General features: G+C 34.9%; 46 protein-coding genes and 1 tRNA gene (1 of these 47 only partly in view). 28 read left to right on the forward strand and 19 right to left on the reverse strand.

The window, feature by feature from the left end:
* Positions 1-525, reverse strand: the 5' portion of a protein-coding gene (locus J2T59_RS02975; protein WP_259133787.1) for an HD domain-containing protein. The gene continues 672 nt to the left of window position 1, outside the view; only the first 525 of its 1,197 coding nucleotides appear in the window; its start codon is at positions 523-525; its stop codon lies beyond the left edge, outside the window.
* 196 nt (positions 526-721) lie between these two features.
* Between J2T59_RS02975 and cofD the strand changes: the two genes are divergently transcribed.
* The 7 genes from cofD to pscS all read left to right on the forward strand — a co-directional run bounded on the left by cofD (position 722) and on the right by pscS (position 6,326).
* Positions 722-1,642 (forward strand): 2-phospho-L-lactate transferase, encoded by a 921-nt coding sequence (gene cofD / locus J2T59_RS02980; protein WP_259133789.1) that lies wholly within the window; start codon positions 722-724, stop codon positions 1,640-1,642.
* A 30-nt stretch (positions 1,643-1,672) separates the two neighbouring features.
* On the forward strand, positions 1,673-2,248 hold the full coding sequence (gene hpt, locus J2T59_RS02985; RefSeq protein WP_259133790.1) for a hypoxanthine/guanine phosphoribosyltransferase: 576 nt from the start codon (positions 1,673-1,675) through the stop codon (positions 2,246-2,248).
* The gene (dph2, locus tag J2T59_RS02990) at positions 2,229-3,224 is read left to right on the forward strand and encodes a diphthamide biosynthesis enzyme Dph2 (RefSeq protein WP_259133791.1); all 996 of its coding nucleotides are present in this window, start codon (positions 2,229-2,231) and stop codon (positions 3,222-3,224) included. Before hpt ends, dph2 begins: the two co-directional genes overlap by 20 nt.
* 7 nt (positions 3,225-3,231) lie before the next feature.
* A complete protein-coding gene (locus tag J2T59_RS02995) occupies positions 3,232-3,825 on the forward strand; it encodes an METTL5 family protein (RefSeq protein WP_259133792.1) in 594 nt (197 codons plus the stop codon).
* Between the two features lie 230 nt (positions 3,826-4,055).
* Positions 4,056-4,715, forward strand: coding sequence for an exosome complex RNA-binding protein Csl4 (locus J2T59_RS03000; RefSeq protein WP_259133794.1), 660 nt, complete (start codon positions 4,056-4,058; stop codon positions 4,713-4,715).
* A 116-nt stretch (positions 4,716-4,831) separates the two neighbouring features.
* Positions 4,832-5,107 carry a DNA-directed RNA polymerase subunit L gene (locus J2T59_RS03005; RefSeq protein WP_259133796.1) on the forward strand — a complete coding sequence of 92 codons (276 nt, stop codon included), beginning with the start codon at positions 4,832-4,834 and terminating at the stop codon, positions 5,105-5,107.
* 64 nt (positions 5,108-5,171) lie between these two features.
* On the forward strand, positions 5,172-6,326 hold the full coding sequence (gene pscS / locus J2T59_RS03010; protein ID WP_259133798.1) for an O-phospho-L-seryl-tRNA:Cys-tRNA synthase: 1,155 nt from the start codon (positions 5,172-5,174) through the stop codon (positions 6,324-6,326).
* A gap of 122 nt (positions 6,327-6,448) precedes the next feature.
* On the opposite strand, the gene J2T59_RS03015 is transcribed toward pscS, so the two are convergent.
* Positions 6,449-7,588 carry a hypothetical protein gene (locus J2T59_RS03015; protein WP_259133799.1) on the reverse strand — a complete coding sequence of 380 codons (1,140 nt, stop codon included), beginning with the start codon at positions 7,586-7,588 and terminating at the stop codon, positions 6,449-6,451.
* Between the two features lie 96 nt (positions 7,589-7,684).
* Positions 7,685-8,638 carry a tyrosine--tRNA ligase gene (locus J2T59_RS03020; RefSeq protein ID WP_259133800.1) on the reverse strand — a complete coding sequence of 318 codons (954 nt, stop codon included), beginning with the start codon at positions 8,636-8,638 and terminating at the stop codon, positions 7,685-7,687.
* Between the two features lie 308 nt (positions 8,639-8,946).
* Between J2T59_RS03020 and J2T59_RS03025 the strand changes: the two genes are divergently transcribed.
* Entirely contained in the window at positions 8,947-10,575 is a 1,629-nt protein-coding gene (locus tag J2T59_RS03025) for a cation:proton antiporter (RefSeq protein ID WP_259133801.1), read from the forward strand.
* A 46-nt stretch (positions 10,576-10,621) separates the two neighbouring features.
* On the opposite strand, the gene J2T59_RS03030 is transcribed toward J2T59_RS03025, so the two are convergent.
* From J2T59_RS03030 to mdh, 3 genes are all read right to left on the reverse strand, one after another.
* Positions 10,622-11,365, reverse strand: a complete 744-nt coding sequence (locus tag J2T59_RS03030; protein WP_259133802.1) for a tRNA(His) guanylyltransferase Thg1 family protein — start codon at positions 11,363-11,365, stop codon at positions 10,622-10,624.
* Between the two features lie 18 nt (positions 11,366-11,383).
* Positions 11,384-11,656, reverse strand: a complete 273-nt coding sequence (locus tag J2T59_RS03035; RefSeq protein ID WP_259133803.1) for a PRC-barrel domain-containing protein — start codon at positions 11,654-11,656, stop codon at positions 11,384-11,386.
* A 159-nt stretch (positions 11,657-11,815) separates the two neighbouring features.
* The gene (gene mdh / locus J2T59_RS03040; protein ID WP_259133804.1) at positions 11,816-12,742 is read right to left on the reverse strand and encodes a malate dehydrogenase; all 927 of its coding nucleotides are present in this window, start codon (positions 12,740-12,742) and stop codon (positions 11,816-11,818) included.
* A gap of 439 nt (positions 12,743-13,181) precedes the next feature.
* Here mdh and J2T59_RS03045 point away from each other — a divergent pair, with 439 nt between their 5' ends.
* The 4 genes from J2T59_RS03045 to tpiA all read left to right on the forward strand — a co-directional run bounded on the left by J2T59_RS03045 (position 13,182) and on the right by tpiA (position 16,970).
* Positions 13,182-14,339, forward strand: a complete 1,158-nt coding sequence (locus tag J2T59_RS03045; RefSeq protein ID WP_259133806.1) for an NAD(P)/FAD-dependent oxidoreductase — start codon at positions 13,182-13,184, stop codon at positions 14,337-14,339.
* Positions 14,340-14,350: 11 nt separating this feature from the next.
* Positions 14,351-14,962: an endonuclease III domain-containing protein gene (locus tag J2T59_RS03050; RefSeq protein ID WP_259133808.1), complete on the forward strand. Its 612-nt coding sequence runs from the start codon at positions 14,351-14,353 to the stop codon at positions 14,960-14,962.
* Between the two features lie 110 nt (positions 14,963-15,072).
* Positions 15,073-16,251 (forward strand): bifunctional 5,6,7,8-tetrahydromethanopterin hydro-lyase/3-hexulose-6-phosphate synthase, encoded by a 1,179-nt coding sequence (locus tag J2T59_RS03055; RefSeq protein ID WP_259133810.1) that lies wholly within the window; start codon positions 15,073-15,075, stop codon positions 16,249-16,251.
* Positions 16,252-16,298: 47 nt separating this feature from the next.
* Positions 16,299-16,970 (forward strand): triose-phosphate isomerase, encoded by a 672-nt coding sequence (gene tpiA / locus J2T59_RS03060; protein WP_259133811.1) that lies wholly within the window; start codon positions 16,299-16,301, stop codon positions 16,968-16,970.
* 19 nt (positions 16,971-16,989) lie between these two features.
* On the opposite strand, the gene J2T59_RS03065 is transcribed toward tpiA, so the two are convergent.
* The 5 genes from J2T59_RS03065 to J2T59_RS03085 are packed head-to-tail and all read right to left on the reverse strand — an operon-like array spanning position 16,990 to position 21,848.
* The gene (locus tag J2T59_RS03065) at positions 16,990-18,321 is read right to left on the reverse strand and encodes a prephenate dehydrogenase (protein WP_259133813.1); all 1,332 of its coding nucleotides are present in this window, start codon (positions 18,319-18,321) and stop codon (positions 16,990-16,992) included.
* Positions 18,312-19,142 carry a shikimate dehydrogenase gene (gene aroE / locus J2T59_RS03070; RefSeq protein WP_259133816.1) on the reverse strand — a complete coding sequence of 277 codons (831 nt, stop codon included), beginning with the start codon at positions 19,140-19,142 and terminating at the stop codon, positions 18,312-18,314. The genes J2T59_RS03065 and aroE overlap by 10 nt, the downstream gene beginning before the upstream one ends.
* A complete protein-coding gene (gene aroD, locus J2T59_RS03075; protein WP_259133818.1) occupies positions 19,139-19,831 on the reverse strand; it encodes a type I 3-dehydroquinate dehydratase in 693 nt (230 codons plus the stop codon). Before aroD ends, aroE begins: the two co-directional genes overlap by 4 nt.
* Positions 19,832-19,861: 30 nt before the next feature.
* Complete coding sequence (locus J2T59_RS03080) at positions 19,862-21,004, reverse strand: 3-dehydroquinate synthase II (protein ID WP_259133820.1); 1,143 nt, start codon at positions 21,002-21,004, stop codon at positions 19,862-19,864.
* A 46-nt stretch (positions 21,005-21,050) separates the two neighbouring features.
* The gene (locus tag J2T59_RS03085) at positions 21,051-21,848 is read right to left on the reverse strand and encodes a 2-amino-3,7-dideoxy-D-threo-hept-6-ulosonate synthase (RefSeq protein WP_259133822.1); all 798 of its coding nucleotides are present in this window, start codon (positions 21,846-21,848) and stop codon (positions 21,051-21,053) included.
* A 289-nt stretch (positions 21,849-22,137) separates the two neighbouring features.
* Here J2T59_RS03085 and J2T59_RS03090 point away from each other — a divergent pair, with 289 nt between their 5' ends.
* Positions 22,138-22,707, forward strand: coding sequence for a GMP synthase subunit A (locus J2T59_RS03090; RefSeq protein WP_259133825.1), 570 nt, complete (start codon positions 22,138-22,140; stop codon positions 22,705-22,707).
* 45 nt (positions 22,708-22,752) lie between these two features.
* Here the strand turns inward: J2T59_RS03090 and J2T59_RS03095 are convergent, their stop codons facing one another.
* Both J2T59_RS03095 and J2T59_RS03100 read right to left on the reverse strand, forming a co-directional pair.
* Complete coding sequence (locus tag J2T59_RS03095; protein WP_259133827.1) at positions 22,753-24,069, reverse strand: signal recognition particle protein Srp54; 1,317 nt, start codon at positions 24,067-24,069, stop codon at positions 22,753-22,755.
* 100 nt (positions 24,070-24,169) lie between these two features.
* Positions 24,170-24,244: transfer RNA gene (locus J2T59_RS03100), tRNA-Met, on the reverse strand.
* 232 nt (positions 24,245-24,476) lie between these two features.
* Between J2T59_RS03100 and J2T59_RS03105 the strand changes: the two genes are divergently transcribed.
* A complete protein-coding gene (locus tag J2T59_RS03105; protein WP_259133831.1) occupies positions 24,477-27,392 on the forward strand; it encodes a HEAT repeat domain-containing protein in 2,916 nt (971 codons plus the stop codon).
* Here the strand turns inward: J2T59_RS03105 and J2T59_RS03110 are convergent.
* Positions 27,389-27,922, reverse strand: coding sequence for a transcriptional regulator (locus J2T59_RS03110; protein WP_259133884.1), 534 nt, complete (start codon positions 27,920-27,922; stop codon positions 27,389-27,391). The two genes, J2T59_RS03105 and J2T59_RS03110, sit on opposite strands and share 4 nt — an antisense overlap.
* A gap of 191 nt (positions 27,923-28,113) precedes the next feature.
* On the opposite strand from J2T59_RS03110, the gene J2T59_RS03115 reads away from it, so the two are divergent.
* The 3 genes from J2T59_RS03115 to J2T59_RS03125 all read left to right on the forward strand — a co-directional run bounded on the left by J2T59_RS03115 (position 28,114) and on the right by J2T59_RS03125 (position 30,773).
* Complete coding sequence (locus J2T59_RS03115; RefSeq protein WP_259133833.1) at positions 28,114-29,118, forward strand: ABC transporter substrate-binding protein; 1,005 nt, start codon at positions 28,114-28,116, stop codon at positions 29,116-29,118.
* 108 nt (positions 29,119-29,226) lie between these two features.
* A complete protein-coding gene (locus J2T59_RS03120) occupies positions 29,227-30,015 on the forward strand; it encodes an ABC transporter permease (RefSeq protein ID WP_259133836.1) in 789 nt (262 codons plus the stop codon).
* Positions 30,015-30,773, forward strand: coding sequence for an ABC transporter ATP-binding protein (locus J2T59_RS03125; protein ID WP_259133838.1), 759 nt, complete (start codon positions 30,015-30,017; stop codon positions 30,771-30,773). Before J2T59_RS03120 ends, J2T59_RS03125 begins: the two co-directional genes overlap by 1 nt.
* A 12-nt stretch (positions 30,774-30,785) precedes the next feature.
* Here the strand turns inward: J2T59_RS03125 and J2T59_RS03130 are convergent, their stop codons facing one another.
* The 4 genes from J2T59_RS03130 to J2T59_RS03145 all read right to left on the reverse strand — a co-directional run bounded on the left by J2T59_RS03130 (position 30,786) and on the right by J2T59_RS03145 (position 34,265).
* Positions 30,786-31,217, reverse strand: a complete 432-nt coding sequence (locus J2T59_RS03130; RefSeq protein WP_259133839.1) for a polymer-forming cytoskeletal protein — start codon at positions 31,215-31,217, stop codon at positions 30,786-30,788.
* Between the two features lie 60 nt (positions 31,218-31,277).
* Complete coding sequence (locus J2T59_RS03135; protein WP_259133841.1) at positions 31,278-32,015, reverse strand: hypothetical protein; 738 nt, start codon at positions 32,013-32,015, stop codon at positions 31,278-31,280.
* A gap of 71 nt (positions 32,016-32,086) precedes the next feature.
* Positions 32,087-33,106: a DUF21 domain-containing protein gene (locus tag J2T59_RS03140; protein ID WP_259133842.1), complete on the reverse strand. Its 1,020-nt coding sequence runs from the start codon at positions 33,104-33,106 to the stop codon at positions 32,087-32,089.
* Between the two features lie 142 nt (positions 33,107-33,248).
* Positions 33,249-34,265 carry a DUF21 domain-containing protein gene (locus J2T59_RS03145; protein WP_259133843.1) on the reverse strand — a complete coding sequence of 339 codons (1,017 nt, stop codon included), beginning with the start codon at positions 34,263-34,265 and terminating at the stop codon, positions 33,249-33,251.
* A 242-nt stretch (positions 34,266-34,507) separates the two neighbouring features.
* Between J2T59_RS03145 and thiL the strand changes: the two genes are divergently transcribed.
* The 3 genes from thiL (at position 34,508) to J2T59_RS03160 (ending at position 40,745) form a co-directional block, all read left to right on the forward strand.
* The gene (thiL, locus tag J2T59_RS03150; RefSeq protein WP_259133844.1) at positions 34,508-35,527 is read left to right on the forward strand and encodes a thiamine-phosphate kinase; all 1,020 of its coding nucleotides are present in this window, start codon (positions 34,508-34,510) and stop codon (positions 35,525-35,527) included.
* A 22-nt stretch (positions 35,528-35,549) separates the two neighbouring features.
* Positions 35,550-39,347, forward strand: a complete 3,798-nt coding sequence (locus J2T59_RS03155) for an MA0829/MM1976 family S-layer protein (RefSeq protein WP_259133845.1) — start codon at positions 35,550-35,552, stop codon at positions 39,345-39,347.
* 201 nt (positions 39,348-39,548) lie between these two features.
* Positions 39,549-40,745, forward strand: a complete 1,197-nt coding sequence (locus tag J2T59_RS03160) for a gluzincin family metallopeptidase (RefSeq protein WP_259133846.1) — start codon at positions 39,549-39,551, stop codon at positions 40,743-40,745.
* A 20-nt stretch (positions 40,746-40,765) separates the two neighbouring features.
* On the opposite strand, the gene sso10a (J2T59_RS03165) is transcribed toward J2T59_RS03160, so the two are convergent.
* The gene (gene sso10a / locus J2T59_RS03165; RefSeq protein WP_259133847.1) at positions 40,766-41,014 is read right to left on the reverse strand and encodes an Sso10a family chromatin protein; all 249 of its coding nucleotides are present in this window, start codon (positions 41,012-41,014) and stop codon (positions 40,766-40,768) included.
* A gap of 815 nt (positions 41,015-41,829) precedes the next feature.
* Here sso10a (J2T59_RS03165) and J2T59_RS03170 point away from each other — a divergent pair.
* The 8 genes from J2T59_RS03170 to J2T59_RS03205 all read left to right on the forward strand — a co-directional run bounded on the left by J2T59_RS03170 (position 41,830) and on the right by J2T59_RS03205 (position 49,639).
* Entirely contained in the window at positions 41,830-44,052 is a 2,223-nt protein-coding gene (locus J2T59_RS03170) for a hypothetical protein (RefSeq protein ID WP_259133849.1), read from the forward strand.
* A gap of 50 nt (positions 44,053-44,102) precedes the next feature.
* Positions 44,103-45,770, forward strand: coding sequence for a COG1361 family protein (locus tag J2T59_RS03175; RefSeq protein ID WP_259133851.1), 1,668 nt, complete (start codon positions 44,103-44,105; stop codon positions 45,768-45,770).
* 69 nt (positions 45,771-45,839) lie between these two features.
* Positions 45,840-46,481 carry a hypothetical protein gene (locus J2T59_RS03180; RefSeq protein ID WP_259133853.1) on the forward strand — a complete coding sequence of 214 codons (642 nt, stop codon included), beginning with the start codon at positions 45,840-45,842 and terminating at the stop codon, positions 46,479-46,481.
* Between the two features lie 37 nt (positions 46,482-46,518).
* Positions 46,519-47,010, forward strand: a complete 492-nt coding sequence (locus J2T59_RS03185; protein ID WP_259133858.1) for a hypothetical protein — start codon at positions 46,519-46,521, stop codon at positions 47,008-47,010.
* Positions 47,011-47,117: 107 nt separating this feature from the next.
* Positions 47,118-47,381, forward strand: coding sequence for an Sso10a family chromatin protein (gene sso10a, locus J2T59_RS03190; RefSeq protein ID WP_259133860.1), 264 nt, complete (start codon positions 47,118-47,120; stop codon positions 47,379-47,381).
* A gap of 352 nt (positions 47,382-47,733) precedes the next feature.
* Entirely contained in the window at positions 47,734-48,501 is a 768-nt protein-coding gene (locus tag J2T59_RS03195; protein ID WP_259133863.1) for a hypothetical protein, read from the forward strand.
* 215 nt (positions 48,502-48,716) lie between these two features.
* A complete protein-coding gene (artB, locus tag J2T59_RS03200; RefSeq protein WP_259133865.1) occupies positions 48,717-49,259 on the forward strand; it encodes an archaeosortase B in 543 nt (180 codons plus the stop codon).
* 56 nt (positions 49,260-49,315) lie between these two features.
* The gene (locus J2T59_RS03205) at positions 49,316-49,639 is read left to right on the forward strand and encodes a hypothetical protein (RefSeq protein ID WP_259133868.1); all 324 of its coding nucleotides are present in this window, start codon (positions 49,316-49,318) and stop codon (positions 49,637-49,639) included.
* The last annotated feature ends 319 nt before the right edge of the window (positions 49,640-49,958 follow it).

A 49,958-nucleotide genomic window follows, 5' to 3' on the forward strand; every position in this document is an offset into this window, starting at 1 on the left:
TACTAGTCCAAAGGTTACACCTGTATAATGTGCATCTCTGATAAGGTAGTCCATCCGGTCTACATCAATTTCGCTACATAAAATCTGTCCAATAGAAGTTTCACCTTTAATATGTTTAGCTAATGTAGAAGGATTCAATCCAAACTCATGCAATACTTCTCTTATTTGTCCTTTATTAATTATCTCTTTAACATCATCATGTTTTTTACGAGTATAATATTTAATGATGCCCTCGCTTACATGTGAAAGGGGACCATGTCCAATATCATGTAACAGTGAAGCAGCTTTTAGTTCAGTCTTTTCATCTGAACTCATGCTTTCCAATTGGTTGGTTAACATTGTTGCTAAATGCATTGTACCTAAAGAATGTTCAAAACGTGTATGATTCGCACCTGGATATACCAGGTTCGATGTACCTAACTGCCGTATTCTTCTGAGGCGTTGCATTTTTTTTGTGTCACATATCTTAAGACTCATAGAATCCATTTCTATGTATCCATGTACAGGGTCTCTAATAACTTTCATATTAAATCTCTTATGTAATGATATATTGTACTAAAGTATGTTTTTTCTCTGTTATAACTTTAAACCTTTTATTTGAACACTAGACTCTTAATTTCATCTACTCGTAAAAAAAGATGAACAACATTTAAATGCAGTAAAAAATATGCTAATTCAAAATATATAATAATTTTAATTTAGGCTGTATTGAAGGTATATTATGATTGTTTTATCAGGTGGAACAGGAACACCAAAATTAATACAAGGCTTCTCTAACACAGAAATGAGTGATGAAATTAAAGTAATTGTTAATACTGCTGAAGATAAATGGGTAAGCAGTAATCTAGTATGCCCTGATGTAGATACGATTCTATATTTATTGTCAAATAAACTTGACACATCAAAATGGTGGGGGATCAAAAATGATACATTTAAAACTTATCATCAACTTCAAGAACTTGGGTATGAAGAAGATATGATGATTGGTGATATGGATCGAAGCACTCATATTATCAGAACAAGCCTTTTAAGTGAAGGAAAATCTCTTTCAGAATCAATTAATTCACTTCGTATTTTGTTTGATATATCTACAGAGGTATATCCAATGTCAGATGACCCTATATCGACCTATGTAAATACAGATAAAGGTACACTTCACTATCAAGATTTCTGGATAAAAGAGAAAGGACTTCCAGAGGTATCTGATGTTTGGATTGAAGGTATTAATGAAGCAAAAATATCACCAATGGCGTTAAAAGCCTTACATAATGATGATAGGGTACTGATTGGCCCAAGCAATCCAGTGACGAGTATAGGCCCGATTCTTGCATTAAAAGAGATGCGTGACATCCTAGAAGAAAAAACAGTTCTTGCAGTAAGTCCAATAATCTCTAAAAAAGCTTTCAGTGGACCAGCGGTTAACTTAATGAAAGCAAAAAACATTGAAATATCTTCATCAGGCGTAGCCAGTGAGTACAAAGAACTAATAGATGGATTTATTGTTGATGTTAGGGATGACTGCCCATTGTCATCATTTAAAGGAGACTATAAGGTATACCGTGAAGATACTCTAATGACATCTTTAAATGCAAGCAAAAATCTTGCTCGATCAATTATTAATATATTTGATAACTTAAGTTGAGTGGATAATTGTTTTTAATGGAGATTTTAAATGAATGATAAATTATATAATTCTCTTATAAATGCACCCACAGTTAACCGAGGTAATTATACTTATTTCATTCATCCAATTTCAGACGGAGTTCCTCTACTAGAACCTTCCTTACTGAATGAGATATCTGATAATATCATTGAGAAGGTCGATATGGATGTCGATTGTATAATAACTATTGAAGCTATGGGTATTCCTATTGCAACATCTTTATCGTTGAAAACCGGAGTTCCAGTTTCAATTGTACGTAAAAGGAAATATGAGTTACCAGGTGAAATCGAAATATCGCAGAGTACTGGCTATTCTAAAGGAAAATTATACATTAATGGCATATCTGCAGATACTAAAGTTCTAATAGTCGATGATGTACTGAGTACGGGTGGTACACTGAGATCGCTTGTTAAAGCACTTGGTCAAATTGGTGCACAAATTTCAGATATAGTTGTTGTGATTGAAAGAGGAAATGGTGCTAAAGAACTCGCAAAAGAAGGTTTGGAGATAATTTCATTATCCCGTGTAGATGTGATTGATAACAAAGTTGTTGTAGAGAGAATATATGGTGAAAACAAGCAATAATCTTGAGTTTGATCTTGAATATATATTTAAAATCATTAATAAACAAAATCCAGATAAAATAGGATTGCAATTTCCTGAAGGATTAAAAAGACAGAGCTTTAATATAGCGTCACTAATTGAAGATCATACTGGCAAAGACGTTATTATTTCAGGTGATCCTTGCTTTGGAGCTTGTGACATAGACTATTATTTACTTTCAACTGTTGACATAATGTTTCATTTTGGGCATTCTACAATGAATATAGAGGATAACAGTACTGTTTATTTCATTGAATGTCAATCGAATATCGATTTAACTAATGTTGTAAAAAAGGCCATACCTGAGCTTAAAGGGAAAAAAATAGGAATTATAACTACAGTGCAACATACTGGTAAAATTCAATCTGCTGTAAAGATATTAGAATCTCATGGGTTTGAAGTTATATTAGGTACTGGTGACTCTAGAATAAAATATCCTGGCCAGGTCCTTGGTTGTAACTTTTCAGTGACTGATTCCAGTCAATGTGATGAATATTTATACGTAGGGAGTGGAAATTTTCATCCAATAGGTGTATATTTATCAAAAGGGAAAAGGGTTATTATAGCAGATCCTTTTATGGACGAGATTCGTATAGTAGACCCCTTTAAAACAATGAAACAAAGGTACATTGTAATAGCTAAATGCCATGATGCAATTGATTTTGGTATAATAGTTTCTAAAAAGGGAGGTCAAAAAAGGGATAAATTAGCTACGAAGTTAAAAAAACTAGCAAAGAATCATAATAAAAATGCATATATAATTTATATGGATTTGATCACTCCTGAACAACTGTTAAATTTTAAAGTTGATGCATTTATCAATACGGCTTGTCCTAGAATTGCTATTGATGATGTTGGTAACTACCAATCTCCTATACTAACACCAATTGAATTTGAGATACTTTTAGGTGAACGCAACTGGGATGACCTTGCGCTTGATGAAATAAGAGGCGACTGATTTTTTCATGAAAAAGAAAAAACTTGAAATTACCCTTGAAAAAGTTGAAAGATTTAAAAGTCCTAATCATAATTTAGAGCAATACTCAACCCCAGCTATAGTTGCATCTAGTATGTTACATTTTGCTTATATGAGAGGTGATATCAAGGACAGTGTAATATACGATCTTGGGTGTGGTACTGGGATATTATCAATAGGTGCGAAACTCCTCGGTGCTAAAGAAGTTATTGGATTTGACTTGGATGAAATGGCGTTAAAAGAAGCTAGAGTGAATGCTAATAAAAGGTCAGTTGATATTGAATTTAAATTGGAAAGTATAAAAAACATTCAAGGAAATTGTGATACAGTTATAATGAACCCACCATTCGGAGCACAAAAAAAAGGGGCAGATAGACCTTTTCTAGAAAAAGCAATAGATTTAGCAACTGTAATCTATTCAATACATAACTATGGGAGTTATGATTTTATAAGTCAATTTATATATCCTGCGAAGATAACAGACTACTATACAATTTCTTTTCCTATTAAACGAACATTCAATTTTCATACAAAAGATTTGGAATATATTCAAGCTGAAATATTTAGAATTGTGAAAATATAACGATCAAATCTTAGATACATTTATTTATATTGAGCAAAACTTTAAGGGTAAATTACATTTTTTATGAAAATCTATGTATACACAGCTATTGTTATAAATATATGTTTAGAATATTATATTCATATAACTTTCCGGAAAAATCAACATGAGGGATACATATTAGGATAAGAAGTAAAAAGAAATCATCAAGGCGTCGTCTACATTCTTCCAAAAATAAAGATGAGAATATATTGTCAAATAAAAAAGATCAAAAAGTAGCTAAAGAAAGTTCAACAAAAAGAAAAGGTAAAAAAAGTACATCCAAGAAACAGGAAGAATCCTATCCGAGTAATAAGGATAAAATAGTGATGCCAGGTGAACTTTTAGGAATTGTTGAAGAACTTGAACCTAGAGAAGGAACTTATACTTACTCTGGAGATATATATTCTAGCATCACTGGAAAAGTAATTGTAGATAAAGATAAAAGGACAATTTCAATACAACCTCTCACAAACACTCCATACAAACTGAAGAGTGGCGATATTGTGATAGGAGAAATAGTCAATGTTCGCGATTCAATTGCCATGGTTTCAATATCAGCTGTTAAAGGTCTGGATGAAAGAGAAATTTTAAACGACTCAAATTTTGTAATACGTATTTCGGATATTAGAGACTCTTATGTCCAAGATTTATCAAGAGAATTTTCATTGGGCGATGTTGTGAAAGCAAAAATAATTGATATAAATAATATGAGATTGACCACCTCGGGTGATAGTCTTGGAGTTATGACATCAAGATGTGCTAGATGTCATGAAATATTATCACTAGAAGAAGATAAATTACAATGTCCATCATGCTCAAGGATCGAAAATAGGAAAATGTCTAAAGATTATGGGACAGGTGTAATTTAATAAAGGTAACCTGTTGAACAAAATAATGATAATTAGAAGTTAAGATGATATTTTGAGATAATGCTCTGAAACTTAATTCTACGATTTTTATAGATACTTTAATTGAGGTAATGATAATGGAATTAAAAATAATTGATAAAACAAATGATGAACTCAGCCTTGAGATAAAAGGTGAAGATCACACATTCCTGAACATGTTAAAATTCATTTTGTTAGAAGATGACAGAGTCAATATTGCTACATATGATATAAAACATGTGAGTATAAGTGATCCGGTCCTGTATATGAAAACAGAGGGTTATGATCCAATTGAAGTTATTAGGGATGCGTTATCTAATATGTCACAAGAATGTGACGAGTTCCTGGATGCTTTTAGTAAAACAGTTAACTAATGTTTGATTATTCCTAGTTCTTTTAATAAAGAACTATATATTATTTTTTAATGAGGTAGCAACAATGGAACTAACTAATAATACGTTACAGAAATTCAAACATATTAAGAGAGAAACATCGGATTTTGTTAATATAGACCCGCTACAGACGGCTGGTATTCTCACACCGGAAGCGAGGGAAGCAATTCATGAGTGGGCGGATGGTTATTCAGTTTGTGATTTCTGTACAAGTACTGTTGACCTCATTAAAAAACCACCAATTAAAGATTTTGTGCATAAAGCTCTTCCATCATTTTTAGGAATCGATGAAGTAAGAGTTACTACAGGTGCCAGAGAAGCAAAGTTTGCTATAATGAATTCTTTTAGAACTGAAAATGCAACTATACTCATTGATGAATTAGCTCACTATTCAACAATTGTTGCTGCACAAAGGGCTAATTTTAATATTGTTAAAGTTCCATCTTCAGGGTATCCAAAATATAAGATTGACCCCGAAGATTATGCCAAGTCAATTGAGAATATTATTTCTGATACTAAAAAACCACCAACATTGGCTTTATTGACATATCCTGATGGAAATTATGGTAACCTTCAAGATGCTGAGAGTATTGCTAAAAAATGCCAAGAATATGACGTTCCACTTATTCTTAATTGTGCATATTCTGTGGGTAGAATGCCTGTAAATGCTAAAGAAATAGGAGCGGATTTCATTGTTGCAAGTGGACATAAATCAATGGCATCCTCAGGCCCAATTGGATTATTAGGAACATCTGATCAATATTCGGACATAATTTTCAGGAAATCTCCTACAAATAAGAACAAAGAAGTAGAAATGTTAGGCTGTACTGCAAGAGGTACTACTATAATGACCATGATGGCATCATTTCCTACTGTTGTAGAACGTGTGAATAACTGGGGTCAGGAGGTTAATAATGCACGCTGGTTTTCATTAAAACTCGAGGATATTGGCTTAAAACAAGTGGGTGATAACCCTCATAATCATGACCTTCTTTTCTTTGAGGCACCGATTTTATATGATATTTCACAAAAAGCAAAAGGTGGGCGATACTTTTTGTACAAAGAACTCAAATCAAGAAGTATACATGGTGTAAAACCAGGTCTTACTAAAAACTTTAAATTAAGTACATATGGACTTGATAAAGAAAAACTCTCTTATGTAGCAGATTCATTTAAAGAAATCATTGAAAAACATACTTAATTTATTAATACTACCTTTTATTTTTTGTAAATAAGGTAAAAGTTGAAAGGTAGCATAGTTTCATATTTTTATACATTTTGTACTTTCAATGTTCTGCTAAAAATGAAAATAAAAATGAACTGTTAATCTGTATCGTTTACATGTAATACTTTAGTGAGTTCAAGTCCTTTTTCCCCAATATCTAGAAGCTGTTTTTTGAGTTCATCTTTTGTAATATATTTTTCAGTTCTTGTATCATCAGATTGCTGTATCTTAATAGCAATTTCATTTTTAGTGTATGCTCTACTTAAGCATTCTTTTATAATTTCGGCATAGATGCCTGCAATTACTAAGAGACAGTCATATATTTTGTTACTAGAAATTGCATCTTCCTGATTTACATTAAGAGACGTTAGTTTACTTGACTTTATGTAAGTTTGCATGTATGTTTTCAGCTCCTTGACTAGCAGCTTTAAATTACTAATGTCAAGAGCTGCATACAGTTCTTTGTCCGAGGTTATGTTTGTGTCATTAAAATAAACTGTGTAGCTGTCATCATAAACCGTGATTCTAAATTGGTTTTCATCATTATTATCTTTAAATAGAGCATCGACACTATTTCCATCAATGTTTGCGGAATATAAGATGAAATTTGATACATCAAATAACTTAACTTTATTTTCTTTATGAATTATTCCAGTGGCCTTCCAGGTAGGCAATGCTATTTTATCATGCAGCTCATTTACTTTTAGAATTTCATGTATGAATCTGAGTTTTAGTTTATAACTGATGTTTTTAATACTGGCAGTTAATTCTCCAACTAACACACTGTTATCAATATAAGCACTATAAGTCTTTTCAGGATAATAGATATAGTCTGAAAAAAATGGTGTAAGAATATTTAATATCTTAGAATCAATTGCATTAATTTCGTTATTAGTTTCATCCTGTATTTTATTTATATGCTGCTGAATTTGTTCTACTTCTTCTGATACAATCTTTTTTGATGCACTGATAATATTATTTTTTATGGAGCTAATTTCATTAAATTCATTAACATTATCTAAATGCTCTACATAATTAATGAGATATTGTTCTAATTCACTTATCTCATTCAATTTCATGTTATGTTCTTTAACAGCTTTCTCTGCATCTTCATCAAGCTTTATCTTAGAGTTTTCTAAAGGTATTACTGCTTTACAAACATTTACAAATTCCTGAATATCATGAATAAAATCACGTTGGACAGGCAATTTGGTAGAATCTTGATATGTGAATAACATTTAATCCCCACGCTTTTAAAAGTTTATAAGAAATACGTAATTTATAGATAAAAGCTTTTTGTATAAATAAAAAAATAGATATATATCTATTAATTTTCATTTCAACAAATCTCTTACTGGATTTAACAATAAGTTCATGTACTTAACAGCACCATTTTTGAGATCCATTGGATGTAATTCTTCAGATTGGAACAACCCTTCTAATTCATTATAACTCTTGCATTCAATATTGCCACCATATTTCTCAGGCCGATTGAATATTATTTCATCGTATCGAGGGAATATATGATACTTGAATAAACTCAAGACTGGATTATCATCTACCTGTCCCACAGGACAAAAAGCCTTTTTCATTTTCCTAACTATGTCTTCCTCAGTATCATCAACTGAAATATAATTGTCTTTTGAAGACGCCATTTTAGATCCATCTAATCCTAGGAGTATTGGTGTATGAACGCAAATAGGTGATTTAAACCCGAGGTTTGGTAAACCCTCTCGAGCTAACATATGTATTTTTCTTTGATCAATTCCACCAACAGCTAAATCTACGTTTAACATTGCAATATCAATTGCTTGCATAATAGGATAGACCATCTGAGAGACTTTAGGGTCATCCATTTGTCTTCCAACTTCATCCATACTTCTTTTAGCTCTCTTTAGAGAAGTTGTACTTGTAAGTCTTAGCACATTAAGCATATATTCAGAATCTAATTGGAAATCAGAACCGTAAACAAATTTTGTTTTATTAGCATCAAGTCCTAGTGCGATAAAACACTCTTTATTGTAATCAGCTATTTCACGTACTTCTGCCATTGTTCCTTTTTTATTTAAAAATGCATGTACATCTGCTAATAAAACAATTATCTCAAAACCAGCATTTTGCAAATCTATTAACTTGTTTACTGTAAGAACATGACCCATATGAATCTTACCACTGGGTTCATAGCCAACATAAGCACTAGGATTTTCTTTTTGATTTAAAAGTGCTATAAGTTGCTCCTCAGTAACTATTTCTTGAACATTTCTCTTAATTAACTCGATCTTGTCCATTTGTTCACCACTGTATTATTGTAAAATGAATGCATACCTCAAAGAAAGATTTAAAATAATTATTATGTTACAGATATATTCAAAATAAAAGCATTTTGATATAAAATGATAGTGACTCTTGTTAACCTTAATTCTTAATAAATGTAGCGTACTTTATCCCCTTAATGGTTTATTTTAAATATGATTTTCTGTGAAAAAACTAAAATAGTAAATGGTCTATAAGAAAGTAAAAAAATCAAACATACTATATAATAAAAAATAAATGTATTTAATTGGCACAAGTTTTGTAGTAATGAAGGAGTAAAGCAATGTTCTTTTTTGAAAACGTCTTTTACGAAATATCAATTTTAATCCTTTTAGCTACTGTTTTTGGCGCCATAATGTTGCGACTTAAGCAACCTTTAATTGTTGCATTTATTATTATTGGAATATTAGTTGGACCTAGTTACTTAGGTTGGATTGAAGCCACTGAAGAAGTAGAACTCCTTGCAGAAATGGGTATTGCACTTTTGCTTTTTGTAGTAGGGCTCAAGCTTGACCTTCATCTCATACGCACGTTAGGCCCTATTGCTGTTGCAACAGGTCTTGGTCAAGTAATTTTCACATCAGTATTTGGGTTTTTTATTGCACTAGGACTGGGTCTTGATACAATTCCTGCACTATATGTTGCTGTAGCTCTGACGTTTTCTAGTACTATTATTATTGTAAAATTACTATCTGATAAGAAAGAAGTTGATGAACTTCATGGAAGAATTGCGATAGGTTTTCTTATTGTTCAGGATATTGTAGTTGTCTTGGTAATGATCGGTTTATCCGCATTGGGTGCGGGAACTGCAGCAGAAAGTGACGTAACAGCAGAAATTATTTTCTTGTTCTTGAGTGGAATTGCATTTCTTGCAGCAATAGCGTTCATGATGTTTTTTGTATTACCAACTCTACTTAGACACTTAGCTAAATCACAAGAGCTCATGGTACTTTTTGCGGTAGCTTGGGCATTATCCTTGGCTTCAATTGGTGATTATCTCGGGTTCAGTAAAGAAGTTGGAGCTTTCCTTGGTGGAGTTTCACTTGCTTCAACTCAATTTAGGGAAGCAATAGGATCCAGACTGGTTAGTTTAAGGGACTTTTTACTTCTGTTTTTCTTCCTTCACCTAGGTTCACAGCTAGATATGGGTATATTGGGAGATCAAGTAACACCCGCTATAATATTGTCTCTATTTGTACTAATCGGAAATCCAATAATTGTTTTAACAATCATGGGAATCATGGGTTACAGAAAAAGAACTGGATTCTTGGCAGGCTTGACTGTAGCTCAAATAAGTGAATTCTCTTTAATTTTAGCTGCATTAGGTTATAGCCTTGGACATATAGGTACTGATACTGTAGGAATGATTACACTTGTAGGACTAATAACAATAGGTACATCTACTTACATGATAATTTATTCGCATCAACTATATGATAGATTAGCACCCTACCTCAGCATTTTTGAGCGTAAGAAGCCTTCCAGAGGTCATAGTAACTTTGATGAACTAGCAAACGTGGATATAATCATATTTGGTATGGGTCGATTTGGAAGTAACATTGGGAAGAACTTAAAGGTTCGAGGTAGGAAAGTATTAGCTATAGACTTTGATCCAAAAGTGACAGATAAACTCCAGGAATTGAACTATGATGTATATTATGGCGATGCCGAGGATATGGAATATCTGAACACTCTTCCACTTAGTCGTACAGGATGGGTTGTTAGTGCTGTACCCCAGCGTCATACAAATCTAACACTAATGCGTGCACTTAGGGAGCATGGATATAAAGGAAAAATTGCAGTTACTGCACACAATGAATCTGATGCAAGCTTCTTTTATATGGAAGGAGCCGACTTGGTCTTCATGCCATTTGTGGATGCAGCTTCCAATGCAGCTGATAAGCTGACATAATAACGAATAGAAAGTATATCTAAATTAGCCCTGACATAGAAGCTGCTTATTTATTGTCACTAGTTTGGAATATGTTACATACCAGAAAATCATGGCCTTGTGGTGAACTGAACTCCGGAATGTCCCATTTCTGAACTATTTTTTGACGCTGTGTTATGGATTTGATATTATCTTTTGGGTTATACCCTTCTACAAGATACCTATGTTTATATACAACAATTCCTTTTCTTTGCCATGAAGGTAGTTTTGCTAAATTAATACCGTCTTCAAACATTAATTCATGAATATAAGAAGAATCCTTATTTTTTAACAAATTAAATGCATCCTTTGGGCTCATGCCCTTTTTTATAAGAGTATAGTGTCCATAGGAATTGATATAATTCCTCCATGCTTCCCTTTGTCGCCATATAAAATAGTCAACAATTTTATCTTTTTCTACTGGTATAACTCTAGAATCAAAAGATATAGGCTCACTCAAACCCAGTTCAATTGATAATGAACTACTAAAATAACTTGGAACGATAGAATCTAATTTCTCAATCCTACCGTCAAATTCTAAATTCAAAAATAAGAAACTAACTTCATCTGAAAAAGTATAAGATAATATGGGGTTCAACCCACTTTTCTTGAAAAAGCTCTCTATTGAATCAGCAAAACCTTTAGTAAGTCTAAAATCGTATGGTTTTTCAAAATCAAGCTTTTCTAATGTTTTCTTAAAATTTCTCCCATCGATACGAATTATAACAGGAGGTAAAGATCTGATATCTGCATATATTTCATTTTCTTTCATTTATTAATGCTAACCAATTTATACTTCTTTTTCTTCTGTATTAGTCTTTTTCTTAAAGTTTGCAAATATGTCTCTTATAAGAACTATATCAGCGGCAGTAATTACCCATCTATATGGAATTATAACTCCTTTTTCATTAATATCAAATAAATCTTTGTTTATTTCTGAAATTGCAAGCCCTCTTACTTTTCTTTCATTAATATCAAGAACTAAATCACTTACTTTACCTACATAAGTACCTGAGTTAGTGTATACGTTCAATCCAAACAATGAGGTCATTTCTGTTAGCATCAAATCCCCTGTAAATCTTTATAAATTGCTATTGGCTATATTTTATCGAATAATTCTAGGTATAGTTAAACTAGATGATTTAAATATTTATATCATTTTGGGTATATTATTATATCTTCACTAAATGTCATTTTAAACTCTGTTATATACCTTTCAATATTATTGTATATCAATTAACTCTATGCTATCTTGAATGCTCACAACAGATTTACTTAATTGATTCATTTGCTCATCTGTAAGATTTAACTCAAAGACCTTTTCAACACCATCCTTACCAATTTTTGCTGGTACACCTAAATATATGTTCTCATAACCATATTCACCATTGAGATTTACCGTAGTAGGCATAATTCGTTTTGAATCTTTAGCCACAGATGCTACCATATGAGCTATTGATGCTCCAGGAGCATAAAAAGCACTTCCCGTTTTGAAATGACTGACGATTTCTGCTCCTCCATTTATAGTTCTATCGACAATTGAGTCAAGGGTTTCCTTTTCAATCAATTCTGTGATGGGTATACCTGAAACAGTAGTATATTGAGGTACTGGTAGCATTAAATTATCATGACTTCCAATTACCATTGCGTTAATATCTTTCACCGAACACTCAAGTTCCATAGCCACAAATGTTGCGAACCGTGTAGAATCTAACATACCACCCATTCCAAAAACTCGATTTTTGTCAGCTTTTAAGATCTCTGAAGCAAGATATGTCATTGGGTCAAGTGGATTTGTAACTACGATCACAATCGCATCAGGTGCATATTTGTTGATGTTATTACATACATCTTTTATAATACCTGAATTTATTCTTAACAGATCTTTTCTATCCATACCTGGTTTACGCGGTACACCTGCAGTTATGACAACAATGTCAGATTCACTGATATTACTATACTCATTAGTCCCAAGAATCTTAGTATCATATCTCATCAACGGTGCAGATTGTAGGAGATCTAAGGATTTACCTTGCGGAATTCCTTCCACAATATCTACCATTACGATCTCACCAATTTCGAGCTCTGCAATTCTTTGTACAACAGTAGCACCTACATTCCCTGCACCTATAACTGATATTTTTTTCATGTGATTGTTCCTCTTTTATACGTAATTGTGTAATAACCGTTTGCAAATTATGCAATTATATAGCTACATCTGCACTTAAACTGGAATTAAAATTTATTTTTTATTTATGAACTAGTGATAGTGGACACTATTTAAGGATATTATATCAATACTATTATTAGATTTATCGATATTAACTGGATTTAATATATATTTTAAGTTACAAATAAGATAAGATTGGGATCTTAATAGACTCTATCATTTAAATTCTGGTTGAATGCAATATTCCCTTGATCTATCTAAAAATGAGCCAAGCCAGGAATATTTGTATACTAATTCAGATCAATCTATTAATTATAGTTATTATCAGATAACTGTTACATTGAAACTTAAAAAGAAATGCTTTAATAAGAAATAATCAATCCATGAGAATTATTAAATTTTAATGTTGTAGATTTTCATGTATGATATCATAGTCGTTGGGGGCGGTCCAGCAGGATCAACAGCTGCCAGATATGCTTCAAGATTTGGACTTAAAACACTAATTCTAGATAAAAAGAAGTTTCCAAGACACAAAACATGCGCTGGCGCTGTCAGTGAATATGCTATACGAAATTTAGGTATACCCATACCAGAACATTTGATTGAAAAAGAGATAGTGGGAGCTAGAGTAGTTTATGGTTCATATTCTTTAGAATCAATAAAAGATGGTAACAGGGCAGCTATTACTGTACACCGTGATAAATTTGATATGTATTTAGTTGAGCAAGCAGTTGAACAAGGGGCTACTTTCATTGACGATACTGCTGTAAAAGAATTAGTATTCAATAAGGAATATGTTGAAGTGCACACATTGAATAAAATATATCATGCTAAAATAATAATCGGTGCGGATGGCGTAAACGGAGTTTGTTCTAAATATGTGCGTGAAAGCTTATCCGTCCAAGAAAAAGCCTTTTCAATAGAGGCTCATGTTCCCACAAAATCATTTCCTATAAAAGATAGACGAACTGATGTTGTAGAATTTCATTTTGGTGATGTTGATAAAGGATATGGTTGGATATTTCCAAAAAAAGATTTTTTCTGTATAGGAATTGGGGAGATTGGGAACTCAGCTGAGAATCCGTTAACATTTTATAAAAGATTTAGTTCCAAGTTAGGATTAGAATATGTTAAACCTAGAGGACACTCAATTCCAGTTGGCGGCTATAAAAGGAAAACATACAATGATAAAATATTATTAACAGGTGATGCAGCTGGTTTTGTCGATGCATTTTTAGGTGAAGGTATTGCGTATGCAATAATTTCAGGAAAAATAGCTGCAGAAACAGCTAAAGATGCAATCAATGAAAACGATGTTACCTGTAAACAACTTGTAAAATACCATACAAACTGTAACAAGAGTTTCGGTAAAAACTTAAAATATTCCTTAATATTATCAAAATTGTTTTATCAAAGCCCGAAAACATTTGCTTTAATGTTAGTCCAGAACCCACCTTTATTAGAAAAATTTGTTTTATTGGCAACAAATGAATATAGTTATTCATCGTACATAAAATGGCTTATTCCTAGGATTCCTTACTATAAAGCAAAACAATTAATAAATAAAGCGAACTAGAATCAAATTAAATGAATTTTAAACAAATCATTCTTCCATTGAAGAAAGCATATCCAAAAAACAGTTTTTATTATAAGGATGAACCTTTTTATGTATTAATCTCCACAGTATTATCACAAAGAACCCGTGATGAGATTACATACAAATCATCGTTAAAACTAATGTCAAGGTTTAGCTCAGCTAGATCACTATCGAATGCTAGCTTAGAAGAGATCGAGCTACTAATAAAAGACGTAGGCTTTTATAGAGTTAAGGCTCAAAGAATCAAACAAATAGCTAAAATAATAGAAAATGATTATGATGGCGAAGTACCAGATACTTTAGACGAATTGCTAAAACTTCCGGGTGTTGGTAGTAAAACTGCAAATTGTGTTTTGATTTATTCTTTTGGAGTAGATACAATTGCTGTTGATACTCATGTTCATAGAATCTCAAATAGACTGGGGTTGGTGGAATCAGAAACACCTGAAGAAACTGAGTCGTTATTAAAAGCTACCATACCTAAAAAATATTGGAAAGACATAAATGAACTGTTTGTGCAACTTGGACAGAATGTGTGTAGACCCATGAACCCAAAATGTGATATTTGCATGATCGAATCGACCTGTCCAAAGGTATACTGAAAAATTTCAATATAAAACCTAATATAAGATGATTATATTTAATGAAACAGAGACTTTAATTTAAATATTGTAAATATTAAGATACTAATAATCATTAAGGATGTAATATAATGTTATTGATAGGAGAAGCACTAATCGGCGAAGGCCCTGAACTGGCACATATTGATCTTCTTGCCGGCGATAAAAATGGGCCAGTAGGACAAGCATTTGCAAACGGAATGACACAATTATCAGCTGGACATACACCTCTTCTTTCAGTAGTCAGGCCCAACCTGCTTGCAAAACCTGCAACTCTCATTGTACCAAAAGTGACAGTAAAGAACATGGATCAAGCTTCTCAGGTATTTGGACCAGCTCAAGCAGCTGTAGCAAAAGCAGTATCTGACAGCGTTGAAGAAGGTGTTATTAAAAAAGAGGACGCCGAGGACCTTGTTCTAGTTGTAAGTGTTTTCATTGACCCATCCGCATCTGACTATAATCGAATTTATCGTTATAATTATGGAGCGACCAAACTTGCAGTTAAACGTGCCTTTGATGGATTCCCAGATGTTGATACTGTACTTCATGAAAAAGACCGCGCTTCACATGCAATAATGGGCTTCAAAGTATCAAGATTATGGGATCCGCCATATCTACAAGTTGCTCTTGATAATCCTAACATTGACGCTATATTGAACGTAATACAGCAAATTCCAAAAAGTGATCACGTTATCTTGGAGGCAGGTACTCCTTTGATCAAAAGATATGGGGTTGACGTAGTTTCCCGAATTCGTGAAGTTAAACCAGATGCATTTATCGTCGCAGATTTGAAAACATTAGATACGGGTAATCTGGAAGCACGAATGGTTGCAGATTCTACAGCAGATGCAATTGTTGTTTCCGCTTTAGCACCAATACCAACTCTAAATAAAGCTATTGATGAAGCTCATAAAACGGGTATTTACGCTGTAATGGATACATTAAATCATCCTGATCCAGTTTCAATCTTAAAAAAGCTGGATAAATTGCCTGATGTAGTTGAACTTCACAGAGCAATCGATGTAGAGGACACAGAACATGCTTGGGGTAGCATCGAAGAAATTAAACAATTATCACCAAAAATACTTGTCGCAGTTGCCGGTGGTATTAGGGTTCACACAATACCAGATGCTTTAAAAGCAGGAGCAGATATTCTAGTTGTTGGCAGAGCAATAACTAACGCCAAAGATGTAAGACAAGTTGCTGAAACCTTTATAGAGAATCTTAACAAACCTGAAATTGATCAATTTAGAGTTATGACTGACTTTTAAGCTCAGTCTAACTAAAAAAAGACTCAATTTTTTGGAGGTAGTTCAGGATGAAATCACCGATTATAATTGTCAATTTCAAGACATATGAAGAAGGAACTGGAGAAAATTCAGTAAATATTGCTAAAGCTTGTAGAGACGTTGGGGAAGAGTCGGGTATTAATATTGCTGTAGCTCCACAAACATGCGATATATATAGAATTTCTTCTCAAATTGAAGATATATCTATTTATTCTCAGCATATAGATGGGGTTGGACCTGGAAGCTTTACAGGCCATACATTTTCATCTGGTATCAAATCAGCAGGTGCTACAGGCACTCTGATAAACCACTCTGAAAAGCGTTTGAAGTTAGCTGACATAGAATCAGCTGTTTCTGTAGCAAAAAAATCCGAACTCACAAGTGTAATATGCACTAATAATGTACTTACAAGCGCAGCAGCCGCATCTTTTGGACCTGATTATGTGGCAGTTGAACCACCTGAACTTATTGGCTCCGGGATACCTGTATCAGAAGCAAATCCTGATATTGTTCGAGATACTGTAACTGGTGTACAGAACATCAACTCAGATGTTAAAGTACTATGTGGTGCGGGAATTTCTCAAGGTAAAGACCTAAAAGCCGCACTTGAACTTGGTTCACATGGTGTACTTTTAGCTTCAGGTATTGTAAAATCGAATGAACCAAAAAAAGCATTGGAAAACCTAATAAGTTTGATTTAAGATATAAATCTAACTTAATTCACACCCTTATTGTGGCTCCAATTCCACATAATAACTGTTCTACTTCATCTTGAATCTTTTCGGGTTCAAGATCTCCAAATATACATATTCTATAAGTTACACTCAACTGCTTTACTTCAGGCACCTTATCATAAATATCTATAATATCCACTTTCAGAATACCATCTACAGTTGAAATAATATTTTTTATAGTTGAAGGATTAGAATTGACTGGAATTAGAACTGAAATGTCTCTATTAATATGCTTTTGATTTTCTATTTTCCACTGTAGGAGTTCATCCTCTGATAAAAGCCTGATATTCTCAATTTTAAGATTAGTAACTTTATTGTGTTTTTTAATAAACACTTCTTTAGGTGTAACTTTCTCTACGGTACCTACGTGCGTTACATTAGAATATAAGTGCAAAAAACCTTTTTCAGTATTAATCGCCTCAACAATTCTGTGGAACTCAGCTATTTTTTCATTAATTAACTTATCTGACCTTCGAAGAGCTGAAGAAGTATCGCCAAAATGTGTTGCTGCATCTTTCATTTTTGTTATGAATAGATCTAAATTATTCTCTTTAACAGTCTTTGAAATCTCTGAACACTGGTTAAGAAATGTATCATGCACTTTACTTACTTCTGGATTCTCCATTTGTATCATGGCATAGAGATAAGGATTTTGATCAAGTATTCTGCCAACAAAATCAACCATGATCTCATAAACGGGGCTCATAAACCTTCTAGATCTTGCAATATCAAAATCTAGTTCCATGAATGTTGTTCCAATTGTTATGTACGCAAAATGGGTAAGACCCTGAACAACAGAGACCATATTATCATGTTCTCTGGGATCAATGATCTCAATATGAGCTCCATTACTTTCTAAAAGTTCCTTAATTAAACCAAACCATTCCTTTGACCTATCAGAAGGTGGGGTTAAAATAATTATTTGACCATAAAGGCTAGCAATAGATGGTCCAAACATTGGATGTGCTCCTATGATCTCTACGTCTTCTGGTGCATATTTGGTCATTGCATCAAAAGGTTTTACTTTAATTGATGTAAAATCCATAAGTAAACTGCCAGCACTCATCTTAGGTGCAATTTCAGAAATCACTTGTTCTGTTAGATCAATGGGTACAGATATTATTACAATATCACTTTTTTTAATTTCAGTATCCAAATCATCTACAAATCTGACACCCAACCTTTCTGCAATATCTTTTCTTCCACTTTTTCCCCAGACACTGACATTAAAGTTATTATTTTTGAAAAAAATTGAGAACCATTGCCCCATTTCACCAGTACCACCAATGATAAGAACGTTCAGTGGTTTCAATCGCAAGAATTAAGTTCCTCCATAACCGCTTTTTTCATAACTTGGATTGGAGGTTTAGTCCCAGTCCAAATGCGAAATGCTTCAGCACCCTGGTATACTAGCATCATAACACCGCTGATAGTTTTTGCACCAGCCTTTTTTGCCTCCTTTAATAGCTTTGTTTCTACAGGATTGTATACAATATCAAACACAGTTAAGTCCGAGCGTAATATATTTTGAGTAGCAATAGTTTCGTTTAAATTTGGTACCATACCCACGGTAGTAGTATTTATTAGAATATCCGCATTTTTTAATGCACTTTTAAGAGAACTTAATTCATATATTGTAACATCGTCCGCGTAATCTTTCAAATCATTGCCCAATGAAACTGCACGATCTTTATTTCTGTTAACTATCCTGATACTTGCACCTTCTTCTGCTAATTGGAATGAGATTGCTCTTGCAGCACCCCCCGCCCCAACAATAACGACGGTTGAACCCTTTACAGCTATGTTCTCATCTTTTAGAGAATTGAGTGCACCTATACCATCAGTATTGTACCCATAGATGCCATTTTTAAAATCTATAGTATTAATGGCACCAATTCTTTTAGCGATGGGATCGATATTTATGTGTTCCATTAAACCTTCTTTGTGAGGTACAGTTAGGTTAATTCCACCAAATCCCATCACCTCAGCTCCCTTTACTGCAGTCAATAGATCATTTGGTTTAACTCTAAAAGCATGATATTCATTCTGTAACCCAAGATCCTTAAATGCTGCATTGTGCATTTTAGGGGACATTGAATGTTTAACAGGATCTCCAAAAACTCCAAAAACAGTTTTCATGTAATCCACTCTATAATTTCTTTTAGTTTATCGATTCGAACTTGCCCAGGTGCTGTAGGATTATTAACATACCCATATGTTAAAACTGAGCCATATATTGGTGCAATTATCCTTGAATGTTTTCCAATTTCTCCCATAGATATAGCACATATTTTGTGTTCAGTATTCAAAGTAACCTGAAGTAATCTGATGACATCTTCTTTACCTAAAGGCATAACAGCTATTTTGGTAATATCTGCACGTAAAGTGGCTGATCTATTGATCAGATGCTGTAAGTCACTGTTTGGAGGAGTACTCTCAAAATTATGATACGAAAGTATCACCTTAGACTTGTTCTTTTTAATCTCTTTAATAACTTCAACTAACACCTGCTCATCAGTAGATAACTCCAGATCAATATAATCAACACGTGATGAAATGCTGGACAATATTGATAATCTTTCATTCTCAGAGCCTTTCCAACTCCCTCCTTCTATAGATGAACGATTGGTTGCAATACATGTTAACTCGGTCTTATCTTTAATTGAGGTTATCAATTTCATTAATTCTTCAACTGAGTAAGGTTCCATCAGATCTATTCTAAACTCAAGTGCAGTAGCCCCCATTTTCTTAGCACATATCGCTTGATCAAGAACATTATCAGAAATAGAAGCTATTATCAACGGATACTTAACATGCCCTTTATCCATAATTAAGTCCTTCAAATAAAATAAATAAAATCATTTTTCTATAATAGTTTCTTCAATCTTCATCCCAAAATGGCGACCAGTATTCTCGATATGAACCAATACTTCATCTCCTTGCTTAACCTCGGCAACAGAGATTGATTTTCCATCCTTACCTACAAGTTTGATAGTCTCTGCGTTTTGAAGTATTGTCTTAACACATTTCCCATCAACTTCAGCTTCTATTAACATCAATGGTCGCCTTTCGATCTTTACTCTTCCAACAACACCGTCTCTGAGTCCCCCATCCTTATCAACTAGTGTGACCTTGTCTCCACCTTCTATCTCTGACAAGTAACGTGTCTTATCCCCGATCTTGATATATGCATGAACTGCACCTGCATTAACTCTAAATGGCCTTGATGCGACATAGGGACTTTCTTCAGATTCGGATTGTATTAAAAAAAGTCCTTCAGATTGTGATCCTATTAACATCCCTTCACCAACAGTCATAAGATTACAAGTATCGACACAGACCCGATCTCCCATTCCTACAGCTTCTACTCTTTTAATCTTAGCAGGCTGCAAACTCACTTTACCTGCACTGAACTTTTCAGTTACAGAAACTGTTTTTTTGATCTCATCAGGATTATCACTATCTATCAATATACCTTCAGAGCCATGCTCCATTGTTTCCAGTGCAACCTTAGCCTCTTCCCAACTCTTAACTCCGGATATGATAGAAACATCTTTCTGATGTAATCCAGCAATAAGGTTCTCTAGAGGTATTACTTTCCAGTCGGTTCCAATAACTATCAAATAATCACATATTTCTCCCATAGTGTGTGCAAATAGTTCATACTGTTTATTTTGTATTACAACATATGCAGCTACCTTAACTCCCTTCTCTTTTAATTGTGCAGCTTTACTGATATCCAATGAACCAGAAAGGTCTTGAGGTATATTTCTTGTACCATCGCCCTCACTGTTTTTTCCAACAACATAAATATCAGCGTTGCTTTTGAGGTTAGCATCAAAGGCTGCTATAGTAATATCGCCAAGTTCTCGAACCTTTTCAACATCATCTGCATCTACTAGAACACATTTGACACCAGACTCCAACCCCGTAGTAATTCTAGACTTACGATCGTTCCAACTACCATGATCGGCTTTAACCCAAACTTCTTTTTGAACCATAGAAATTAACCTTCTGAATATTTGATATAGTTACATATCGCTGTAATCATAAGAATATTTCTAATGCTTCCTCAACTGACATATCTTTATGGACGATCTGACTAATCGCCTTTGACATGAGTGTTGGGTTCTTGTGTTGGAATATGTTTCTTCCAATAGCCACACCTCTTGCACCTGCATCTAAAGAACCCCGAACCATCTCTAGAAACTCTCTATCAGTTTCAGTCTTTGGTCCACCTGCAACTACTATTGGTACGGGACAGCCGTTAACCACTTCTTTGAATGAATCAGGATCTCCTGTATACAATGTTTTTATTACATCTGATCCTAGCTCTGCACCAACTCTTGCAACATGTCCTACTAGCTCAGGACTATGTGGATTCTCTATCTTCTTCCCCCTAGGATACATCATTGAGAGTAATGGCATACCCCATTCATCGCACTGTTCTGCGACACTACCTAACTTATGCAGCTGTTCAGCTTCAGTTTCCGAACCTATGTTTATATGAATGGATACAGCATCAGCACCCATCTGCAATGCTTCTTTCACTGTACATACCTGAATTTTATTATTAGGATCTGGACCAAGTGAAGTAGACCCACTCATATGAACGATCAATCCAACATCATGCCCGTAACCTCGGTGCCCGTGACGGATCATACCTTTCTGCATAAGGACAGCGTTTGCTCCCCCTTCAGCTACTTTATTGATAGAATCCGCAATATCTATTAGACCGGGAATAGGTCCATCTGATATCCCATGATCCATGGGTATTATGAACATATTGCGACTTTCCCTATCCATTATTCTTTCAATTCTTATTCTCTTTCCAATCTCAGCCATAAAACGCCTCCATGTAGTATGCTAACATGTGACATATTAGCATGGAACATATTTATATTTTACCCATGTTTGTTTTTTGGAAGGGAAGATATTCTGGTCTGCAGGCGAATTGTTACTGGAATAGGTATCAATTAAAACAAATAAAATATATGTTGTAAGAACTGATTGCTCAAACTATATGGCATAATTATTTAAACGATTTAGTTCTATCAATATCACAAAAAAACCTAGTTTAAAATCTACTTAAAATGTTCTTTATTCGAAATAACTGCTATTAAGGTATGTGTAAATGAAGACCTTGAAGATATTGATTATAAATAACCATGGACAATTTTGTCATTTAATTCACAGGACAGTTAGGGATTTTGATATGGATACTAAAATAGTCCCGAACATCACCTCAGTTGATTCTTTAATCGAGGAGGAGCCTGATGGTTTGATCCTAAGTGGCGGTCCTTCAATGGAAAGGACGGGGCTTAGTATGGATTATATTGATAGTATTGATGTTCCGATATTAGGCATATGTCTTGGACACCAACTTATAGCTAAGAAGTTTGGTGGGGATTATGGAATAGGAAAAAATGGTGGTTATGCCGCAATTGATATTGAGATTATGGAAGAAGATGATATTTTACAAGGATTAGCACCATCCATATCTGTCTGGGCATCACATGCTGACGAGGTAACGGTTCTTCCTAAGAACTTTATTCACTTAGCTCGCTCGAACTTATGTGAAATTGAAGCGATGAAACACCCTTCAAGACCTATATATGGAATTCAATGGCATCCAGAAGTTTCACATACTCAAAAAGGTACTGAACTATTTGAAAACTATTTCAGAATATGTGAACAGTACTAAAATATAAATTCTAAAATTAATAGATTTAATTTAAGTATATTTGTATTACATTCCCATTTTCTTCATCATTTTTTGCATATTGAATTTTCCGCCCCTCATACCTTTCATAGCATTTTGCATCATTTTATGATATTTTAGTAATTCTCGTACATCTTCTGGGTTATTTCCGGAACCTCTAGAGATCCTTTTGATCCTAGAACTACCTATAATACGTGGGTTTAACATTTCTTCTTCAGTCATAGAATCCATTATGATCCTATATCTTCCGAGCTTGTCACCAGTGACTTGATATGCATTTTCTGGAAGTTTTGCCCCTAGTCCACCAGGTAACATTTGCATGATCTGTTTCATTGGACCCATTTTATTCAAAGCTTCCATTTGTTTATACATGTCCTTGAGGGTAAACTTACCTCTCATCATAGATTCCATATCAATATCATCTTTATCAAGTGACTCTTCTGCCTTTTCTAACAAGCTTTTGATATCACCCATTCCTAAAAGACGCGATATGAATCGATCAGGTTCAAATCGTTCAAAGTCCTCAGGAGTTTCACCTGTACCAATAAATGCAATGGAAGAATTAGTTTCAGAAACTGCTGAAATGGCACCACCGCCTTTTGCAGTACCATCAAGTTTTGAGATAATAACGCCAGATATTCGTATGGATTCATTGAAAGCTCGAGCTTGTTCGCTTGCCTGTTGACCAATAGCAGCATCTAATACAAGGAATTTGTGATCGGGGTCAAGTATTTCATGGATTTGTTCCATCTCTTTTATCAAGTCTTTCTCGAGTGCATGTCTTCCCGCAGTATCAATGATCTTGACATCGTACTTTTCAATCTCTTTAATTCCTCTCTTAACAATTTCTACAGCATCCTTGTTTTCTTCTTCACCGTAGAATGGGACATTCAATCTTTCACACAATGTCTTTAATTGCTGGTATGCACCTGGTCTGAACGTATCGGCACATACTACAGCAGGCTTGAGTCCTTTCTTTTGAAAATATCGTGCAAGTTTTGCAGTAGTTGTGGTTTTCCCACTACCCTGAAGTCCAATCATCATGATCTTTTGTTCTTTCAGTTGAACTTCAGTCCCTTTTCCGATAATGCTGATGAGCTCTTGATAAACAATTCTAATGACATGTTCCTTTGGACTCATTCCCTTTGGCACTTCTTCTTTTAAAGCCCGCTCCTTTATTTTCTTTGACATCTCCATAACCATACTGACATTCACGTCAGATTGGAGCAAAGCTCTTTGAATATCTTTTACCACTTCGTTCACAGTTCTCTCGTCAATACGCCCTGAACTGACCAATTTTTTTAATGCATCCTGTAGAGAACTACCAAGTTTATCCATTACCATAAGTATCGTCCTTTAGCTAAATGTAATGATAATAATATCTAATTAATTTAATAAAACATCATGCTAAATTAAGTAACTTTCGAACAAAAAAATAAGTAGATAGCGGGGGATGGATTCGAACCATCGGTCTACGGGTTATGAGCCCGTCGGGATCTCCTGGCTACCCCACCCCGCTTCTTTATGCTATGCGTGAGGTACGCACTCTATAATGATATTGCCTCATATAAAGTTTGCGTATGATCACCATACAAATTATTTACTTTTACTATTTTATACCAGGATAAAATTAAAAATAGCTGAAGTTCAATTATGAATATGTAAAATAGTTACTATCTTGGAAATGATTTCTGTAATGATACTTATTTAAAGTATTAATTTCTAATTTATGTTTTGTAGTGGGGTAGATTATGTATAGAAATCTAAGGCGAAGCTTAGTTATAACTATATTCTTAGTATCTCTAATTTTACTTATAGTATCTACCATAAGCGTGGGTCTTGCAAGCATTTCTAATAGTGATGTAATAGATAGTTTCCCAAATACCAATATTGATCAAATTTCAAATGAAGTGGATAAGGATCAAAATTTTGTCATTACATCTTCAGTTAAAGATTTCTTTAAAACACATTTAGATTTCAGTAAACGTAATCTCGACACTGACAAATCTACTACTAATAATATGTACATTCTCCAAGATGAAAATAAATGCAATATTTTAGAAAAGGAAGATATCCGTGCGGATTCAAGGTCAATTGAAATCCTGATACATTATCTTTCGGAAGGAAATGATGCTGAACGCAGATGTGCAAGTGCACTGCTTATTGATATTGGCACTCCTGCTATCAATCCTTTGATTAAAGAATTGAATGAAGCCGATTCTTATACTAGATGGTATATTGAAGAAACATTGATTGGAATTGGTCGCACTTCAGTGCTCCCCCTAATTAACTCCATGGATTCTGCTAATCCTCAGGCAAAAAGTAGTATTATTGAAGTGTTAGGTAGATTAGGTGATTTAAGAGTAATTAATACATTAGTACCAGCATTACATGATGATAATGTTCAAGTGAGAATTTCTGCTGCACAAGCTTTAGGCAGGATTGGTGATGCTCGTGCAGTTGAACCCTTGATTGAATGTCTTTCAGATGAATCACCACATGTAAGAAAATCAGCAGCATACTCATTAGGTGAGATTGGAGATAACCGTGCAGTTGAACCTTTAATTGATTCACTTAATGACGAAAATAGGGATGTTAGGATTGCTGCGATCAACTCACTTGCAGAAATCAGGGATACAAGGGCAGTTGAACCTCTGGTCCAAATCCTTGGAGATGAAGATGAGCATGTTAGGATGAATGCGATTGATGCTTTTGGTAGTATTAGAAGTAAAGCATCAATCACTCACTTGATCAATGCATTAAACGATGAGAATGAAAATGTAAGAAAGAACGCTGTAGAGATATTGGGTAAGAACCAGGAAATCAAAGCAGTGCCTTATATGATTGAACTAATGGAAGATCAAAACGAAGATATTAGAAAAAGCACTGCAAATTCTCTTATACTAATAGGTGAACCGGCAGTACCTCCATTGATAAACTCGCTCAAATACTCATCTTCTCCTTATAATGAAGAAAAAGCTGAGATATTAGTGAATATAGGTGAACCTGTTACTCCATACCTAATGGAAGAGATTTATACAGGTAATAAGGATTTTCAGATACTTGCATTAACTACTTTTGGTGAAATTGGTGATGAGCGAACCATAGATACCTTGATAGAATTCTTATCTAACCAAGATGCAGATGTTAGAATAGCTTCAGTGAACTCCTTACTCAGTTTTGGAGATGCAGCAATTGATCCCATCATTAATAAACTGGAGCAGGACCTTGATTACACTACAAGAAAATCAATCACATTCGCCCTTCTAGAACTTGGAGACGAGAATACAAGTGAATATGTTATAAGGTCCTTTGATGAACTAGAGGATCAAAGACCAGTTCAGCATTTCACACAAATGGAAATTGGACCTGAGTTTAAAGTAGCAGACCCAACATCTTTAGAGTGGGTATTGAACCAAGAGGAACAAAAAACAAAACGACAAATAGCTGTTGCCCTTAATGAGATAGATACCCCGGAATCCGAGAATCTTGCAAGTGCAATAAACAGTGGTGATAATAATAGACTCATCTCAACTTCAAACCAGATTGTTCAGAACTCGAACAATAAACTGGGAACTGAGAATGTTCTTGAAGCATTGCGCGACAATAAGGGGTATGTAAGGATAAGTGCAATCTTCATGGCAGAACATCTCAAACATCCTTCATTCCAGGATAGTTTAAATCGTATCTTGTTGATGGATAATGACGAGATTAGAAATGCTGCTGCATTTGCTACAGGTGAAATTGGTGATTCAAAATCAACTGAACCTCTGCTACGTATTTTACACCGAGATGATTATACTAATACCAGAAGCAGCTCAGCATTAGCACTTGGTAAAATAGGTGATGAAAGATCTGTCACGATACTATACCAATTACTGGCATATGATAAAGAGAGTTCTGTACGATCAAGATCTGCTCTTGCATTAGGTATGATAGGTGACGAACGAGCAATACCCTATCTGATCGATTCATTAGAGGATACAGATAACTATGTTCGATGGTATTCAGCCATTTCTTTAGGCATGGTTTATGATGACACTGCTGTCCATCCACTGATTAATGCTCTAAGTGACTCTGACAGTAATGTCAGGTGTGCAGCAGCATACTCCCTAGGTGAAATTGGTGATAATAAAGCTACAGGGGATTTGATAAAAGCATTACAGGATCCGAATAAGAATGTTAGGATCAGTGCATCATCGTCCTTAGGTAAAATTGGGGATTCTAGATCAGTTCCTGCATTAATATCAGCCTTAAACGATGTAGATAAGGATGTTAGGATAAATGCAGCCATATCTCTTGGAATGATTGGAGATGAAAGGGCCGTAGTTCCATTGATAACACTTCTGAATGATGATGATGATGAAGGAGTTCGTTCAGTAGCAGAGAAAACCTTAATATCAATAGGTGAACCTGCAATAGATCCATTAATAAATTCACTTAAAACAGCTGATAGTACTACTAAATGGACTATAATTGATATATTGGTACAAATAGGTGAACCCGCAATAGAACCATTGATTAATTCTTTAGATGATGATGAGGTTAAGAGATATAGTTCAATTGCTTTAATTGAACTTGGTGATCCAAAATCAGTTGAACATTTAGTAGCAACAATGAACAGGACAGAGAATAGTAATATTACTACAGATATTATGATACCTTAACTTATTTGAGTATCAACCTTTTTTGCAGCAATCTCTATTGCATCCATTAAACTATCTTTTGGCATAATGGTTGCTACTGGTATGTTCAATATCTTCTCAACTGTAGGACTTACTATAGGAGCACATACAAGTGCTTTTGCCCCTTCACGCTCGGCCTTGACTGCTGCAACAATAGCATCTTCCATAGTATAAGCTGAATATTCTCTGATCGTCAGTAACTTACCATCAATGGCTTTTCTTGTTTCATTTATATTATCGAGTACATGCCTTGCAGCAATTATTGCAATAAAATCACCATCTTGACCTTCGTCTAATTGTCTAATACTGGTAACTATTTGCCTCATTGTGTTCATATTAGGTTTTCTTTTACCTGACATGATCTTATAGAGCGTGCTAACAGGTATTTCAGAAACTTGGGAAAAATCATTTACATTCAAGTTGAGGTCATCTTTTAGAACACGTTCAAATACTTTTTGAAACTCTTCATCACTTTCAAATATGGCCCTTATAACTTTATCTGCAGCTTTCATACATTTGAACTCCGATTTAAAAGACATTTCATTAGTTTCATAATAAAATTCTTTCCTCAACAACAAACATCCTTTTTGTACAATAAATAATTTTTAATGGGACAATAAGGACATAATATTAATGTATGAGGAAACTAATATATATTATTATCTAACAAATAAACATGCAACACATAAAGAGGTGTTATAATATGAAACTCATAAAGAAAAATTCGGTTAAAGTTGTTATTATTTCTATGCTGGTGTTACTAGCCGCAGTCATGTTTGCTGGTTGTGCAATGCTTGAAGATGATACTGAACTCAGGTTCAGTTATCAACCAAGTACTCACCAGATAGCTTACATGATAGCTGAAGATAAAGGTTGGTGGCTGGAAGACCTAGCACCGTATGGAATAGAGAGTATAGATGATAGGGAGTTTGGAACAGGTGCTCCTCAGATGCAAGCAATGATGGCAGGACATACAGATGTAGCCTATGTTGGTGCTGCTCCATATATATCTGCTTTAGATAAAGGCCTGGATGCAAAGATCGTGGCTGCAGTGCAAACACAGGGTTCCAGCCTTGTGCTTCTTGACGAACATGCAGAGACATATGAATCACCAGAGGATCTTAGGGGACTTACTATAGCAACATTCCCTCCAGGTACTATACAGGATACGATCTTACGTACATGGTTAAAGGACAATGGTCTTGAACCAGGTGATGATGTAGAAATTGCTGGAATGGGCCCCGGAGAGGCTGTAAGTGCAATCACTGCTGGTCAGGTTGACGGTGTTTTCTTACCACATCCATCCCCATCAATTATAGTCAATGAAGGTGCAGGAACTATAGTTGCAGAATCTGGGGAAATCGCAGCAGATCACGCATGCTGTGTGCTTGTAGTCAGTGGTGAACTAATTCGTGAAAACCCTGAAATGGTAGAACAAATTGTAAGAACACATATCAGGGCAAACAACTATGTCGATGAAAACCATGATGAAGCAGCTGATGTCTACGCTAAGTTCACTGGACAGAGTGCTGAGGTAACCAAGCAATCTCTAGTTGACTGGGATGGTGAATTTGTTTCAGATCCAAATATAATCGTGGATGCAACTCTAGCTTATGCACAGCAACAACATGACCTTGGTTATGTTGATAAAGAGTTGACCAAAGAGGACATCTTTGATACTAGCTTCTATGAAGCGGCTAAAGACTAATAATAAGTTATTTCAATATGAAAATACATTATTAGTCCTAGTACCTGAAAGGTCTAGCGAAAATTAGACCTTTCCACTCTTTATTCGTACTTATCTATTGGTGAATAAATGATCAAGCGGACCATTAACTTTTTTAAAAATAGGAATATTGAGATTGCTTCTTTAATAGGTCTTATTGTAATCTGGCAATTAGTTGCAGACTACGTAGTTCAACGCACATTGTTTTTACCAAGCTTTACTGAAGTGATTAGTGCATTGGTCAGAATTATCGAAACTGGTGTGCTTTTCACTGACATTCAAACAAGTCTTTTACATTTTGGAATTGGTATTGGGTCTGCACTGATAGTAGGTATTCCTATAGGCGTTATTATGGGTTGGTTCACTTTAGGTAACCGTATATTCGACCCTATTGTAGAGATATTAAGACCAATACCACCACTTGCATGGATCCCATTTGCTCTCATATGGCTTGGCTTAACTCACACGGCTGCAGGTTTTGTTGTGTTTGTAGGTGCCGTGTTCCCAATAGTCATCAACACTTATACTGGTTTTAAGAGCACTTCTAGGATATATGTAGAAGCCGCTAAAGTACTAGGATGTGTTCGTGACCGTGACCTAATATCCAAGGTAGCATTTCCGTCTTCTATGCCTTCAATCACTGCTGGGATCAGGATAGGTATGGGTGTTGGCTGGATGTGTTTAGTTGCAGCCGAACTGTTTGGAGTAAGTAGGTTTGGACTTGGGTACAAGATATGGTTCCACTACTCATTACACCAAATGGACTTTGTATTAACTTACATGCTGATACTTGGTATAATTGGCCTTTTGATTGATAAAGGATTCAGGTTTGTTGTAGATACTTATCTTCTTAAATGGAGAAAAGGAGTGGTGGTATAATGGGCACCCTCGAGATAAAATTATCCAAATCATTTGAAAAAGATAAATCAAAAACTACTGTAGCTTTAGAAGATGTTGAACTTACTGTAAAAGATGGAGATTTTCTATGCATTATAGGTCCATCAGGATGTGGTAAGACTACACTTCTCAGACTTGTTGCAGGACTGGACGAACCTACAAGTGGTAATATTGCTCTTGATGGAAAACGTATCATGGGTCCAGATTCAAGAAAAGGGATGGTATTCCAGGAATATTCACTTTTTCCTTGGAGAACAGTGATTCGTAATGTTTCCTTTGGACTCGAAATGCAAGGTAAAGAAAAAGAGGAATCAAATGAGATCGCTCGAAGGTACCTTAAATTAGTAGGACTTGAACAGTTTGAAACAAGTTATCCACACGAACTATCAGGTGGTATGAGACAAAGGGTTGCAATCGCACGAGCCCTTGCTAACAATCCAGAAATACTTTTAATGGATGAACCTTTCGGTTCTCTTGACGCTCAAACTAGGAACGCATTACAGATAGAACTGCTTGATATCTGGAAAAAGGAACATTTAACTATCCTTTTCGTAACTCATAGTGTTGACGAAGCCGTTTTCCTTGCAGATAAGATTGCTGTCATGTCGCGTCGACCTGGTAAGATCAAAGAAGTAGTTGAAGTTGAACTCGAAAGGCCACGTGACAGAACAAGCCCTGAAGCTAATAGGATCAGGACAAATATATTAAAGAAACTTGAAAAAGAAAGAAAAGGAGATTAAATACCAATTTAATTATTCAGTTCGTACGATCACTTTTGTACCCGACTCAACCTTTTTAATCTCAGCTTTCCCTACAATCTCAAGTAAACCTTCAGAACGAGCATAATTTATAGAACAACCGGGTCGAATCTTCATATTACCATAACTTGTAGCCTCATTTTCAATGATCGTGTTGTCAAGGACCAGTAAATCATAATTAACCTCAATATTTTCACCAACATGACAATTCGGTCCTACAAGGGCACTGTTAGCAATAACACTACTTTTCACATTATTACATTTACCCATCTCGAGCTCTCCTGAAACGTATAAACTACCCCAGAAATTAACATTCGAACCTGTTAAGAGGTTACCTTGAATAACAATATCATCTTCAAAATAAGAACCCCTTCTTACAATGTAAGTATTTGTAGGGGGATGGTACTTTATGTTTTCTGTTTCCATTGTATCACAATATTATAATTAGGTAATTATTATTTCTTACTAAGCCTCTATGGAAAATGATCATTTATTTAACATTAATTCATATTTTGCTAATGAGATTAGGGTTAAGGCGGATACAGTTATAGTCGGCTTATTACATTCATTGATTTGATGAGTTAACCAAGAGATCGAATCATCCAGTTCGTTCGTGTAACCTGCACTTATCACTGCCTGAATTGCTATATTGCTGGTGGCAAGATGTTGCCACCCACCATTCATCATACGTTGTTCTAAGACCCATTTAGAGTATTTTTCAATAAAGTTAGTGTATATACCTGCATCAGTTTTTATTTTTGTTTTTTTAACTAACTCTATTTGTTTGGATAATGCAATGATTATTAATGAAACTGTACCCACATGCAACCACTTCTCATTGAAATTATCTATCAACCACTTGCAACAGAGCTCATCGTAAATACCTACATCTCCTAAGGCTTTTAGTGCATAGGTAGTATCATAAATATCCTCATTCCAAGACCCATCCGTCTTTTGAGAGAGTATCATACTGGTCAATTTGTTATATATGATCCCAGAATCCACAAGTGCAGTAGAGGCTCTTGATATATCTCTAACAGTAACATTAGATGAATTGAGAGCTAATAACAGGTTCTTGATATGCTCATGGAGAATCTCCAGATGTACATAATCATCATCTGCCCATAGGTTATAAGCAGAGACTACCCGTGAAAGCTCTTTTATGGATATAGGTTTCTCACCTTCTATATAACGTATAAGACTTTTTACTGTATCACTTTCCATCTTGTGCATACCTGAATTATTATGACATATAAATTAAACGAAATATATCGACTAATCTCATTTACCTGAAATTAATGAACACGGAGCACAATACCTTTTAATAATCTGCCCAATATGTCCGAACCAGTAATTATCCGTCGTTGATAATCTTCTTCACCCCAATATATTATTAGGTCAAGATCGATAACATGGTCCTTCTCATGTAATGGATAAACCTTCAATCTTTTTATAACCTGCTCTAACCTTGTATCAGGTGAAGTTACAATAACCGGATTGTGGCAATAGTGTAATGCATAAAATGGCTCTTCTTTATAGATCACATCGCGCAGAAAATCATCTGCATCAATTACCATACGAGGTTGTTCATCTTCATCTGCTAATATGACCCACTTTTTGCCTGAAGATTGTACCATTTGAAGGAAAGGGTCATCAGCACTTCTTTTAAAGTCAGGGAATATGGGATAATTTCCTCTAAATGGTAATGTTATCACACTTCTTGGATCTATAATCGAACCCTCGTTCTCGATCCTAATATCATCCATTGCAAGAAAATTGATTGCACCAATTCCTTCCAACTTCCCAATATCTGTCTTTGACGACTCTATATGTTTTTCGAGCATTAGCATAAGAGACCGTTCTTTGAATAACTGTAATTCCTCTTTCCCTAACCATTTATCAAGCAGTATTGCGGAAGGTTTGGCTACAGGATAAAGTAACACTTGATAAAACCTTATCATAGGAACCAAATGCGCTCCAACTCTTAATGTATGTCTTGAGAAATATGCCTGTGGAACAATTTCACCAAATATTGTAATTCCTACAGTTGAGAACACGAACGCTCCAACACCCGTCATTACGGATTCTGTAAGCAATGCGATCAATACATTCACAGCAACATTACCCCAAAGTAATGTAGTGAGTAAGAAATTCGAATCTTTCCTTACCTTAAGGATCTTTTTAGCATTCTTGTTACCAGCATCAGACTCGATCTCAAGCTTTAATCGACTAAGTCCAAATAAACCAATTGTAAGACCCGCAAAAAGACCTGATTGTATTAGACATAAAACAATAAAAATCCATGTAACATCCATTTATTCCAAACTACACTCCTCAAAAGATTATTTACTTGTACTGATACCTGTGCTAATACTTATCATGAATATTTCATCGACTCTCGGTAATGGATAAATAAGTTTAGTATGAAATTTGTTTTGAATCTAAATAAACCTTTTTTTACTCAACTCTTGTAACTATTCCTTTTAATAACAACCCTAAAATATCTGAACCCGTGATTATTCGCTTCTGGTCACCATTCCAGTATATTATCAGGTCAAGGTCGATCACATGATCTCTCTCATGTAAAGGAAACACCTTAAATTTCTTAATAACATCATCCATTTTAGTTTCAGGTGATGTAACAATTATTGGATGGTAACAATGTGTTGTCGGGTAGAATGGTTCATCTTTATATAGAGCATCTCTCACAAAACTATCAGCATCAATGACCATCCTAGGATTATCTTGTTCATCAACTATAACTGTCCATTTCTTTTTAGAAGCCTGAACTTTTTTAATGAAAGGATCATCTAAACTCTTTTTTATCTCTGGGAATATTGGATCATGGCCTTTGAACGGTAATTGTACAATACTCTCAGGTTTGATAATAGCACCTTCATTCTTTGCTTTGATATCATCAAGTTTCAAAAAATTGATTGCTCCAATACCTTCAGTTTTACCAATATCGGACTTTGAAGAGTCTATATGTTTTTGTAACATGTACATCAGTGCTCTTTCCTTTAACATTTGAGGCTCTTCCTTACCTAACCACCTATCTAACAGCATAGCTGATGGTTTAGCTACAGGGTATAATAAAATTTGATAAAATCTGATCATTGGGATCAAGTATGTAGCAATTCTTAAAGCATGGCGAGAAAAGTATGCTTGTGGAAATATTTCACCAAATGTAGTGATTGCCAGAGTTGAGAACAAGAATGCACCAACACCTGTCATAATTGATTCTGTAAGCAATGCGATCAATACATTTACACCAACATTACCCCAAAGTAGTGTTGTGAGCAAGAAATTCGAATCTTTCCTGATCTTAAGGATCTTTTTAGCATTCTTGCTACCAGCATCAGCTTCGACCTCAAGTTTTAATCGGCTAAGTCCAAATAAACCAATCGTTAGACCTGAAAAAAGTCCTGATTGTACTATACATAATAAAATAAATGTCCAAGTGAGCACTATCATTATACGTTCATAGCCTCTTTTCTTGTATTGTTATTATTTGGATTGGGTTCGAGCTTCATTTTTTAGTTTTAGTTGATGAAAATGAGATGACTATTGTTCTCTATATTAAGTACCTAGTTCTTAATAAGGTACATTTTATATTAACTTTATCTACATTTATTGTATCTAGCAAATGACATATATATCACATCATTTAAAACATGAAATTAAACAACTTATTACAATATCATGGTGGCCACTCAATGCGTTCTAGCAATAGTAATAGCAAAAATACTGGTACTGTATCATCCATAGGAGAAAAGGAGATTATCAGGAGACTGTCTAACCTCTTTGGTTCTTCATTGAATAAAGATGTTCTAATTGGACCGGGTAGTGATGATTGTGCAGTGCTGGCTATGGGTAACAATGAATGTATAGTGATAACCACCGATATGCTTCACCGAAAAACCGATTTTCCTGAACAAATGTCGAGCTGGCAGATAGGATGGATGTCAGTTGCAGTTAATTTGAGCGATATTGCAGCGATGGGAGCAAGTCCTTTAGGTGTTCTTGTTGCGTTTGGTATGGAAAAAAGTTCTGATATTGAGTTCATTGAAGGTATTGCTCAGGGAATGAACGATTGTGCATTGGAATATGGTACGTCTATCATAGGTGGTGATATTGATACACATGATGAACTGACGATTACAGGTACAGCTATTGGAAGAATGGATAGGGATAAGGTCATAAGGCGAAAGGGTGCAAAACCCGGCGATACTCTGTGTGTTACTGGAGAATTAGGTGCTGCAGGTGCCGCATTATTCGCTCTTGAAAATGATGTGGAGGTTAGTTCAACTATAATTTCCAGTTTTTTTGAACCTAAACCAAAAGTGTTTGAAGGTATAAAACTTGCAAAATCAGGATATGCAACATCTATGATGGATATTAGTGACGGTCTTGCATTATCTCTCTATGACATTGCAGAATCTTCGAATGTTGGACTTATTGTAAATGAAACTGATATTCCTATTAACCAAGAATTAAAAGGAGTATTTGATAAAGAACAACTCTTGAACTTGTCATTGTATTCAGGTGGAGACTTTCAACTCATCTTCACACTCAAACCTGAATGTGTAGAACAAGCGATGGATTTATTCACATTTAGTATCATAGGTAAAGCGGTAGAGTACGATCAGGGGATTATACTTAATGAATCATCAGGTAAAAACTCGTCGATTTGTAGAAAAGGTTATCTACAATTAGAGAATACCGGTTCAATATAAAAATTATAAAGTAGGTAATTTTATGGAAAAACATTTAAAATATTTATTAATAACATTATTGATTACAGGACTTTTTATTGGGGTTGTTTATGCTAATGACAACGTGATTTCAAATATAGAATCATCTGCTATCACTAATGATAGTGCAAAAATATCGTATGATATTAATGAGAGTTCTGATTACAATAAGACACGGATATACTATGGCATAGATGAAAGTGACTTGGATGAAATATCTGGTTGGAGCAATGAATCTCCTTATAAGGTTGTGCTAGAAAATCTAGATGAAAACACCAAATATTACTATTTAATATCTGCAAAAAATTATACAGATATTTCTGACCATGTTAACTCATCAATTAAAGAATTCACAACTGCGATGGTTCCTATAATTAAAAGCATAAACGTTGATCCATCATACACAAATGCAAAAATAGATTTTGATGTAGATCCAGATAATTCAGAAGTCAATATTTCTTATGGCACAGATGAAAATGACTTGAATAAAGAGTCTGGATGGATTAGTGAACTTCCTTATGAGTTCACAGGTCTCGATGATAGTACTAAATATCATTATAAAATATCTTCAAGAAGTTCTGTAAACTCGAGTTATTCTAATGAAACAGCTACTTTTAATTTTACTACGTTAACTCCTTCAGCACCAGAATTCATAATTTCACCTTACAATGACACTCCTGGGCTGGATAATGTTGTCATAAATTATAAAGTAAATCAGAGCGATGCAAAAACTGAAGTTAGGTATGGTACAAATTCATCACTTGATCCCTATGAATATGTAACCTCAAACGACTCCAGAATACACAATGTAAGTCTTACAGGACTGCAGGATAGTACAACGTATCATTACCAAGTATTTGCCTACAACGGTACTAATTCAAGTTATTATGACAATTCCACTATACTGAGTTTCGAAACATCTACCCCCATTGCACCCAATGTGTCTCAAGTAACTGATGAAGAAATTACTCATGAAAGTGCTACAATCAAATTTAATGTAGATCAGGAGGATGCAAAAACCCAAGTTAGGTATGGTACAAATTCATCACTTGCTACCTATGAATCAAAATGGGACAATTCAACTGACTCAAATTCAAGACAAATATCAGTATCTAACTTGGATGACAATACAAGATACTACTATCAAGTATTTGCTTATAATAAAGTAAATGAGAGCTTTTTTAATAGTACTGATATTAAGGACTTTACCACTCTTTCAGTATCAGGGAACAGAATTTGGGAAGAAGGAATGTCTCTACTTTATAGATGGGATGCTAAAAGCTTTTCAGGTTTCTATTATGATCTTGATGCTGGCCTGAGTTCTGAAAGTATGGAAATAACTCTTTCACAAGGTTCTAGAACTGTTGGAGATAGGGATCTTAAATATACCACAGAACCAATAATGATCGACTTTGAACATGATGGTTTTGGCCAATATCAAGCAGTTGGTTTCATGGCAGATAGGTACTTTGCAGGATTTACAGCCGCTGAAACTAATTTTCTAACTGATGATGTCAGTATGATGGCAGACGGCCAGCTCTCGAAAGTCCTTATTGACTCAGATGATGGGATATCCGTATCCACGGGTTCATCTCTAGTTCTTGAAGAGGGCTATTCTATAAATATCGTGGAACTTGATGTATCAGGTGACAGTCTGTTCTTAACCTTAACAAAAGATGGTCAAGAAGTAGATAGTGATATTTTATCTTCTGATGACTTCTATGTTTATGAGAAGGATATAGGGTCAACTGACGATGTACCTCTGATCGCTGTTCATATAGGAAATATATTCATGGGAACTGAGAGCAATTTAGTATCCATTGATGGTATATTCCAAATATCCGAAGATTATGTATCTATTGAAGAAGGAGAAAAATTTGGTAAACTTGAGATCACCTCTATCTCAGATGATAGGATTGAGATGAGGAACGATGGACGTTTTACACTAAGCAGTGGAAGTACCATTGACCTCATGGGCGATGTTAAGATAGAGGTCGCCGATTCAGGCACGCTAAGATTTGCACCATTTGTCGATATCACAGAACCAGGTAAACACGAGATACGTGGGACTGTAGCTGAAAATGAAGGCTTGGAATGGACACCCCTAAACTTTGAAGGTTTCTATTATGATATTGATGAAGGTCTTATGACAGAATCTTTAACATTAGGCTACAGTGGAAGATTGATTGATTCTGGGAATTTAACTTATGAGACAAATCCAGTTGAAGTGAATTTTGAACATAGTGATTTTGGCAAGTATCAAGTTATTGGTTTCATGGCCGAGAAATACTTTGCAGGATTTACAGGAGCTGATACAGAATTTGTAGATGATGATATCAGCATGATTGCTGATGGCCAGTTATCAAAGGTCCTGTTAGACAATGATGATAGAAGAACACTCTATACTGGTTCATCTCTTGTTTTAGAAGAGGGATACACACTTAACATGCAACAAATAGATATTGATGGTAATCAAGTGTGGGTTTCCTTAAGAAAAGATGGCAGTGAAGTAGACGATGCAATTCTTGAAGCAGGTTCAACTTATGTTTATGAAAAGGATCTAGGTTCAGCCGAAGATGTTCCTATAATAGCTGTCCAGTTACAGAGCGTACTCAGGGCACCTGAAGTAAATGTGCTATTCATTGAAGGCATTTTCCAAATATCTGAAGATTATCTATTGATTGAGGAGGGAGATACATTTGGTGAAATGGAAGTCGATACGATCTCACCAACTAGTATTGTAATGACTAATGACGATAATATCAATCTAAGAACAGGTAGAACCATTGACTTAATGGGCGATATCAAGTTCAAAGTAGCAGATGACTCAGATAACGTTAGATATTATCCATTCGTTGAACGCGAAATAGCTGGTGATTCCTTATACCTTGACATTCCTTCAACTATTAGTCAAGATGAAACTATTACAATTAAAGTAACTTCAAGGGGAGCTTCTGTCAATGACGCTACTGTGAAATTCGATGGACAAGAGATAGGTACAACTGACCGTGAAGGTGAACTCAGGCACAATCCTGAAAGTGCAGGTACCTTTGAGGTAAGAGCCGAGAAAAGTGGATATATTCCAGCAACTGGTAATATTGAAGTGATCGATCCAGACGATGAAGGTCGCAGAATGAGTATTGAAGTATCTCCCGATGAGATATTTGAAGGCCAATCCATTGATGTCAGGATAGTTTCTGCAATAGGTGCTGAACCTATGGAAGATGTTGAGGTATTCTATGACGGTAGTTCCCGTGGTACTACTGATGAGGATGGCAGAGTTTCTTCATGGACAGTGACAGAACCCGGAATTCATAGAATAACAGCAACAAAAGAAGGTTATCTTGATGAAGAGAAGACCATTGAAGTAATTGCACTGGAAGCAGAGTTCGATTACTCTAACCTTGTAATCTCACCAGAAGAAGTACGAGAAGGTCGTGATGTTACAATCACAGCCGATGTTGAGAATATTGGTACAGATGCAGGCGAATATAACATTGAGCTAAGAATCGATGGTAATGTTACAGACTCCAAAACAGTTTATCTTGAAGTGGATGAACAAACAACGATCGAATTCGTTCATACTGCAGGTGAACCGGGCAACTATACTGTAGAAATAGGTGACCTTGAAGGTACATTTGAAGTTACTGAAGGTCTAAGTATTGTATGGTATGTAGCAGGCGTGATCATAGTTGCAGGCGGTGCAGCTGCAGCATACATGTTTACTGCTGGTGGTTGGACTGTTGAAATGGTTAAAGCTAGATTAGCAGAACTGATTGAAACGATAAGGTCGAAAAGATAAATATGGTTAATAGGAATTTGGTGATAACAAGTTCCTCTTTTCTTTTTTTATATATTTTATTAAAAGGAAACTATTTTTTTATAATGTAACTTAGTTTAGAAACTTAAATCGCAAACTTAATGTCTTTTAAAGATAAGCTTTCCATACTCAAAAAAAATTGGTTTACCTAACTAGCTTTGTTAATGGGTATGGAGCGGATCGATGAGGTTTGATCAAAATAAATTATTACATCTAGTTTTAGTGGCTATACTAATAGTTGTCCTATTGTCCCAGCTCATAATAATATCCTCATCACATGAACAGGTTCCATTTATTGAAATAAGTTCGAGTTATGAGATTGTACCAGCCCAGTCTGAGGTAATTGTTAGTAAAGAGTTTTTTTTCAAGAATACTGATATTTCTACTAATTATAGGAGGGGATACTATAATTACATCTATACTGCAATCCCAAGTAATGTTGAACAGGTTAATGTATATAATGGCGCGAATACCCTAAACTTTTATGAAGCTGAAACTGAACCGGGTTATTATAAAATTGAATTTGATGAACGTGTATGGTACAGTGATACTTATTCATTCAACATAGAATACAAAAAACCAGTCGATGAAATAGTATCAGATGATCTATTTTTATTTTATCTTTATGAACGTGGTAATAACGTTGATGTAACTATATTGTACCCAGAAGAATATATTCTATATTTTCCATTTGATGATATTTCAGTTGAGTATAGGGATCATGATAAGGATTCAACATCAATGTCAGCTATTGGTATAGATGAATGGAACCGCAATTATTTGATTGAAGTACACTCATCAGACCTCAAAAGGACTGAAACGATTGAAAAAGTATACTCAAACAATGAAGATATATCTATCATAGTACATTACTATGAAGGTGAAGATGAATGGGCCCAACATATGATAGAATATGCGAATACGTCATTACATCTAATGGAAGAGCTTACAGGTACACCATACCCCAACAACTACGATATAAATATATATCAATCCATAAGATATGAAACATGGGGTTACGGCGGACTAAATAAAGGTTCAGCTGGAATATACCTTTTACATAGTGAAAATGAAATCACTCTAATTCATGAAATAGCTCATTACTGGACAAGGAATGAAATGTATGAACATGCCTGGCTGGATGAAGGTTATGCAGAACTCTATACATACCTTGTTCTAAAAAACATAGATCAAGTAAAAGCAGAAAAAAAGAAAATTAATATGTTCAATACATATTATGAAAACAAAGACATTTATTCGATAGATTTGGATAAATGGGAAATCCCAGAAAATTTAGATAAAGATAATTTCCGTGAGACTCATTATGTGTACAATAAAGCCTTTGTTACACTGTATAAAAAATATGGATATAAAAATTAATAAGAATCAACCTTATTCAATCAAACTTTGATCCTCTGATCCCAAATACTCATTAGCTCCTTGGTCTTATCTCTATATCTTTTACCATCTTCTGTCATGATAAATATGTTGTTTTCCTGAACTATGAGATCTTTTTCTTTCAATTCATCTATATATCTCTTAGCTATCCTTGAGTTCAAGTTAGCTCCATATACGATCCTTGTCTTCGTTGCACCACATGAACATATGTTCAATATGTCTAACACAATATCTGTTTTACTTCTTCTCATATTAATAACCCCCGCTTAATGATAAGCAGTACTCTCTGATGCGTTTTATGTGTTTGTTCAGTAACCATTCTTAGGACTGTAATTCAGACCCATTTCCCCTATACTTTAATAAGGAACTAAGCTATATATATACTTGTCTAATTTTTATATTAATAGAGTTATAAATTTTTGGACTAAATATGGTTATATCGGGCTGAAATTAGTTATACGTGTGTAAAAATATGCTAGACTTGAACTATTTAAGTTAGGATTTCAAGTTCTTAATATAGTTTCATACTTCTATATAATAGGTTAGAAAGATATGTGCTATTGTGGTTATAGTGGGAATGGTTGGGGGTTTTATTGATCTCGTGGGTCTACTGTAACTAAAGGGTTGAAGCCATGACATTCATCCCCTCATAATTAAACAATCTCTCTTGGACCCACGAGTTCATTCCTAATGACCACATTGATCTACTTTTTTTACTATTTTTTTGATAGTTAAGTTGATCTTTTATTTCATGGTATTTTATTACTAGATTCAAAAGAGAATTGTTTTGAATATTTGTTACTGATCATTGTTTGCAAAGAGTCTTTTGAACTTTATTTTCTTATTTCATGTTCTTATTGCTATTTAATACTTCCATTTTATACAGAGTAATGTGGCAGTTATGGTAAAGGAGTGGGGGCCAGATTTGTGTGTTGTAATTGTTTCGGTCATTTGTATTGTTCTAACACACATTTTTGGAATTACCAGTTTTCCTTGCATGAGTCCGTAGCTGGCTATGAATAAACAAAAGGAAATTTGAATTTTTACAGTATGGAGGTTAAAAGATATGCGATGGAAACTGAGTTTAATTTTACTCGCAGCAATAGTATGTCTGGCAATGACAGGCGTTTCTGCAGCAGACGATGTGAAGTTCTGCTGGGAGAAACCATGTGGTACTATTGTTGAACAATGTGATAAAGAAACAGTATTCACATTAAATGATGTTGATCCTGAAACAGAGATTGTTAAGACAACACATGGTTATGTGTATGTTAGTATGAGAAATGTCACGAATGTAGATGGAGACAGGGTAATTGCCCCTGGTGACATCAGACTCTCGAACTGGCATGACAAATATGAACCAAACACCAAAGTAAATGATACTGACGCAGACGGAGTTGGGACTACTGTTATATCAGAAATAATTGATGTACCATTAAAATATATGGACATTAATGAAAATGGAATATATGATTTGTATGATCCAGTATATGTCGATGTAAATGGAGATGGCGTAGTATCTTCAGGTGACATTAGATTAACTGCTGTACCACCAGTAGACGTTTATTCTCTTGAAATGGTTGAAGGTGAATATGGTACACTTCTCTGGGAAGCTGGAGAATGGGGCTATGAAGCATGGAGTGTCGTTAGAACCGGAGATGCTGACCGTGGAGAAGAACTTATTGCTATTGGTAGTGGACAGGCATCTGACCTTCTTGGATATGTCGATGCAGACGACAGTGGCGATTGGACATGCCCAGACAAACTCTACATAAGAGCACCAAATGTACACGACTGGTTCCAGAATGTAGTTACAATAAATGATGTAAGACTCTACATACCACCTGATGAGGAATGTGTTCCAGAATGTGGTACAAAAGTAGTCCAGGGTGACAAGGACGCAACATATGCATTGACTCCAATTGAAGCAACACTTGTTCAGTTAAGGGACGAACCAACAGCTATCTACATTAACATGGATGGTAGCCCAAGTGTTTCTGTTGGTGATATCAGACTTACTGGCGTATCAACAGAATATGATAGAAAGACCAAGGTAACTTTTAGTGACAGATTCGATCTTGGAGCACCATACGCTACCACTCCCATGGATCAAAATAGCATAAAATATGCAGATATTGATGGAATTGGTGGTTATTCACTTGGAGACCCTCTCTATATAGATGTGGATGGATCTGGTGACGTCTCAGATGGCGACTTCAGACTTACTGACGTTCCTCTCTTTGCAAAAGGAGATATGACTAAAGGCCAAGCTGGAGAAGCTGGTACAATTGTGAAAGCTGGACCTACTGTTACAGACGATGCTGATGCAGGTTGGGAATTAAAGACAATAGGTAATATTAATGACATAATTGGATACATAGACTCCGATGCAACAGGTACCTGGACATGTCCAGATAAACTGTACTTCCAGCAACTATACGAATCGCGTTATACGCTTGAGGTATCTAATGGCTATGGCTGGGAGTTTCCACATGACATGTTCGTAACAGTTGGTGACTACAGAGTTTATGAACCAATCAGTGATGTACGCAGTCCATTCTATGGTCTTGAAGAATGGCCAGAGTCATCCAACAAGGTATTCATGTGTAACAAAGACGCAACTTATGTATTAACTGACCATTTCATGCCAATCGAAGAACTTCTTAGATATGCTGATTTAAATCAAAATAACAGGTTTGATGTTACTGAACCAGCATACATTGATATGGACAACAGTGGTACAGTTACTGTAGGCGACATAAGACTTACCGATGTAACTATAGATGGTGAATTCTTCTACGAAAACAATACTAAAGTAGTAATTCACGATAAAGACATTGGTGTTCCATTGAAGAAATACAGCAATGGTGAATATACATGGTTTGCCCATTGTGAAAGAGATCTTCTTAGCTTAATTGAAGAAGATATGGTTCTTGACGGTAAACTTGGATTTAGTATCAAGATTTTCGATGCTGACTGCAGTAAAGACTGGACATGTGTAGATGGTCTCTACATTCAAAGAGATCACGAAGTACTTGGAACCGCATCAGAAGGATATAATCCAGTAAACATGGACTTTGTTACTCACATGAATGGTAGATTGTTCATTCCACCAGAGTATATCGCTGACAATGTAAACGATGAGGACAATGACAACAACAATGGTATCGATGAACCAGTAACACTGGAAGATGTAATCGCAGCTATTAATGAATACATGAATTCTAATGGAGAAAGTCCAACTCTTGATCAGGTAGTATCATTGATAAATGCGTATATGAATCAATAAGGAGGGAGTAAACAAATGTTTACTCACTTCAATTTTTTGGGGGTTAACCAATGATTGAAAAAAGAACAATTTTATTGTTGGTAGCAATGATGGCAGCAATAGCACTCATATTACCGGCTACCGCTGCAGCAGATGCTTCAATAGATCGAAGCATGCCAGCTTCAGTTGGACCCGGTGACGAGTTCACTGTAACCATCACTGCATCCAATTACGGTGCATTTGCTCAGGTAACTGAGACTCTTCCAGCAGGCTTTAGCTATGTGAGTTCCAGTCTGGATTCCGCACAGGTATCTGTTGACGGAAATGACTTGACCTTCACAGTTATTGGCCAGGGAAGTTTCACCTACACAGTTGAAGCTTCTGAGACTGCTGGTGACTACCAGTTCAGTGGTATCCTCAAGGATATGAACCTGAATGAGGTTGCAGTTACTGGTGCTACATCCATCAATGTATCTGATACTCCTGTTGACAATGGCAATGGCAATGGCAATGATACACCTGTTGATGATGAAGCATCTGCTACTAGAAGCATGCCAGCTTCAGTTGGACCCGGTGACGAGTTCACTGTAACCATCACTGCATCCAATTACGGTTCATTTGCTCAGGTAACTGAGACTCTTCCAGCAGGCTTTAGCTATGTGAGTTCCAGTCTGGATTCCGCACAGGTATCTGTTGACGGAAATGACTTGACCTTCACAGTTATTGGCCAGGGAAGTTTCACCTACACAGTTGAAGCTTCTGAGACTGCTGGTGACTACCAGTTCAGTGGTGTCCTCAAGGATATGAACCTGAATGAGGTTGCAGTTGCTGGTGCTACATCCATCAATGTATCTGATATTCCTGTTGATGATGAAGCATCTGCTATTAGAAGCATGCCAGCTTCAGTTGGACCCGGTGACGAGTTTACTGTAACCATCACTGCATCCAATTACGGTGCATTTGCTCAGGTAACTGAGACTCTTCCAGCAGGCTTTAGCTATGTGAGTTCCAGTCTGGATTCCGCACAGGTATCTGTTGACGGAAATGACTTGACCTTCACAGTTATTGGCCAGGGAAGTTTCACCTACACAGTTGAAGCTTCTGAGACTGCTGGTGACTACCAGTTCAGTGGTGTCCTCAAGGATATGAACCTGAATGAGGTTGCAGTTGCTGGTAACAACGCAATATACATTTCCGCTCCAATCGAAGGAATGGAACTAATGGAAGGATGGAATTTCATATCTATACCACATGAACTTGAAAACTCAAGTATTCATAATGTGTTCAAAGATGTTGAAGACCATGTGGTACTATACTATAATGCAAGTGAAGCCTACCAAGGCAGTCAAATGCCATGGGAACTTGCAGAAAAGGTTGAACCATTGAAAGGATATTGGGTATACTCTGGAACAGAACAAACAGTAGATGAAGAATACCTTAAACCACTTGTACCAGCAGCTCCAGGTAGTTTAAAATTATATCCAGGATATAATGCTATTGGATATACATCAATGGATACTTTACCAGCAGATATTGCACTTAAATCGATAGATAAATCCTATCATTTAATTAAAGGACCATTTAATCCAGCAATTCCTGGCATGTATGAGCAGATTGGACACCAAGGGGAATCTGGATCAATTTCTGGTGTGCATGTAGGTACTGACGTATTTGAGATGAATCCATATATTGGCTACTGGATAGATGTGACTGAGGAGACCACCTTGAGTTCACTTTGAACAGATGTGGAAAATACTTGGTGAGAGAACTTAAACCTCTCACCTTATTTTATTATTATGGGGGATAAAATGAGTAACTTTAAAAAAAATATCATTAAAGTAGCATTAGTATTACAACTCCTAATCTTGTTATCGAGTATGTCTATGGCTTCACCTGAACTTCCAATAGTTTTAGATGGTGAAGTTACATTAGATGGAGAACCTGCAAGTCCAGGTACAACTATTACTGTTAAGTTAGGAGAAGATCAGATAACTAGAAGTACACTCTCAGAATCTGGTGGTTATGATACATTATTAATTCCTGAATCTGGAATATCTAACCTTAAATTCTATGTCAATGGTGTAGAAGCAAACATAATGAATCCGGATTCAATTGAGAATGCAAAATCAGGTCAGCTTATAAAACTTAATCTAGCAGCTACTACTCCAGAAAATGGCGGTTCAGATAATGATTCTCCAACACCTAGGGAAAGTAGTGGCGGAATGGCAGCACCACCTGGAGATCAAGATGAAGTAGATGGAATTGACGATACTGGGGACAGTACTGAAGAAAGTGTTCTACCAAGCCCAGGAATTAGCGATGGACTTGAAGAAACAGATGAGATTTCAGCACCAGTTCCAACACCAGAAGGAAGTTCTGTATATCTATATGCACTAGTTCTATTACTGTTCATGGTGCTTATAGCTGTAGGCGTGTTGAGGAATAAATAATGAATTAAATCTTATAAATGATGGGGGTGGGGTAAATATGTTTGTTAAATTGAAAGGAAAAGGTAAGTCTTTGGTAATATTGCAGATATTGATTTTGTTTATGCTTGTAATATCTTCTTTACCTGTGGCTACAGCCGATACACCAAAACTCCCTTTACTTGCTGAAGGAACAATTCACGTAAATGGAGAACCGGCTCTTGAAGGAACTGAGATTGTTGTGATGTTGGACGGTCAAGTCATAAGTAGTTCTGTGGTAGAACAAAAAGGAATCTATGGCGAAAGTTCATCGAACGTATTGTTGATTCCTGCAGGTCTTGATAATTATGGGGATCTAGAGATATTAGTGAATGGAATGGAAGCAGAAATGAGCGGATTAGAATTAATGGACACAGCAAGTCCAGGAGATAAAATTAGTGATTTAAATATTGTTGCATCTAATCAAAATAACTTACCAGCAATATCCACTATAATGTGTGTTATAGCTATCTTAGTTACAATTGCTTTGATCAGACATCGGCCAAAGAATTAACGTGACTTGGTAAAAAAACCATTTCATGGTATGTTTGATTTTGCACTGAATGTAATAATATTTTTAATCAGGCACAATTCTCTTGGCTGATATACTATGAGAAGGGAGTGGTTATCATTAAGCGAAGAAGCAGGATAGATATAACAGAAGAAATCTTGGATATTGCAATGGAAGGTGCTAATAAAACTCAAATTGTGTATAATGCCAATTTGAATTTCATTACAGCTAACAAGTATCTAGATATGCTGATTAAAAAGAACTTGATCAAAAAAAAAGGAGATAAGTATATTACAACAGAAAGAGGAAAAACATTTCAGAAACTTGCTAAGACATTGGAGTTGGATTTAGATAACAATGAAAAAATAATCTGAACATATATTTTTATGAATCTAAATAAGTGCTATTGCTTAATTTGTATTTAGCATATTACTTAATTCTTAACTAACGAAAAAAACTTTTCTTCTTTCTTTACTTTACTTCTTTGTCATATGAGATAAAATCTAACACTTGATATCTTGTTCATAAACTATAAATAGGAATGTCATAATGTGGCACCGTGTATATCCATATACATCTATGGCAACAAAACTATCAAATTTTCTAATATTTGTTGCCATATATTTAATATAAATGTACATAGTGATGTTAAATACAATCAAAACACACATATCTGTCTACACATAATTAGTATGTTAATATAATTAGACTAATATGGAGGATATCATGCTAAAAGAAATAATGTATGGCTTTTTGCCATATTCATTGAACAAGTATCTAGTGAACAAGAGATGCGGGTTTTATGATCAAAATGAAGTTCTTAAGAATAGCCAGATTGTATTATCGCCTTCTGATATAAATTTGGATGAAATTGTACAGGATGAATTGGATAAAGCTGTTGCTTTTCTTCCTTACTGTGCAAAACCAAACGGTGAAGTAAAGTGTCCATTGACCCATCCCATATATGGCCGCAAAGATAGTAAATGCTTGAAATTAGATGGAATGAACTGTGATGTACCGTGTTCATTAGGTAAAATGCTAGATGTTCTTCAAAAATATGGATTAGCTGAAGATCAAATATTAATTGTAGATAATGATTCTAACCTTTTATCATGGCTAAAAAGAAAAAAAGAGGATGGATATAAGTATATAATGCCTGGGGTGGCATGTCATTATGGTGTTGGATATGCTCTCAATTACATATCAAAAAAGCTTGGTTTCAAGGGTTGTATAGTTTTTTTGGAAGATAGTAATCCTGATGATAAGAAAAATGGTGTTTGTAAATGCATCTCTGATTATATGAGCATGGAAAAATATGATAAAGGTAAACTCACTAAGATAAATGAAAGTTCTATCATAACCATTGAAAATATACTTGCTGGAAAAAATAAGTTTTTAAATAAAATGGTAAATCCTGATATTAATCACACTGTTCAAGGTGTTGAAGCTATAGATATTAAAGAGAAAGATAAACCAAAGTTGTTTGACTCTTAATATTTTGAAATATACTTAGCGGTTTGTTTATTATATATCATTTTAATTTAAATATGCAGCTAGTGATTTACTAAAAATAATAGGTAACTTAGCTTCATAACACTGATTCTCATCTTATTATAATATTCTACATCTAATATGATGTTAGAGAAATACTCGTACGTTAACTTGTTTTCTCTCACATTTTATGCGTTTGATAGAGAATGGTGTGAACAATGAGCAAAAGAAAAAGACCAGTGAAAAAAAGTGGTTTTATAACATCAATTAAGGAATATTTTGAAAAAAACAGATCACTTACAAAGTTCATTGGCTTATACGTTTTTTACATACTCGTGTTCACTATTATCTATATTGTCATAAAAGATGACCTTCAGTTCACAAGAGATATTACAGCTACATCTCTTGGCATTATCCTGAACGTTTTAGGCATTGAAAATTATTATACAGGTTCTTTTGTTTATCTGGAAAACATGTCGCTTCGTGTAATTGATGAATGTACAGGTATTTATGAGATCCTTGTATACGCAAGTTGTGTTCTGGCATATTCAACTACAATCTCTAAAAAGTTGATTGGTCTAGCGTTTGGTATACCTGCTATCCTTGGTATTAATATGGTAAGGCTAGTTTCTCTTTCAGTTGTTGGAGTATGGAATCCTGATTTGTTTGATTATATCCATTACTATTTTTGGCAAGTAACTCTTCTAATAATTATTGCGATTGTAGTTATAGTTTGGATTGAACAGGTAGTGAAAAAATGAGATTCTTTTTATTTTTGGGTAAATTTCTAGTTTATTTAACAATTCTATTTATAATAATGTTGCCAGCAACTATTAATTATTTTGAAACTGGTGATCGAACATTATCTACTCTAACATTTTTCACTTTTTATCTTCCAATGAACTTAATACCTTTTATTGCTTTGGTACTTGCCACACCTGTCACTAATAAACTTAGAGCAAAATATATTGGTGTAGGCTCATTTATAATTTTTTTATTCACTATAGCTATAATTTATTTTCAGTTCACTTACACATCGATAGCTAGTGAGTTGTTTTATTTATATTCAATTGGAAGAGCTGCTTTTCCATTTATATTGTGGTTTGTTCTTGTAAATAAACACCTGGATTTTAATGCATAACTTGAGTTAAAGCTAAAAATCACTTTACAATTTTAAAAGCAGTAAGATTGGATGATGAAGAGACTGTCGGAAAAGTCACCAGTTCAAATAATATAATTACTGATTTTTCTTGACATCAATCTTTTCTTCAGCCCATAATCATAATGAATAGACATACTTATATCCAATTAAGAAAATTAATTTATAAATTAATTGATTAAATTGTGATAAAAATGTATTCTGTTAGTAAAAGCAATCAAACAACGTTTGTTTATGGCCCTGAAGTATATGAGAAACTCATAATGAAAGATCATCTTCTTTTTCAGATCAATGAAAAAGT

This window comes from Methanosalsum natronophilum (assembly GCF_024808815.1).
In the GTDB taxonomy this organism is placed as follows: Archaea; Halobacteriota; Methanosarcinia; order Methanosarcinales; family Methanosarcinaceae; genus Methanosalsum; species Methanosalsum natronophilum.

What these genes read in the sequence shown, in the direction of transcription:
- cofD (WP_259133789.1), top strand. Translation starts at nt 722, where the DNA reads ATGATTGTTTTATCAGGTGGAACAGGAACACCAAAATTAATACAAGGC.
- hpt (WP_259133790.1), top strand. Translation starts at nt 1,673, where the DNA reads ATGAATGATAAATTATATAATTCTCTTATAAATGCACCCACAGTTAAC.
- dph2 (WP_259133791.1), top strand. Translation starts at nt 2,229, where the DNA reads ATGGTGAAAACAAGCAATAATCTTGAGTTTGATCTTGAATATATATTT.
- J2T59_RS02995 (WP_259133792.1), top strand. Translation starts at nt 3,232, where the DNA reads ATGAAAAAGAAAAAACTTGAAATTACCCTTGAAAAAGTTGAAAGATTT.
- J2T59_RS03005 (WP_259133796.1), top strand. Translation starts at nt 4,832, where the DNA reads ATGGAATTAAAAATAATTGATAAAACAAATGATGAACTCAGCCTTGAG.
- pscS (WP_259133798.1), top strand. Translation starts at nt 5,172, where the DNA reads ATGGAACTAACTAATAATACGTTACAGAAATTCAAACATATTAAGAGA.
- J2T59_RS03015 (WP_259133799.1), bottom strand. Translation starts at nt 7,588, where the DNA reads ATGTTATTCACATATCAAGATTCTACCAAATTGCCTGTCCAACGTGAT.
- J2T59_RS03020 (WP_259133800.1), bottom strand. Translation starts at nt 8,638, where the DNA reads ATGGACAAGATCGAGTTAATTAAGAGAAATGTTCAAGAAATAGTTACT.
- J2T59_RS03025 (WP_259133801.1), top strand. Translation starts at nt 8,947, where the DNA reads ATGTTCTTTTTTGAAAACGTCTTTTACGAAATATCAATTTTAATCCTT.
- J2T59_RS03030 (WP_259133802.1), bottom strand. Translation starts at nt 11,365, where the DNA reads ATGAAAGAAAATGAAATATATGCAGATATCAGATCTTTACCTCCTGTT.
- J2T59_RS03035 (WP_259133803.1), bottom strand. Translation starts at nt 11,656, where the DNA reads ATGCTAACAGAAATGACCTCATTGTTTGGATTGAACGTATACACTAAC.
- mdh (WP_259133804.1), bottom strand. Translation starts at nt 12,742, where the DNA reads ATGAAAAAAATATCAGTTATAGGTGCAGGGAATGTAGGTGCTACTGTT.
- J2T59_RS03045 (WP_259133806.1), top strand. Translation starts at nt 13,182, where the DNA reads ATGTATGATATCATAGTCGTTGGGGGCGGTCCAGCAGGATCAACAGCT.
- J2T59_RS03050 (WP_259133808.1), top strand. Translation starts at nt 14,351, where the DNA reads ATGAATTTTAAACAAATCATTCTTCCATTGAAGAAAGCATATCCAAAA.
- J2T59_RS03055 (WP_259133810.1), top strand. Translation starts at nt 15,073, where the DNA reads ATGTTATTGATAGGAGAAGCACTAATCGGCGAAGGCCCTGAACTGGCA.
- tpiA (WP_259133811.1), top strand. Translation starts at nt 16,299, where the DNA reads ATGAAATCACCGATTATAATTGTCAATTTCAAGACATATGAAGAAGGA.
- aroE (WP_259133816.1), bottom strand. Translation starts at nt 19,142, where the DNA reads ATGAAAACTGTTTTTGGAGTTTTTGGAGATCCTGTTAAACATTCAATG.
- aroD (WP_259133818.1), bottom strand. Translation starts at nt 19,831, where the DNA reads ATGGATAAAGGGCATGTTAAGTATCCGTTGATAATAGCTTCTATTTCT.
- J2T59_RS03080 (WP_259133820.1), bottom strand. Translation starts at nt 21,004, where the DNA reads ATGGTTCAAAAAGAAGTTTGGGTTAAAGCCGATCATGGTAGTTGGAAC.
- J2T59_RS03085 (WP_259133822.1), bottom strand. Translation starts at nt 21,848, where the DNA reads ATGGCTGAGATTGGAAAGAGAATAAGAATTGAAAGAATAATGGATAGG.
- J2T59_RS03090 (WP_259133825.1), top strand. Translation starts at nt 22,138, where the DNA reads ATGAAGACCTTGAAGATATTGATTATAAATAACCATGGACAATTTTGT.
- J2T59_RS03095 (WP_259133827.1), bottom strand. Translation starts at nt 24,069, where the DNA reads ATGGTAATGGATAAACTTGGTAGTTCTCTACAGGATGCATTAAAAAAA.
- J2T59_RS03105 (WP_259133831.1), top strand. Translation starts at nt 24,477, where the DNA reads ATGTATAGAAATCTAAGGCGAAGCTTAGTTATAACTATATTCTTAGTA.
- J2T59_RS03110 (WP_259133884.1), bottom strand. Translation starts at nt 27,922, where the DNA reads ATGAAAGCTGCAGATAAAGTTATAAGGGCCATATTTGAAAGTGATGAA.
- J2T59_RS03115 (WP_259133833.1), top strand. Translation starts at nt 28,114, where the DNA reads ATGAAACTCATAAAGAAAAATTCGGTTAAAGTTGTTATTATTTCTATG.
- J2T59_RS03120 (WP_259133836.1), top strand. Translation starts at nt 29,227, where the DNA reads ATGATCAAGCGGACCATTAACTTTTTTAAAAATAGGAATATTGAGATT.
- J2T59_RS03125 (WP_259133838.1), top strand. Translation starts at nt 30,015, where the DNA reads ATGGGCACCCTCGAGATAAAATTATCCAAATCATTTGAAAAAGATAAA.
- J2T59_RS03130 (WP_259133839.1), bottom strand. Translation starts at nt 31,217, where the DNA reads ATGGAAACAGAAAACATAAAGTACCATCCCCCTACAAATACTTACATT.
- J2T59_RS03135 (WP_259133841.1), bottom strand. Translation starts at nt 32,015, where the DNA reads ATGGAAAGTGATACAGTAAAAAGTCTTATACGTTATATAGAAGGTGAG.
- J2T59_RS03140 (WP_259133842.1), bottom strand. Translation starts at nt 33,106, where the DNA reads ATGGATGTTACATGGATTTTTATTGTTTTATGTCTAATACAATCAGGT.
- J2T59_RS03145 (WP_259133843.1), bottom strand. Translation starts at nt 34,265, where the DNA reads ATGATAGTGCTCACTTGGACATTTATTTTATTATGTATAGTACAATCA.
- thiL (WP_259133844.1), top strand. Translation starts at nt 34,508, where the DNA reads ATGCGTTCTAGCAATAGTAATAGCAAAAATACTGGTACTGTATCATCC.
- J2T59_RS03155 (WP_259133845.1), top strand. Translation starts at nt 35,550, where the DNA reads ATGGAAAAACATTTAAAATATTTATTAATAACATTATTGATTACAGGA.
- J2T59_RS03160 (WP_259133846.1), top strand. Translation starts at nt 39,549, where the DNA reads ATGAGGTTTGATCAAAATAAATTATTACATCTAGTTTTAGTGGCTATA.
- sso10a (WP_259133847.1), bottom strand. Translation starts at nt 41,014, where the DNA reads ATGAGAAGAAGTAAAACAGATATTGTGTTAGACATATTGAACATATGT.
- J2T59_RS03170 (WP_259133849.1), top strand. Translation starts at nt 41,830, where the DNA reads ATGCGATGGAAACTGAGTTTAATTTTACTCGCAGCAATAGTATGTCTG.
- J2T59_RS03175 (WP_259133851.1), top strand. Translation starts at nt 44,103, where the DNA reads ATGATTGAAAAAAGAACAATTTTATTGTTGGTAGCAATGATGGCAGCA.
- J2T59_RS03180 (WP_259133853.1), top strand. Translation starts at nt 45,840, where the DNA reads ATGAGTAACTTTAAAAAAAATATCATTAAAGTAGCATTAGTATTACAA.
- J2T59_RS03185 (WP_259133858.1), top strand. Translation starts at nt 46,519, where the DNA reads ATGTTTGTTAAATTGAAAGGAAAAGGTAAGTCTTTGGTAATATTGCAG.
- J2T59_RS03195 (WP_259133863.1), top strand. Translation starts at nt 47,734, where the DNA reads ATGCTAAAAGAAATAATGTATGGCTTTTTGCCATATTCATTGAACAAG.
- artB (WP_259133865.1), top strand. Translation starts at nt 48,717, where the DNA reads ATGAGCAAAAGAAAAAGACCAGTGAAAAAAAGTGGTTTTATAACATCA.
- J2T59_RS03205 (WP_259133868.1), top strand. Translation starts at nt 49,316, where the DNA reads ATGTTGCCAGCAACTATTAATTATTTTGAAACTGGTGATCGAACATTA.